Source organism: Tardiphaga sp. 841_E9_N1_2 (assembly GCF_051811065.1).
GTDB lineage: Bacteria > Pseudomonadota > Alphaproteobacteria > Rhizobiales > Xanthobacteraceae > Tardiphaga > Tardiphaga robiniae.
The window spans coordinates 855,080-911,612 of sequence record NZ_JBPWQC010000001.1 but is presented as its reverse complement, the minus strand read 5'-3'; the positions used below and the strand labels follow the sequence as shown (position 1 = coordinate 911,612).

Sequence of the window (56,533 nt, the reverse complement as noted above, 5' to 3'; positions counted from 1 at the left end):
CGAAGCCGTGACCTCGCTCAATGAGCAGATCAAGGTTCTGCTCGGCACCGACGCGACCAAGAAGACCATCGCTGCCATGGGCGCCGTGTCGGACTACGGCACACCTCAGCAATTCCAGACCTTCGTCGAGGCCGAGACGGCCAAGTTCAAGACCATCATCGACAAGGAAGGCCTGCAGATGGAGGTGAAGTGAGGCGCGCCTCACCTCGCTCCATCTGAGTGATCTGAACGAAAACCCCGCGGTTCATACCGCGGGGTTTTTCCGTCTTAATTCTCTTCTTCCATGGCAAAGGCGACGTCGCCATTGGCCGAGAGCCGCACCTTGTCGCCCTCAACCTCGGCGACCAGACCGCCATCAATAAAGTGATGATGACCCTTGTGGCTGCCCTCGCCGCTGTCCTTCTTGGTCAGCTTGATGCGGTTGCCCTCGACCTTGTCGACCGTGCCGACATGAACGCCGTCGGCGCCGATGACTTCCATATGTTCCTTGATCTTGCTGAGCGCGCTCATGTCGTATCCTCTTATGTGGGGAATACTGAACGTGCGGCTGGGCAATAGGTTCAATCGCGATCCGGTGAGATCGGCGATCATGCGCCCTTGTTCATCTTCTTGATCTTGGCGTCCTGCGCCTCGATCGCCAGTGTCAATTCCATGATCGCCTTGGACAAAAGCTCGGTGGCCTCCTTCTGGTCCTGCGACTTGGCGGCACGCAGCGCGTAGTTCTTGGCGGATGACAGCGACATTTGACGGTCCTCGTGATGATCCCGGGGGCGAATTAGCCGAAGGCGTCATTCGCTGCAATCGGGTCGAAATGGAGAGATTACGCAGCAGTCAACGGCGCTCCGCGTTTGCGCTGATGACCGCGAAAATCTCGTCGGCGGATGCCGGCGGCGTGACGCCGAAGGTCTCGTCGAGAACCTGCTGCAACTCCGCAGCGCTGCCGAGCACGCGTTCAGACACCGGTTCGCCGTCACGTCGCTCCGTGATCAGGTGGCGATTGACCAGTTTATAACGCCGGCCGTTGCTGACGCGCTCCATCACCAGCGTCGAGGTGAAGGGCACGAAGGGACTGGTCGATGTGTACCAGTTGCCGAGCTCGTAATCCGACGGCAGTTGCGGCGCGAGGTCAAACACATACATCGTCCGCCAGCCGTCCGCCCGCTTCGCGCTCAGCGACAGCAGGCCATCTGCTTCGATCAGCCGATAGGTCCCCATCGCCGTTTGCTGCTCGGTCCCCGCGAGGAGCCGTAGAGGTGCATCGAGGACGCAGGCACCAAAGCCGGTATCGGCGAGATAGGGTCCGTCCGGAAGATCGACCTTCAGGAGCATATGCGTTCTGGGGCCAAGTGGACTGTCCGGCGGCGCATTCCAGCGAACCCGGGCGCCGAGGCCAGTGACCTTGAAGCCGATCGTCTCGAGCGCGGCCCGCAGCATCGCGTTCAGCTCATAGCAATAGCCACCACGTCGGCCATCAATGAGTTTCTGCTGCAATGACGCCATGTCCAGCTTGACCGGCAGATGAAGAAACGGATTGAGACCCTCGAAAGGCAGCGCATTGATGTGAGCGACATGAATAGCCGTCAGTGTCGCCAGATCCGGCGCAACCGATCCGTCAAAGCCGATCCGCGCGAGATAGCGATCCAGCCGAAAAACATCCGTCATCATTTCTGCCTCTTCATCATCTCACCCCTGACATAGCCCATCCGCCGGTAGCGGGCGACAACGTACCGCCTAAGCTCGTCATTCCCCGGCAAACTAATTGGTTTGCCTGAGGGCGCACGAAAGCGGCGAAGCCGCTGAAGTGCGAACCCGGAATCTCGATGTGTTTGGCACGATCGAAGACTCCCATGTCGGGATTCCGGGTTCGGTCCCGTCGCCTGCGGCGCCGGTCCCGCCCCGGAATGACAGTGTGAGGCGGCAAGACAGCGCCTAAACATTTTTTCCTACCTCCCGTTGACAGCATCCCTAGCTTGATTATATTCCCCTCCGTCCTGCCCCACCGAGAGGGGCGATCGCGATCGTCACGTTCGCGGGGTGGGATGCGGTGGACGCCGGAGATGCGGCGTCACGCGGTTCATGGGGGACGTCTGTCTTCGGGCAGGACGGATCTGCGCCAGCACTGCCACTGGCAAGGAGACGTTTGGCCTTCGGATGGAAAGACCCCTGGACAGTGTGACGGACGACCAAGTCAAAACGCGTTCGGCCAAGTGCTTTGCGGCTACCCTGTCCCTCCGCCCTGGGACACTAATTTTGGTGATGGGACCGTTCGCCATGGCAGATGTGCAAGCAACCGAAAAAACACCGCAGGCGGAACGCCGGGCACTTGCTCCGCGCCTCCGAAAGTCCTGATGCACTCACAATTGCGGAAGACCGCATCGCATCAGGCCCAAGGGTGCAACGGGCACCCGGCGTTCCGCACGCCCTCTCACAAGGGGGCGGGAATGCAGCAGACGACGGCGCCCCCGCGCCGCAAACAATGGGGGTGATGACGCATGTCTGAAGAGCCGTGGCTGTTTGACAGTTGAATCTGCGATGGCGCTCTGGCCGCCAAAGAATCCCTCCCCCTTGCGGGGGAGGGTCGGCCGATAGGCCGGGGTGGGGTCTCTCCCCACGTGAGAGCGGCGCCTGTTGCGCGACCCCACCCGTCACGTTTGTTCGCTCCGCTCTCAAACGCGCCACCCTCCCCGCTCGCTACGCTCGGGGGAGGGAAAAGGAAGAGCGCCGCTGTTCTACAACATCAAGCCGCCACGACCTCGCGCGGCTGAGTGATCGCAATATGCTGGCAATGCGCTACGGGTGTCGTGCCGTTGGCCACGATGATCGCATCGAGCTCGACGAACCGATGCCCCTTCTTCTCGTAATTGGCGGTCACCTTCGCCCGCGCGATCAACTCGTCATCGGTATTCGCGGTCGCCAACAATTGCATCCTGCTGCCGACGTGAATCCACGGCCCGAGCAGCGCATTGTCCACCAGCACCTTGTTCATGATCCGCTGCAGCACGCCGGGATGCACGATGCCCTCGCGCAGATACATTGCATCGGTCTCGCGCACCTCACCCAGGTATTCGGCAAGTCCATCCTCCGGCCAGACCCGCGGCGCGGTCCCGAGCCACTTGTCCAGCGCATAGGATTCAGAATCGACCGGGAGCCGCCTGGCGACAGCCGCCGTGTCCGGAAAATTCTGGAGCGACGGCACCACCGGGAAGGCCGTCAGCGACGCCGTGCCCGCTGCACGAATCTCGCCGCCGCCCTTAACGCTCAGCGCGAGCCCCTCGCCGGCTTCCTCGGCGATCACCTCGACGGTCTCGCCGTCATAGACCGGCTTGGTGAAACGGGCCTCGATCAGGCCACGCTCCAAAAAGTCCCGTCCCCAGTGCTGCACCGGCGGATGGATCATATAGGCCAGCACGTCGACGCCAGGCACCAATCCTCCGCTGAAACCGAATTTCCGGGCGACAGAATCGTCATGCATCTTGTTTTCGGACTGTTTGGCGGTGTTAAACGCCTCAACACGGTACGGTTCGAGCCGTTTGGTCATGATTCCTCCCGAAAACTGCGCGAAATTGAGTGTTCGCCTTGGCAGGAGATGATACCCGTCACCATGTTCGAGGCAAGGCGACGGGCGGGGAACTGTCCCGCGTCAGCGCCACATCGCCCACCCGCAAATGACTGCCTTTTCGTGGAACTTGTGCTCCCTTGACCACACGCATCTATATCGACGCCGACGCCTGCCCGGTCAAAGACGAGATTTACCGCGTCGCCGCCCGCTTCAGCCTGCCCGTCAGCGTGGTCGCCGGAAACTTCATCCGGGTGCCTGACGATCCCCTGATCGAGCGGATTGCCGCAGGTTCGGGCATGGATGCGGCCGATGACTGGATTGCGGAACGCGCCCAGAAGGGCGATATCGTGATCACGGCAGACGTTCCGCTGGCCAGCCGCTGCGTCAAGGCGGGCGCCGCGGTAATTGCCCCCAACGGCAAGCCGTTCACAGAACAATCCATCGGGATGACGCTCGCGGTACGCAACCTGATGACCGATTTGCGGTCGTCAGGCGAAATCACCGGTGGTCCCAAATCATTCGCGCCGCGCGATCGCTCGGCGTTCCTGTCGGCCTTGGATCAAACCATCCGCCGCATCCAGCGCGACCCGGCCTTTGCGCCCGCGCCGAAACAAAGTTGAACTGACCTTATGGCTCCTCCGCTTATCCAGCTGAAAGACATCTTCCTGACCTTCGGCGGCACGCCGCTGCTCAACGGCGTCGAACTCTCGGTGTCGCAAGGCGAGCGCGTCTGTCTGATCGGCCGCAACGGCTCCGGCAAGTCGACGCTCCTCAAAATCGTGGCCGGGATCGTCGAGAACGATAAAGGCAGCCGCTTCGTGCAGCCCGGTGCCACCGTCCAGTATCTGCCGCAGGAGCCGGACTTCTCCGGCTATGCGACGACGCTCGCTTATGTCGAGGCCGGCATGGGCGACGGCCACAACATCTATCAGGCGCAGTATCTGCTCGAACAGCTCGGCCTCACCGGCCACGAAGATCCGAACAACCTCTCCGGCGGCGAAGCGCGCCGCACGGCGCTCGCCCGCGTGCTGGCGCCCGAGCCTGACATCCTGTTGCTCGACGAGCCGACCAACCATCTCGATCTCACCACGATCGAATGGCTGGAAGGCGAATTGGCCAGCCGGCGCTGCGCGCTGGTGCTGATCAGCCATGACCGCCGCTTCCTGACCAATCTCTCGCGTGCCACCGCCTGGCTCGATCGCGGCCAGATCCGCCAGATCGATCGCGGCTTCTCGGCCTTCGAACAATGGCGCGATGACGTGCTCGCCGAAGAAGAGCGCGACCAGCACAAGCTCGACCGCAAGATCGTCAATGAAGAACACTGGCTGCGCCACGGCGTCTCCGGCCGCCGCAAGCGCAACGTCAAGCGCCTCGCCGGCCTGCATGAACTGCGCGCACAGCGCCAGGACTATCGCGGCGCCGCGGGCAACGCGACACTCGCCGCTGCCGAGGCGGAAAAGTCCGGCAAGCTGATCTTCGAAGCGAAGAACATCTGCCGCACTTATGGTGACCGCAAGATCGTCGACGACTTCTCGATCCGCGTGCAGCGTGGCGATCGCATTGGTGTGGTCGGTCCGAACGGTGCGGGCAAGACCACGATGATCAACATGCTCACCGGCACCGAGCCGCCGGATTCGGGCACCATCCGCTTCGGCGCCAATATCGAGATGGCGACGCTGGACCAGCACCGCGAAAGCCTCAACCCGAAGACCACGCTGGCGGAGGCCCTCACCGGCGGACGCGGTGATCACGTGATGGTCAACGGCCAGCCCAAGCATGTGGTCAGCTACATGAAGGACTTCCTGTTCTCGCAGGAGCAGATGCGCACCCCGCTCGAAGTGCTGTCCGGCGGTGAACGCGGCCGCTTGATGCTGGCCCGCGCATTGGCCAAACCATCCAACGTGCTGGTGCTGGACGAACCGACCAACGACCTCGATCTCGAAACCCTCGACGTGCTTGAGGAAATGCTCGGTGATTACGAAGGCACCGTGATCCTGATCAGCCATGACCGCGACTTCCTCGATCGCGTCGTCACCTCGGTGATCGTGCCGGAAGGCAACGGCAAGTGGATGGAATATGCCGGCGGCTATACCGACATGCTGGCGCAGCGCGGCGCCGACCTGAAGCGCGAGGCCAAGACCGAAGCCGTGGCGGCCAAGAGCAACGGCAGCAAGTCGGACTCGTCCAAGCCTGCTGCGAAGCGCAAGCTGAACTTCAAGGACAAGCACGCGCTGGAAACCCTGCCGAAGACGATGGACAACCTGCGCTCCGAAATCGCCAAGCAGCAGCGCCATCTCGACGATCCCAACCTCTACAAGAAGGATCGCAAGAAGTTCGACACTGCGACTGCCGCGCTCTCAAAGGCGCAGAAGGAATTGCAGGACTCGGAAGAGCAATGGCTGGAGCTGGAAATGCTCCGCGAAGAAATCGAGAACGCGTAACTGTCAGTCGTCATTGCGAGCGAAGCGAAGCAATCCAAAGGCAACAAGCGAAGACTGGATTGCTTCGTCGCTTCGCTCCTCGCAATGACGGTGGAAATGCCGGAGACGACACAATGACCACCACACTCGCCGCCAAGATCTCCAACGACTACGGCACGCCTGCCCTCGTCATCGACATGGATCGCGTCGAGCGCAACATCGCTCGCATCCAGAAGGTCTGCGATGATGCCGGCATTGCCAACCGGCCGCATATCAAGACCCACAAGAGCCCGGTGATCGCGAAGATGCAGATCGAGGCTGGCGCCAAAGGCATCACCTGCCAGAAGCTTGGGGAGGCCGAGATCATGGCCGATGCCGGGATCGACGACATCCTGATCAGCTACAACCTGCTCGGCGACGAGAAGATGGCGCGGCTCGGCGCGCTGCAGGCCAAGGCGAACGTCACCGTGGCCGCTGACAATTCGGTAGTCATCGGCAACCTGCCGAAAGCCGCTGCGCTCTCCGGCCGCAACCTCAACGTCGTGGTCGAATGCGATACCGGCCGCAAGCGCGCCGGCGTCGAGACGCCCGCGGAAGCCATCGCTCTCGCCAAGGAGATCGCAGCCTCGAAGGGCCTGACCTTCGCGGGCTTCATGCTGTACCCGACCGAAACCGGCTGGCCCGACGCACAGAAGTTCTACGATGAAGCGCTGGCAGGCGTCCGCGCGCTTGGCCTGGAGCCGACCATCGTCTCCACCGGCGGCACGCCGAACCTGAAGAATGTCGGCAAGCTCAAGGGCGCCACCGAACATCGCTTCGGCACCTATATCTATAACGACCGCATGCAGGTCGCGGCCGGCTCTGCCACCTGGGACGATTGCGCACTGAATGTCTATTCGACCGTGGTCAGCCGCGCCGGCCCGGAACGCGGCATCCTCGATGCGGGTTCGAAGACGCTGACGCCCGACACCGGCGGCCTGGACGGCTACGGCCTGATCCTCGAACATCCCGAAGCCAAGATCGCGCGCTTCGCCGAGGAACACGGCTTCCTCGATCTCGGCCGCAGTAACACCCGTCCCAATGTCGGCGATGTCGTCCGCATCGTGCCGAACCACGTCTGCGTTGTCGTCAACATGTTCGACGAAGTGGTGATGGTGCGCGGTGACGAGATTATCGGCACGCTGCCGGTGGCCGCGCGTGGGAGGCTGCGGTAACGCAACAGCGCTTACACTCGGGACCTCATCCTGAGGAGGCGCCGCTTGGCGCCGTCTCGAAGGATGGACACACATTCATGGTTCGAGACGCGCGCAAGAGCGCGCTCCTCACCATGAGGTCGGCGTTCTATCGGGGCGAAAAAGCCAGCCACCTCAAAACGCCCTCGCCCGCTGCAGCTCCTGTCGCAAAGGACGCCTGCAGTAGGTAACCGCCGGTCGGCGCTTCCCAATCGAGCATCTCGCCGGCGACGAATGTGCCCGGCATACGCTTCAGCATGAAGGCGTCATCGATCTCATCGAACGAGACGCCACCCGCCGTCGAAATAGCACGCGCGATCGGCGCGACGCCATTGAGCGTCACCGGCACGGCGTTGATCAAGGCAGCCAACTTCTCCGGCGGCAATGACGCCAGTTGAATGCCCTCTGGGACAGCGACTTCCTGCAGCAGCCCAATGGCCACCGGCGACAGATGGATCGCCTTGCGCAGGAAATTGGAGAAAGACTGCTTGCCACGCGATGCTGCCAGCTTCGTGGTCAGCTCCTTCGCATCGAGGTCCGGTCTAAGAGCAACGCGCAGCGTCGCCTTGCCATCCGCGATGACCGCTTCGCGCAACAGAGACGACAGCGCATAGATGCCACCGCCTTCGATACCGCCACGCGTGACCATCGCCTCGCCGCGCACGCTGTGTGCACCGAACGATAGCGCAACACCCTTCAGCGGCTGACCTTCGAAACGGTCCTTGAATATCTCCGACCACGCGACCGTAAAGCCGGAATTCGCCGGACGCAGCGGCGCGATGCTCAAGCCCTTCGCAGCCAACACATCGATCCAGGCACCGTCGGAGCCGAGCCGCGGCCAGCTTGCACCGCCGAGTGCAAGAACCGCGCTCTTGCAGGCGATCGCCCGCGAGCCGTCCGGCGTTTGGAATGTCAAACGCCCATCGCCGTCCCATCCTGTCCAGCGGTGACGAAAGGCAAACCGCACGCCACTCTCATCCAGCCGCCGCAGCCACGCGCGCAGCAATGGCGATGCCTTGAAGGCCTGCGGAAACACCCGGCCGCTGGACCCAACAAAAGTCGGCTGCCCAAGCGCCTCGCCCCAGTCGCGTAGCGCGGTCGGCGTGAAAGCCGAGATCGACGGCGCAAGCTGCGCCTCCGCCGCGCCATAGCGCTTGAGGAATTCCGGCAGCGGCTCACTATGAGTGAGATTGAGTCCGCCGCGTCCGGCCATCAGAAACTTGCGACCAGCCGATGGCATCGCGTCATAGACCGTGACGGCAGCACCGCCACGGCTCAGCACTTCGGCCGCCATCAGCCCCGCAGGACCCGCGCCGATCACCGCAACTTGGTTCTTCACAGGCTCAGTCACGGTCTCACGCAGTGGCGAAGCCGCCGATCAGGCCTTCACGCCCAAGCGAATGGCGGCCTGCTCGACATACTTCTGGGTCTGATGGAAAGCGCCTTCCAGCGCCTTGGCCTTGGACATATCACTAATGTCCGCGAAATGCGCGGCAATCGTATCCGGGCTCCAGTCAGCTTCGGCGAAATTGACACCTTCGCTTTCGAGAATCTTGATGACCGCGAAGGAGCCTGCGCCGGCGCCCATGATGGTCTTGGTCGGTGCATTCTCGCTCAGGAGATATTCGACCGCCGGCGTGATCGCTTCCGGCTTCATCAACTGCAGCGCCTGCGCTGGCAACAGTTCCTCGGTCATGCGCGTGGCTGCCGTGGGTGACACGATGTTGACGCGGATGTCAGTCTTGCGACCTTCCTCGGCGAGCACATTCATCAGGCCGACCATGCCGGTTTTGGCCGCGCCGTAATTGGCCTGACCGAAATTGCCATAGAGGCCGGACGACGAGGTGGTGAGCACGATACGCCCATAGTTGCGCGCGCGCATACCTTCCCACACGGCCTTGCAGCAATAGAAAGTACCGGTGAGATGCACGTCCAGCACCTTGGCGAAGTCGGCGAGCTCCATCTTGGCGAACGACTTGTCGCGGAGAATGCCGGCATTGGCGCACATCAGGTCGACGCTGCCCCACTCCTTGGTCGCCTTGTCGACCATCGCTTTGACCTGTTCGAAGTTCGAGACATCCGCGCCATCGGGCATCGCCGTGCCGCCGGCTGCGCGGATTTCCTCGACCACGGATTCCGCTGCCGTCAGCGAACCGCCGGTGCCATCGCGCGCGCCGCCGAAGTCGTTGACCACGACCTTGGCGCCGAGCTTCGCGAGGCCGAGCGCATGGGCGCGGCCCAGTCCATTGCCGGCGCCGGTAACGACGGCGACGCGGCCGTCAAATCGAATGGTCATGTAGCTTGCTCCTTAATTGAAATAGACAAGGCCGAGCCAGTCGGCGACCAGCGCCGGCTTGTCCTCGCCTTCGATCTCGACGGTCACATGGGTGCGTGTGAACAATTCTTTCGGCTTGCGCAACGTCGCCTCGGTGAGCGTGAAGCGACCGCGGATGCGCGCGCCGGCTTTCACCGGCGACACGAAACGTATTTTATCGGTGCCGTAATTGACGCCCATGGCGACATCGGCGAGTTGCGGCAGAGCCTCATAGGAAAAGACCGAGAGCATCGACATGGTCAGGAAGCCATGCGCAATTGTCGAGCCGAACGGCGTCGCCGCTGCGCGCGCTGGATCGACATGGATGAACTGAAAATCCTCCGTCGCCGCAGCGAACGCATCGATACGCTTCTGGTCCATGACATGCCAGGGCGACACGCCGACTTCCTTGCCTACCATGGCGATATAGGCATCACGTTCGATCATCGCGCTCATTCAGTCTCAGTCCTCAAAATCCAGTTGCGTTGCGGGGCGCAGATTCCACAGCGCACACCCTGACGCCAAGCGAAATTGTGCGCTGCAGCCATGCAAAGCGCGCCAAATTACCGCTCGCCCTCTTGCGATCCTGCCGCGCGGAGTGCCTGCAATTCGGGGAAATCCTCTTCGCGAAATTCGACGCCGCGCAAGGGATCGCTGCGATCGTCGGCGTGTTCGAGCCGACGCAGATGGACCCTGCGAATCTTGCCCGAAATCGTCTTCGGCAGCTCGGTCACGAACTCGATCCGACGTATACGTTTGAACGGTGCCAGACGCACATGCAGATGCTGATAGATCGACAGCGCAGTTGCCTTGGACGGCGCGGTATCGCCGATCAGCAACACATAGGCCTTGGGGATGGCGAGCCGGATCGGATCGGGGCTCGGCACAATGGCGGCCTCAGCCACGGCATCGTGTTCGAGCAGGATACTCTCCAGCTCGAACGGGCTGATGCGATAGTCCGATGATTTGAACACATCGTCGGAGCGACCGACGAAAGTGAGATAGCCATCGTCATCGGCAAATACGACGTCGCCGCTGCGATAGATCTCACCGCTTGCACCGCTGACGCTACCGTCTTCGGCCTGATAACCCTGCATCAGTCCTGCCGGGCGATCGGCGCCGAGCACGAGACTGACCTCGCCCTCCTTCGCCGGATTGCCATCGGCATCGACAACGCGAACCTTCCAGCCCGGCAGCGGACGGCCCATCGAGCCGACCTTGACGGTCTGGCCCGGCGAATTGCCGGCCAGCGCGGTGGTCTCGGTCTGGCCGTAGCCGTCGCGAATGGTGAGGCCCCAGGCCGCCTTGACCTGATCGATCACTTCCGGATTGAGCGGCTCACCGGCGCCACAGACTTCGCGCAGCGCGACCTTGAAGGTGGCAAGCTTCTCCTGAATGAAGAGCCGCCACACTGTCGGCGGTGCGCACAGTGTCGTCACGCCGCAACGGCCGATGGTGGCAAGCAGGCCCTTGGCGTCGAAACGCGGCTGATTGACCACGAACACCGTTGCGCCGGCATTCCATGGCGCAAAGAAGCAGCTCCAGGCATGCTTGGCCCAGCCCGGTGAAGAGATATTGAGATGGACGTCGCCCGGCTGCAGTCCGATCCAAAACATCGTCGAGAGTCCGCCGACGGGATAGCTGCGCTGGCTGTGCCGCACGAGCTTCGGCTTCGCCGTGGTGCCCGAGGTGAAATAGAGCAGCATCGGATCGTCGGCTTTGGTCGAACCATCCGGCGTGAATGTACCGGGGAAATCCGCGGAGCTTTCGAAGGCGAGCCAGCCGTCATGTGGCGACGTGGCGTTGACGACGATCTGACCAATGCCCGCGGTCTTCAGGCTGCCGAACTTGGCGACCTGGTCCTCTGCCGCCACCACAAGCTTGGCGCGCCCACGGTCGAGCCGGTCCTGCAATTCATCGGAGGTCAGCAGCGTGGTGGCAGGAATGATGACGACGCCGAGCTTGATCGCCGCCAGCATGGTCTCCCACAGCGGCACCACATTGCCGAGCAGCAACAACAGATGATCGCCGCGCTTCAGCCCCTGCGCGCGCAGGAAATTGGCAACCTGATTGGAGCGGCGTGACAGCACCTCGAATGACAGCTTCGTCTCGCGGCTGGCGGCCGCATCGACGATCCAGAGCGCGGTCCGGTCCTTGCTGACGGGATCATGGGCGAGTTCGGCATCGAACCAGTCGAGCGCCCAGTTGAAGTCGACCGGATCGGGCCAGCGAAAGCCGGCAACGGCGGTGGCGTAGTCGGTGCGGTGTTCGAGGAGGAAGGCGCGGGCCTGCTTGAACGTGGTCATGCCGACGCGCTCCGCTATTTCGGCATCAAATGCCTAAGGTGATGAATGATCCCCGAGAAGTCATCACCGCCGTGACCTTCCTTCTCATAGGTCTCATAGATGCTCTCGGCATGAGCGCCGAGCGGCGTCCTGGCGCCGGCGGCCTTGGCGGCTTCCTGCGACAGCCTGAGATCCTTGAGCATCAGCGCCGCGGCAAAGCCGGGCTTGTATTCGTTATTGGCCGGCGATGTCGGCACCGGTCCCGGCACCGGGCAATAGGTGGTCAGCGACCAGCACTGGCCTGACGAGGTCGACGCCACATCGAACAGCGCCTGATGCGACAGACCTAGCTTCTCGGCGAGCACAAAGGCCTCGCTGACGCCGATCATCGAAATGCCGAGGATCATGTTGTTGCAGATCTTGGCCGCCTGCCCCGCGCCGGCATCCCCGCAATGGACGATCTTCTTGCCCATGGCTTCGAGGACCGGCTTGGCTGACGCGAACGCCTTGGCATCGCCGCCGGCCATGAAGGTCAGCGTCGCGCCCTTGGCGCCGCCAGTGCCACCGGAGACCGGCGCATCGACCGACGGCAGCTTCTGCGCAGCCGCCAGTTCATGCGCCTTGCGTGCGCTTTCCACGTCGATGGTCGAGCAATCGATCATCAGCGCCCCCTTGGCGGCCACGGGAATGACCTCGCTCCACACCGACACCACATGTTTGCCGGCCGGCAGCATGGTGATGATGACCTCGGCGCCCTTCACGGCATCGACCGCCTTGTCAGCAATGGTCACGCCATCCGCCCTCGCCTGCGCGCGGGACGCCTCGACGAGATCGAAGCCCGTCACCTTGTGGCCCGCCTTGACCAGGTTGGCGGCCATCGGGCCACCCATATTGCCGAGACCGATGAATGCAATGCTGGTCATGTCCTGCCCTCGTGATCGTTTGTTTGTTTTTAAAGCCTGATGAAAACGGCGAAATCCAACTTTCGTTCAGAACGCTCGACCTTCAGAAGGTCAGCTCAACATCCCGTTTGGCCAGATAGTGCGCGACAATCTCCGGTGTCACGCCCTCGAGATCCGGTGGCTGCCATTTCGGATTGCGATCCTTGTCGATGATGGCCGCACGCACGCCCTCGACGAAATCGGCGCTATCAAACACCTCCAGCGCCGCGAGATATTCGCGCGACAGACATTCCTCGAGCGACTTCGACGCGCGCGCTAGCCGCAACAGCTTCAGGGTAACCTTGAGCCCCCGCGGTGATTTGTCGGACATGGCCTTGAGCGTCGCCAGCGCGAAATCTGAACCGTCCTGCTCAAGCGCAGCCACGATCTCCTCGACGCTGTCATGGGCGAAAGCGCGATCGATCAGCGCACGCTGCGCCGTGACTGGACCGGTTTGTTCCGGAGCTCCGAACTTCTTGAGTGTCGTCATCACCGACGCGGCATCGGCACCTGCCGACAGCTGTGTCAGCGCCTCGCGCAATGCCGGCCATTTGACGGTGTCGATCAGGACGTCCGCCATATGTGCAGCAAGCGCATCGGCACCATTTGCCGTCAGCCCGGTCAGACCGAAATACGTCCCAAGTTCGCCCGGCGCGCGCGACAACAGCCATGTACCACCGACGTCCGGGAAGAAGCCGAGGCCCACTTCCGGCATCGCCATCCTGGTCTTCTCGGTGACGATGCGGTGGCTGGCATGGCCGGCCAGACCGACGCCGCCGCCCATCACAAAGCCGTCCATATAGGCCACATAGGGCTTTGGAAACTTCGCGATACGCGCGTTGACGATATATTCCTCGCGCCAGAAGATCTTGCCGAGATCGCCTTTGACCTTGGCACTCTCATAAAGACCGCGGATATCGCCGCCGGCGCACAATCCGCGTTCACCCGCACCTTCGAGGATAATCAGCGCGACTTGCGGATCTTTCTCGAACACGTCGAGCGCCGTGGCGATCTCGCGGGTCATCTCCAACGTCAGGGCATTCAGCGCCTTCGGCCGGTTCAGCCGGATCACACCGGCCGCACCTTCCCGCGCGACGATGAGGTCGCCCGTCCCCGTTGCCACGTCCGAACTCATCGCGCGCCCTCGATCAGTTTGCGCGACACGATCAGCCGCATGATTTCATTGGTGCCTTCGAGGATCTGGTGCACCCGCAAATCGCGCACGATCTTCTCGATGCCGTATTCGGCGAGATAGCCGTAGCCGCCATGCAGCTGCAGCGCGTCGTTGGCGACCTCGAAACCGATATCGGTGCCGAAGCGCTTGGCCATCGCGCAGAGCATGCCGGCATCGGCATCCTTGCGGTCGAGTGCCGCCGCCGCCCGCCACAGGAAGGTGCGTGCGGCTTCCAGTTCGGTCGCCATATCGGCGACACGAAATTGCAGCGCCTGGAATTCGTCGAGCCGCTTGCCGAACGCCTTGCGCTCTTTCATGTAGCTCAGCGACTTGTCGAGCGCCGACTGCGCACCACCGAGCGAACATGCTGCGATGTTGAGACGGCCACCATCAAGACCGGACATGGCGATCTTGAAGCCGATGCCTTCGTCACCGAGCCGGTTGGCGATCGGCACGCGGCAATTTTCGAAGATCACGGCGCGTGTCGATTGCGCGTTCCAGCCCATCTTGCGTTCGTTGTTGCCGAACGACAGACCGGGCGTACCGGCCTCCACCACGATGGTCGAGACGCCGCTGGCGCCCTCGCCGCCCGTACGGACCATCACGACATAGACGTCGGTATCGCCGGCCCCGGAGATGAATTGCTTCTGGCCGTTGAGCACATAGTGGTCGCCGTCGATGACAGCGCGGGTACGCAGCGCCGCTGCATCCGATCCCGAGCCGGGCTCAGTCAGGCAATAGCTCGCCAGCAGCTCCATGGTGCAGAGACGCGGCAGCCACTTCCGGCGCTGCGCTTCGCTGCCATATGAATCAATCATCCACGACGCCATATTGTGGATCGAAATGAAGGCCGAGGTGGTCGGGCAGCCGGTCGCCAGCGCTTCAAAGATCAGCGCGGCATCGAAACGCGTCAGTGCGGAGCCACCGACATCGTCACGGATATAGATGCCGCCCATGCCGAGCAGCGCCGCCTCGCGCATCACCTCTTTCGGAAAATGCTTGTCCTCGTCCCATTTGAGCGCAAAGGGAGCGATCTTTTCCGCAGCGAATTCGCGCGCCATGTCGCGAATAGCGGTCTGTTCCTCATCGAGAGCGAATTGCATCACGCCCTTCTTGTTGATTGTTGATCAGCCGGGAAAATGAAACGGCCCGGTGCACCACCTTTGGGAGCGCCGGGCCGCTTGCGTGTTCTTACTTCATCAACGGGATCGAGAACTCGGCGCCTTCCTTGACACCCGATGGCCAGCGCGCGGTGACCGTCTTGGTCTTGGTGTAGAAGCGGATCGAATCCGGACCATGCTGGTTGAGATCGCCGAAGCCGGACTTCTTCCAGCCACCGAAGGTGTAATAGGCGATCGGCACCGGGATCGGCACGTTGATGCCAACCATGCCGACATTGACCTTGGCCGCGAAGTCGCGGGCTGCATCTCCATCGCGGGTGAAGATCGCAACGCCGTTGCCGTAGTCATGATCCGACGGCAGCGCGAGAGCTTCTTCGTAATCGTGGGCACGCACTACCGACAGCACGGGCCCGAAGATCTCTTCCTTGTAGATGCGCATGTCCTTGGTGACGTTGTCGAATAGACAGCCACCCATATAGAAGCCGTTCTCGTAGCCCTGCATCTTGAAGCCGCGGCCATCGACGGCCAGCGTGGCGCCTTCCTTGATGCCGATATCGACATAGTTCTTGATGCGGTCGACGGCTTCCTTGGTCACCAGCGGACCGAAGTCAGCCGACGGATCCACGGAGGTGCCGATCTTCAGGCTCTCGACGCGCGGGATGAGTTTTTCCATCAGGCGGTCGGCGGTGGTCTTGCCAACAGGTACCGCCACCGAGATCGCCATGCAGCGCTCGCCAGCCGAGCCGTAGCCGGCACCGATCAGCGCATCGACGGTCTGGTCCATATCCGCATCAGGCATGATGATGGCGTGGTTCTTCGCTCCACCGAAGCACTGGGCGCGCTTGCCGGTCGCCGCAGCGCGCTCGTAGATGTACTGGGCAATCGGCGACGAGCCGACAAAGCCAACGGCCTTGATGTCTTCGTCGTCGAGGATTGCGTCGACGGCTTCCTTGTCGCCGTTGACGACATTGAGGATGCCCGGCGGCAGACCGGCTTCGATCATCAGCGCAGCGAGCATCATCGGCACGCCGGGATCGCGCTCCGAGGGCTTCAGGATAAACGCATTGCCGCAGGCGATGGCCGGACCGAATTTCCACATCGGGATCATCGCCGGGAAGTTGAACGGCGTGATGCCGGCGACGACGCCGAGCGCCTGGCGCATCGAATAGATGTCGATGCCGGGACCAGCGCCTTCGGTATATTCGCCCTTCATCAGATGCGGAATGCCGCAGGCGAATTCGATCACTTCCAGGCCGCGCTGGATATCGCCCTTGGCGTCCGGCACGGTCTTGCCATGCTCACGCGCCAGGCAATCGGCCAGCTTGTCGTAATCGCGGTTGGCGAGTTCGAGGAACTTCATCAGCACGCGGGCGCGGCGCTGCGGATTGGTGTTGCCCCAGGCAACCTGCGCCTCGGCAGCATTGAGAACCGCGGCGCGCATTTCGGCCTTGGAGGCCAGCGCAACCTTGGCCTGAACTTCGCCAGTCATCGGCTCGAAAACGTCGGCGAAACGCCCCGACTTGCCCTCGACCTCACGGCCGCCGATGAAATGTCCAATCGTGCGCATGCGTTTCCTCCTGGGAGCCAAATTTGGCCCGATGTTGATCAGGCTTTATGGCGTTTGGAAAGGCCCTGCACGCGCGGCGGATTTGCGAAATTGCAGGCTCGCTGCAGTTTAGCCCTGTCAGAATGTCACCGCCGCGACAATGTCGCAGGCAGTGCGCCGATTATCAATTCTTGGCGGCAGATACGGCCTTGGTTGCCGCCTTCTTTGCAGTCGGCTTTCTAGCCCCGCTCTTGGGAGCCTCAACCTTGGACGCTGTCGGCTTCGGCGCTGCAGCACGGCCCAGCACGGCCTCGCGGCCAGCGCTCAAAAGCTCCTCGGACAACTCGCCATTGCCGGCGGCGCGGGCGAGCACGATGGTGCCCATCATGGTGGCAAGCGCCGCCATCGCCTGTCTGCGCGCCGATTTGCTCGGTCCGCCATGAAACTGCTCGGACATCATCTCGATCATCTGATCGAGCTTGGCGGCAAACACCTTGCGCGTTTTGGGGCTCTCGCGCGCGATCTCAGCGCCCAGCGCCGGGACGGCGCAGCCATGACCTGGGTTGTCGCGGTGCTGCGGCGACAGGTAGGAATCCACGATCGTCGCCAGACGCTGATCCGGCGCCGCCTGTCCGGCCAGCTGACGCCAGCGATCGGTCGATCGGTCCATCGCATAGGCGAAGGCTTCAATCACCAGCGCCTCACGCGAATCGAAATGCGCGTAGAAGCCGCCATGGGTCAGACCCGCGTCCTTCATGAGGTCAGCCACGCCGATGCCATGCGCGCCTTTTTCGCGCAGACGCACGGAAGCCTTCTTCACGATCCGCGCATGCGTCTCGAGCTTGTGTTCCTTCGAATAGCGCATCGGCGGTCCATTCAAAACAAATAGATGATGTCGATCATATTACTCACGCTGCTCCGCATGCGCAACGCACTCCTGGCCGCAGGCCTTGACAACACCGCAGTTTGACGCGGAATTGATAGGAGCAAGACCGGCGATCCGCGCCGGCCCAAGGAAATGCCAAGGGACGAGACGATTTCATGCATATGCTCAATCCCCATTGCGGTGTCGAACGTGACCCGCGAGGTATAGTTCGGCTGACGATCTGCAACGCCGGCTCACTCAATATTCTCAATTCAGCCGCAATCAAGGGCGTTCGCGAAGGCATCGAGGTATTGGCCACAGAACGCGCCATTCGCGCGCTTGTCATCGCCGGCCAGAGCGAAAAGAGCATGATTGGCGGCGCCGACATCAAGGAAATGGCGACGCTGGATCAGGCCTCCGCCGAGAAGTTCATTTCCGGCTTGCGCGATCTCTGCGAAGCCGCCCGCGCTTTTCCCGCGCCTGTGATCGCCCGCATCCCCGGCTGGTGCCTTGGCGGCGGCCTCGAATTTGCTGCCGCCTGCGATTTCCGGATCGCGTCGCATGATTCCAAATACGCCATGCCCGAGGTCAGAGTCGGTATCCCCTCGGTGATTCACGCTGCCCTCTTGCCGCGCCTGATCGGTTGGGGCCGTGCCCGCTGGCTGATCATGACCGCCGCCACCATCGATGCACCGACCGCGCTCAATTGGGGTCTGGTCGATGTGGTTGCGGCCGAAGGTGCGCTTGATGCCGAAGTTGAAAAGACGATCGAAGCCATACTCGAGTGTGGACCCGAGGCTATGCGGTCGCAAAAAGCCCTGCTGAAACAGTGGGAAGAGCTGCCGCTGAAGGAATCCGTCAATCTCAGCGTCGGCGTGTTCGGCGAGGCCTATCTGACCGGCGAGCCGCAGCGACTGATGCAGGGTTTCATCGACCGCAAACGCTAGCAGCTCGACCTCACGAGAATTTTGCACAGGCCGGCATTGCGTATCTTGCAGCGCATCATATGATGAGTGTCATCCAAATGACCCGCGCTTGCGCGAAGGAGCCTCCATCATGTCCGCAGCTTCAGATCCGGTCGTCATCGTCTCGGCCACCCGCACTCCGCTCGGCCGCTTCCAGGGCGAACTATCGCCCTTCTCCGGCCACAAGCTCGGCAGCCACGTGATCGGTGCCGCCGTGGCACGCGCGAAACTGACACCCGAGCGCATCGATGAAGTCTTCATGGGCTGCGTGCTTCCCGCCGGCCAGGGTCAGGCGCCCGCCCGCCAGGCCGCCCGAGGTGCCAAGCTGCCGGATGCCACCGGGGCCACGACGATCAACAAGGTCTGCGGCTCCGGCATGAAGGCGACCATGCTTGCCCACGACATCATCCATGCCGGTTCGGCCGAGATCGTCGTCTCCGGCGGCATGGAGAGCATGACCAATGCGCCCTATTTACTGCAGAAGGCGCGTGGCGGTTATCGCGTCGGCCATGATCGCATCATCGATCACATGCTGATGGACGGGCTTGAGGATGCCTATGAGGTCGGTCGCTCGATGGGTGACTTCGGCGAAGCCACCGCTGAGGCCTATCAGTTCACGCGCGGAGATCAGGACGCCTATGCGATCGAAACGCTGACCCGCGCGCGCAAGGCGGTGGAGAGCGGCGCCTTCAAGGCAGAGATCACGCCACTGACCATCGTCGAGAAGTCCGGACCACGCGAGATCGGCAATGACGAACATCCGCTGAAGGTCGATCCCGCCAAGATCCCGAACCTCAAACCAGCCTTCCGCAGTAACGGCACCATCACGCCCGCTGCTTCGTCCGCCAATGCCGACGGCGCTGCCGCCCTGGTGCTGGCCAAGCGTTCCCTCGTGGATCGTGAGGGCCTGCCCGCGCTGGCCGTGATCCATGGCCACGCCACGCACAGCCAGGAACCGCAATGGTTCACGACCGCGCCCATTCCGGCAATCCGCAAATTGCTCGACAAGGTCGGCTGGAGCGTCGCCGATGTCGATCTGTTCGAAATCAACGAGGCCTTTGCCGTGGTGCCGATGGCCGCGCAACGCGACCTTGGTATCCCTCGTGAGAAGCTCAACGTCAATGGCGGCGCTTGCGCACTGGGCCATCCGATCGGCGCGACCGGTGCGCGGCTGATCGTGACGCTGCTGCATGCGTTGGAAGCCAGAGGGCTGAAACGCGGCGTCGCGGCGCTGTGCATCGGCGGCGGTGAAGCGACCGCGATCGCCATCGAACGCATCGTTCACTGAACCGCCTTTCCCAGATATGATCGTCGCGGCGGTGGTCGCCGCGACGCCTATTCTCATTGATTGCAGGAAACCAGATGATTTCCGGATGGCTCTCCACTGCCCTCGCCCGCCGCAACATTCACTATGGATGGGCGATGATCGCCGTGACCTTCGTGACGGCGCTGGTCAGCGCTGCAGCGGTTGGCGCGCCCGGCGTCTTCATCGTGCCGCTGCAGAAGGAGTTCGGCTGGAGCACCGCAGAGATTTCCTCCGCCATGTCGATCCGCTTCGTGCTGTTCGGCCTGATGGCACCGTTCGCCGCGGCGCTGATGAACCGTTATGGCTTGCGCAACGTCACGCTGATCGCCCTGCTCGTCGTTGCTGCAAGCCTCATCTTGTCGCTCGGAATGACGCAGGTCTGGCAGCTCATGGCGCTCTGGGGCGTCGCCGTTGGTATTGGCACTGGGATGACGGCGCTGGTGCTCGGCGCCACCGTCGCAGCGCGCTGGTTCAGCGCACGCCGTGGTCTCGTCGTGGGTATCCTCACCGCGAGCGCGGCCACCGGCCAGTTGATCTTCCTGCCGATCCTCGCCAGCATCACCGAGCACAGCAACTGGCGCTGGGCACTGGCGCTGATGTGCGTGATGCTGGCCATAGCCGCGCTCGGGGTGCTGCTGGTGATGCGGGACCGTCCCAGCGACATCGGCATTCGCCCCTATGGCGACACCAGCACCGAACCGCTGGCCGCGCCGCCACCGAACACCTCGCCGATCATGGCGGCAGCGCTCGGTGCCCTGCGTGATGCTGCCCAGACCAAGGTGTTCTGGATCCTGTTCGCCACGTTCTTCATCTGCGGCGCCAGCACCAACGGGCTCGTGCAGGTGCACCTGATCCCGATGTGCCTCGACTTCGGCATCCCGCAGATTCAGGCGGCCGGACTGCTTGCGGCGATGGGCGTGTTCGATTTCGTCGGTACCATCGCGTCAGGCTGGCTGTCCGATCGCTACGACAACCGCTACCTGCTGTTCTGGTATTACGGCCTGCGTGGCCTCTCGCTGCTGGCGTTGCCGTTCACCGACTTCTCGTTCTACGGTCTGTCGCTGTTCGCGCTGTTCTATGGCCTAGACTGGATCGCCACCGTGCCGCCCACCGTGCGGCTTACAGCGTCGAAGTTTGGACCTGAACGCGCGGGTCTGGTATTCGGCTGGATCTTCGCCGGTCATCAACTGGGCGCAGCAACGGCGGCATTCGGCGCCGGCCTGTCGCGCACGGTCCTGCTCAGCTATCTGCCTGCCTTTTTCGCGGCAGGTGCGCTATGTATTATTGCAGCGCTGATCGTGCTGGCGATTTCAAAGGACAAGAAGGTCGCGACCGCCTGATCCCCACGGGATTCAGGCCGCTCGCCACTCATATCAGAACGGGAATACATCATGCGCCGCGTTGTAATTACGGGGATGGGAGCGGTGTCGCCGCTCGGTTGCGGCGTCGAGATCAACTGGTCTCGGCTGCTCGCAGGTCAATCCGGTCTCCGCCTGTTGCCGGAGGCCATGACAGCTGATCTCGCCGCCAAGGTCGGTGGCCAGGTACCTGACATCGCCAACGATCCGGAAGGCGGTTTCGATCCCGACAAGGCGGCGCCGCGCAAGGATCAGAAGAAGATGGATCGCTTCATCCTGTTTGCGCTGATGGCTGCCGATGAAGCCATTGCGCAGGCGGGCTGGCAGCCCAAGAATGCGCGAGAACGCCAGCGCACGGCCACGATCGTCGCCTCGGGCATCGGCGGCTTTCCGGCGATTGCCGACGCCGTCCGCACCACCGACACCAAGGGTATCCGCCGGCTGTCGCCGTTCACCGTGCCCTCGTTCCTGGTCAATCTGGCCGCCGGTCACATCTCGATCCGCTACGGCTTCGAAGGCGCGCTCGGCGCACCCGTGACAGCCTGCGCCGCGGGTGTGCAGGCGATCGGCGATGCAGTGCGTCTCATTCGCTCCGGCGAAGCGGATGTCGCCATCGCCGGGGGTGCCGAAGCCTGTATCGACCGTGTCAGCCTCGGCGGCTTCGCCGCCGCTCGCGCGCTCTCCACCGACTTCGTCGCCAATCCGGAGCGCGCCTCGCGCCCGTTCGATCGCGACCGCGACGGCTTTGTCATGGGCGAAGGTGCCGGCATCGTGGTGCTCGAGGAACGCGACCATGCCCTGGCACGCGGCGCGAAACCGATTGCCGAACTGATCGGCTACGGTACGACCTCCGATGCGTTCCATATGACAGCCGGCCGCGAGGACGGCGATGGCGCCAGGCGCGCGATGGATATCGCTCTGGCACAGGCCAGTATCACGCCTGCCGATGTCCAGCATCTGAACGCCCACGCGACATCGACGCCGGTCGGCGATCACGGCGAGCTCGAAGCGATCAAGTCGATCTTCGGAACGAACGGCGGAGTCGCTGTAAGCTCGACCAAATCCGCCACGGGCCACCTGCTCGGTGCAGCCGGAGGGCTTGAGGCGGTCTACGCAATCCTCGCGCTGCGTGACCAGATCGCTCCGGCCACGCTCAATCTCGAAAATCCCGATCCGTCTGCCGATGGCATCGATCTGATCCGCGGCAAGGCGCGGCCGATGGCCATGGAGCACGTGCTCTCGAATGGCTTCGGCTTCGGCGGCGTCAACGCCAGCGTGCTACTGCGGCGAATATAGCTTACGGCCGCATCGCGAGCCGTGACGGACCTGCCGTGCGGAGCGGTTCGGCAAGACGTGCAAACTCACACAGCAGCGAGCGCGTCTTCGTGGGGTTGATGACTTCCTCGACCCAGAACTTCTCGGCCGAACGGAATGGCGAGCGCAGCTTGTTGAGGCGCTCCTCGATTTCCTGCTGCTTGAGCTTTGGATCGTCCGCCGCGTCGATCTCGGCGCGATAGGCCGCCTCGATGCCACCTTCCAGCGGCAGCGAGCCCCAATAGGCCGAAGGCCATGCGTAACGCATCGAGAACCGGTTGGCCGGCTGATGCACCACGCCAGCGACGCCGAACGCATTGCGGATGATGATCGTGCACCACGGCACCGTGGTCTGATTGACCGCGGCCATGGCGCGCACGCCGTGACGGATGGTCGCTGCCTTCTCCGCATCGAGCCCGATCATGAAACCCGGGCAATCCATGAGATAGACGACAGGCAGATGGAACGTCTCAGCGAGGTCGACGAAGCGCACGACCTTCTGGCAGGCTTCCGCGGTCCACGAGCCGCCATAGTGGAACGGATCGCTGGCAAGCAGCAGTACCGCACGGCCTTCGAGACGCGCAAAACCGGTGATGATCGGCCGGCCGAAATTCGCCGCCATCTCGAAAAACGAGCCTTTGTCGACGACGGCGTCGATGATCGGGCGCATCTTGTAGACCTGCCGGCGGTTGCGCGGCACGGCCTTCAGCAGAGATTCTTCCGCACGTTCGGGATCATCATTGCAGGCGATCGTGGGCGGCAAGTCATAGACAGACGATGGCAGATAGGACAGGAAGCGCCGCGCGCAGGCGAATGCCTCCTCTTCGGTCTCCACGGCATGATCGACGCCGCCAGCGCGCGTCTGGATATCGGCGCCGCCGAGCTCCTTCTTCTCAAGCGACTGGCCGAGGCGCGCGACCACGGGAGGCCCTGCAACGAACATCGCGGAATTCTTCGTCATCACCGAATAATGGCTGGCTGCGAGCCGCGCAGCGCCGAGGCCGGCGACTGAACCAAGGCCAAGGCCAACGACCGGCACCTGCGCCAGATTGGACGTCGTGTACCAGTACCAGCGCGTGCCCCCGACGCCGCCCGGCAGATTGGCTGCGCCCCTGGTCTCGATGGTCTTGACCGAGCCGCCGCCGCCGGAGCCTTCGATCACGCGAATGATCGGCAGCCGGAAGTCATGCGCCATTTCCTCTGCCATCAGCGGTTTGGCCGAGATCGACGCATCAGCCGAACCGCCGCGCACGGTGAAGTCATCGCCAACAACGACGACAGGCCGGCCGTCGATCTTGCCACGACCGAACACGCAATTCGCCGGCGTCAGATGCTTCAGCTCGCCAGACGCATCGTATTCACCGATGCCGGAGACTGCCCCGACTTCGTGAAAGCTTTTTGCATCTATCAGTCTGTCGATACGTTCACGAACTGTGAGCCGGCCTTGGTCATGCTGCCGCTTGACCTTGTCAGCGCCCCCCATCTCCCGCGCGAAGGCTTCGCGCCGGGCGAGGTCGTCGAGTTCCGGCTTCCAGTTCATTCATTCCCTCCGGGAGCATTTTTTTCTGAGCTGTTGGCGCGGGAGGCGCATCTGGAACGGGCGCACTGGTCAGGCCGCTATCTGCGTTCTGAACCATCATGCTGATCGTGCCGCTGAGCTGACGCAGGATCGGAGCGATCTCGTCCTGCAGGCGCTGCTCGTCATACATGGCGGCAAGCAGACCGATGGTGACGACCACATAGGTCTGATACTGCGGCGACCAGATCGGCGTCGCAATGCCGGTGATATGCGGCGACCAAAGGCCACCTGCGAGGACGTAGCCGTTGTCACGCAGACATTCACGGTTCCCAACGATCTTGCCGCGCAGGATCTTGGCGTCCTCGGGCATTTCGCGCGCAATATCGTTGATCAGAGCATTGCCGACGTCTTCGTCGAGCGCTGCGGTGTAGGCATGACCGGCTGCGGTCCGGCCCATGGCAATGCGGCTGCCGGTGGTCGAATGCAATCCGAGCGCGTGATCGGCGCGGGCATATTCGAGATAGACCATGTGGAAACGATCGGGAATCGTGAAGCCGATCGTGCCAGGTACCTGCTCCGCCACTTCCTGCAAACGCAGGCGGATCAGGTTGCGCACCTGAAGTCCCCGCATCATCGAAGCACTCATCGCGACCGCACTCGATCCGATGCGGTACTTCTGATCTGCAGGCAGATAGGCGAGCTGGCCCATGCGCGTCAGCGTATGCGTCAGGCGCGATACGGTGGAGCGTGGCAGGCCGCAGCGATTGGAGATTTCGAGATTACCAAGCCGGGCATCATGGCCCTCGAAGCAGCGAAGAATATCAAAGGCGCGCGAGACCACCTGGATCACATCGCCGTCGCCTGCCAGATCGCTGGCGAGCATGCCTTGTTTGCTGAGCCGTTCCGAACGTCGTCCCATGATGCGTTTTCCTTAAAACGACGCATCTCGCGGGGAGCCAATCCGTTGGATTGCCCCGATGTGCGCCGCCGTCCCGTTCCACTGTGCGGAATTATATTCCACTTGCGGGCTACGCTACCTCAGGCAATCTGCGGCGACAACACCAAGCTGCTCGTTTCTTCTCATTCTTAGGAATTGTCCGGTCGCGTCGGCGCTACACCTATAGCGAGCAGCCGCCCGCGTGATCGCGGAGAACACCATGCCAGAGATCAAGATCCTCAGCGAAGTCGCCGGCCGCATCTGCTCACTGCCGCTCGCAACCGGCGATTCCGTGAATGAAGGAGACGAGGTGGCTTTTGTCGAAGCCATGAAGATGGAAATTCCGGTCGCCTCTCCTGCCGCAGGTAAAATCAAATCGATGATCGTTGCGGTCGACGACGTGGTCACGGAAGGACAGTTGCTCGGCACAGTCGAGACGTGAGCAGACATGCAGTGACGGTCTCGACTACCTTACCAATGTGCTGCGGCATTCTGTCTGAGATGGTGACCGCTCCCATCATCCAGCAAACTGCCTCAGGACATTGCCAGCGCCTGACGGCGATGACATGATCGCCGAACAATAAAAAGCAATTCGCAAAGCGAATGCATCTGGAGGGGAAAATGCTTCACCGGCTCATCGCGCTGGCGTCCGTTGCCGTGCTCAGTACGACCGGCGCTGTATGCGCACAGGATATCAAGCTTCCACCGACCATGGCGGTCACCGCCTATGACACCGGCACTGCCGGCTTCAACATCGCCGTCGCCGTCGGCAAGATGATGAAGGACAAATATTCCACCGATGTGCGTGTGCTGCCTGCCGGCAATGATGTCGCGCGGCTGGCGCCATTGCGCGCCGGTCGCGCCACGATTGCCTGGATGGGCTCGGGCATCTACTTCGCGCAGGAAGGCGTGTTCGAATTCGGCGTCAAGGAATGGGGCCCTCAGCCAGCGCAGGTCACGCTGTCGACCATCGACTGTAATGGCGCCTCGCTCGGCGTCGCTCGCGATATCGGTGTGAAAGAGATCAAGGATCTACGCGGCAAACGCGTCGGCTTCGTCGTCGGCTCACCTGCCCTGAACCAGAACTCGCTTGCGATCATGGCGTTTGGCGGTCTCACCAAGGCAGACATCAAGCCGATCGAGTTCGCAAGCTACGGTGCAATGTGGAAAGGCATGGTGAACAACGACGTCGATGCAGCCTTTGCTACCACCATCACTGGCCCGGCCAAGGAAGTCGAAACATCGCCGCGCGGCATCATCTGGCCGCCCCTCCCCGCGGAAGACAAGGCCGGCTGGGAGCGCGTCAAGCGTGTGGCACCGTTCTTCAATCCGCATGTCGCGACCTGCGGCGCGGGCATCACGGCATCAGCGCCCGTCAACATAAGCACCTACCCCTACCCCGTCGCGACCGTCTACGGCTTGCAGGCGGAAGATCAGATCTACGCGATCACCAAGGCGATGATCGTCAACTTTGACGCCTACAAGGACAACGCACCAGGCGCGTTAGGCCTCGCCGTAAAGGCGCAGTCCATGAAATGGGTCGTTCCGTTTCATCCCGGCGCCGTGAAAGCGCTCAAGGAAGCCGGCAACTGGACGCCAGAAGACCAGACACACAATGACGGACTGCTGAAGCGGCAGGACGTCTTGAAGGCGGCATGGAGCGAATACGCCAAGGCCAGTGCATCAGCCGGTGAAAAGGAGTTTCTCGACGGCTGGATGACGGCCCGCGCGGCTGCGCTCAAGAAGGTCGGCATGGCGAACGGCTTCGAATAACGTCGTTATTTTTAGCTGTAACCGCGAACAATAATCGGGGCCATTATGTCAATTTCGTCACCCGATCATGCGCGGCCCGCATCCGACATCCCCGTAAAAATGGAACTTGACGATCCCCATGGGGTCGCCGACCTCCAGGAATCCGAGGTCTCGCGCGTTCGCGCCTTGCACGGCGTGTGGCGCTGGGCACTGATACTAGCCACCCTCGCGACCATCCTGCTCTGCATCAACCAGCAATTTTCGCTGCGTTTCTTCGTCGATGTCACGCAACTCAACACCGAATATTTCTATCTGCTAATCGCGCTGATGCTGCCGTTCACGTTCCTGATCTTTCCGGGAACGTCGAAGGCCGATCTCGACCGTGTGCCATGGTACGACGTCGTATTGTTCGTCGCCACTTTCGCGGCCGCGATCTTCCTGATGATGAACATCCGCAAGGCCGCGCAATTTGGCTGGGAATTCGACGGCGCACCTAAACCCGTGATCGCCGCAGGCCTCGTGATGTGGTTCGTGCTGATGGAGGCGCTGCGCCGCACCGGCGGCTGGAGCCTGTTGCTCAGCGTCTTCCCCTTCACGCTGTATCCACTGTTTGCCGACGCCAAATGGCTCGGACCGTTCCGCGGCACCCAGTCGACGCTGGAGCAGACCACGGCCTATCACGTGCTGTCGGGCGAAAGCCTGCTCGGCATTCCGATCCAGGCATTTGCCGACACCGTGATCGGCTTCCTGGTGTTCGGCACGGCGCTGATGATGACAGGTGCCGGCAAGTTCTTCATCAACATCGCCTTCGCGATGTGCGGTACCTTCCGTGGTGGCGCGGCAAAGGTGTGCATCTTTGCATCTGGCCTGCTCGGCACCGTAGGCGGCAGCATCGTGTCCAATGTGCTCACCGCTGGAACGATGACGATCCCCGCGATGAAGAAAACCGGCTTCACGCCGTCCTATTCAGGAGCGATCGAAGCCTGCGCGTCCACCGGCGCCGTGCTGGCGCCACCGGTGCTGGGCGCGACGGCCTTCGTCATGGCACAGTTCATGAACACGAGTTACGCCGACGTCGCCCTCGCCGCCACCATTCCGTCGATCTTGTATTACTTCGGTCTGTTCGCGCAGGTCGACAGCTACGCCGCGCGTCACAAGCTTGAAGGCATCCCGCGCGAGGAACTGCCCCGCTTCATGGACGCGCTCAAGGAGGGCTGGTACTATCTCTTTGTCATCGCGATCCTTGTCGTGATGCTGCTGTACTTCAAACGCGAGAGCCACGCGCCGTTCTACGCCACCGCTTTGCTGGTCATCCTGCATCAATGGTCAGGCCCGGCACCGTGGAAGAAGGGCAACACCGCCGTCCTGGCGCTCTCGATTGCGCTGACCGGGCTGATGATCTGGCTCGATCTGCAGAACGCCTATCTATGGGGAATGTGCATCCTCGCTGCGCTCAATGAATTCTTCCCTGGCAAGAATTGGGGCGGCGCGCGCTGGATCCACTTCCTCGAACTCAACGGCAAGACCTTCGTCGAACTGATCGCCATTCTCGCCGGCTGTGGCCTGCTGATCGGTGCGTTCTCACTCACCGGTGTAATCTCGAGCCTGGCCAACGACCTTCTGGCGATCGCCGGCGGCAACGTCTTCCTGCTGCTGATCATGTGCGCCTTCACCAGCCTGATCCTCGGCCTCGGCCTGACGACGACGTCCTGCTACATCTTCCTCGCTATCCTTGTTGCACCGGCGCTGGAGAAGCTCGGCCTCAACAAGATGGCCGTGCACATGTTCATCTTCTATTGGGGCATGCTGTCCTCGATCACGCCACCGGTCGCCATCGCCTCCTTTGCCGCCGCCGGCATTGCCGGCGCGCCGGCGATGAAGACCGGCTGGGAGTCGATGTGGGTCGGCAGCATCATCTATTTCATCCCGTTCTTCTTCGTGCTGAATCCGGCGCTGCTATTGCAGGGCGACAGCCCCTACCTCGAAGCGTTCGGCCTCACCGGCCTTGCCTGTCTCGGCATTGTCTTCATCTGCGGCGGCATTCAGGGCTATCAAGCCTATGTCGGCGATCTCCGCCGTGCGGGCGCGATGGAATGGCCACTACGTGTGCTGCTGGTGATCGGTGGCTTCGTGATGGCGACACCCGGCGGCGGCATCAATCCGCTGTCGCAGTGGCAGATCGTCGCCCTCGCCGCCTGCATTCTCGCGCCGACGGTGCTGATCGCGCTGGCGCTGATCAGGCGCGGCGATGCGCGGCTCGCGGTGTCATGACCGCGAAGGCATTCAGGTCGATTGAAGATTGAAAGCTAGAAAAACTCTTCCGGGCAGGGATCGACGATCTTCCAGAGATCCATGCCGTTCTTGATCTTTTTCATTTCCGGCGTGAGACCGCCGTTGCGTGCCAGCCAGTCTTTCACCGGCGGCGGATAATAGGCCATCAGGTCTGAGGTGCCCTCGTAGCTGATCACCTTCATGCCGAAGGTGAAGGCCTTGTCGTAATAGGCCTGATGGAAGCCCAAGCTGGCGCGCGGAGTCACGCAGACCTTGTTCATCGGCACGATGCCGAACACCAGGGTGCAGGCCGAATTGCAGATGCCGTCGATGATCACCCGCTCCTTGCGGTCGCGGATGCGCTCATACTTGGCCTTGTATTCCTCGACATAGCCGCCGTGGTCGCGGGTGATGCGCAAATCTGCCTTGGCCGGAGCCACGGACAGCACCAGCAGGGACATCAGGACAGGCAGCAGCGAAAGACGCATCGCGTGATGAAACCGGTAAGGGACCCCAAGCCAACGCCCTTTTCCGGCATCAGCACACCGCCCGACTCTGGCCGGACAGTGCTAGTATTCCGTTAAGCATCGCCTTTGAGCGAAAAAAAGGCAGAAACCGGCCCTGCCTCACTCTCTGCCCCACCCGGCCTAGCCGTTCAGGAACATCCGGTAGACCGGATTTTGTGTTTCGTCCTCATAGGGATAGCCGAGGGAGGTCAGCCGCTGCGTCAGGGTCGGCCGGTCGGCCTGCGGGACTTCAATCCCAACGAGCACCCGGCCGTAATCCGCACCGTGGTTACGGTAGTGGAACAGCGTGATGTTCCAGTCCGCGCCCATCTGGTCGAGGAATTTCAGCAAGGCGCCCGGACGCTCCGGGAACTCGAAGCGCAGGATAACCTCGTCCCGCAAAGCCGGCGGTGCTCGCCCGCCAACCATATAGCGGATGTGCAGCTTGGCCGTTTCGTCCGCGCTGATGTCCAGCACCTTGTAGCCGAGCGCCTGCAACTGCCCGATCAGCTCGCCCTTGTCGTTCTTCGCGCCGCTCAGCTTCAGGCCGACAAAGACATTGGCTTCCTTGGCATCGGCATAGCGATAGTTGAACTCGGTAATGTTGTGATTGCCAATGGTCTGGATGAAGCGGCGATAACTGCCGGGCTGCTCCGGAATGGTCACGCCCAGCAGGATCTCGCGGGCCTCACCGACCTCGGCACGCTCTGCGACGTGCCGCAAGCGATCGAAATTCATGTTGGCGCCGCTGTTGATGGCAATTAGCGCGCCGGTGCGCGTGGGATTGTTCGCGGCATAGCTCTTCAGTCCTGCCAGCGCCAAGGCGCCGGCCGGCTCCGCAATCACGCGCATATCCTCGAAAATATCCTTGATGGCAGCGCACATCTCGTCGGTGTCCGCCGTGATCACATCATCGAGCAATTCGCGGCAGAGACGGAATGTTTCGACGCCGGCCTGGCGCACGGCCACGCCGTCGGCAAACAGACCGACGCGATTGAGAACGACGCGCTCGCCAGCATCTATCGCGGCTTTCATCGATGCGGCATCGACTGGCTCGACACCGATGACCTTGGTCTCCGGGCGCAGAAATTTGATGAAGGAGGCAACGCCGGCCGCAAGCCCGCCGCCGCCGATCGGCACGAACACCGCCTCGATGGGATCGGGATGCTGCTGCAGGATTTCCATGCCGATAGTGCCCTGCCCCGCGATCACGTCGGGATCGTCATAGGGATGCACGAAGGTCAGCTTCTGCTCGGCCTCGAGCTTGCGCGCATGCGCCGCTGCTTCGTCGAACGTGTCGCCGAACAGCACGGCATTGCCGCCCCAATATCTGACAGCATCGATCTTGATCGGCGGCGTGGTCACCGGCATCACGATGGTTGCCTTGATCCCGAGCCGCTGCGCCGACAGCGCCACGCCTTGCGCATGATTGCCAGCCGACGCGCAAATCACGCCGGCCGCGCGCTGCTCCGCGGACAGCCCTGCAATGCGGTTGTACGCGCCACGAATCTTGAACGAGAACACCGGCTGCAAATCCTCGCGCTTGAGCAGCACGGGGCTCCCCATGCGCGCGGTCAGCCGAACCATCGGGTCCAGCGGCGTCTGGATCGCGACGTCATAGACGCGGCTGTCCAGGATTTTGCGAACGTAGTCAGTCACGAGAGGTCCTTGAACGTGTCGGCGTACCAATGGAGCACAGAACTGCTTGCCGGCAGCTTGTCGGGCAGATGGGCACCGAAATGACCGAGAAATCAAGCCCCGTTTGCGCCTAAACACCTGTGCGATTGGGCACGATTTCCCATATCGACGTTAACGATGGCGTACGGCTCCCAGCGTATATTGGCTTGCTGATCCAGATCATCAGAACCAGCGGCGCCCACGATGCAACTATCACCAATCGAACAGGCAGCAATATCAGGCCCCCGAGGCGATCACGCGCGTCAGGTCTGGATTGATTTTGCACGCGGTATAGGCGTCATTCTCGTGGTCTATGGCCACGTACTCGGCGGCCTGATACCGCCGCATCTGTTTCCTGACGGACCGCTCGCGCAGTGGATGAGCTATACGCTCTATACGTTCCACATGCCGCTGTTCTTCTTTCTCGCAGGCCTGAACGTGCAGCACAGCCTCGCACGCGGCGCTCGGCCGTTCCTCGCCGGCAAGGCATGGACGATCGCCTACCCTTATGTGCTGTGGTCGCTGATCCAGGGCGGCGTGATCATGCTGATATCGCGCAATGCCAATATTCCCATCACCGCCAGCGACCTCATGGCGATCTGGTATCGGCCGATGGCGCAATTCTGGTTTCTGTATGCCCTGATGATCTGCCACGTACTGGCCGTGCTCATTCCCAATCGCACCATCATGATTGTCGTCGCGCTCGCCGGTCTGATCGTGTTCATGCTGTTGCCGATCCGGCCCGATCTTGCGCTCACCATGCATCACCTGCCGTTTTATGTCGCAGGTCTCTATGCAACCCGCATCGTGATGGCGTGGCAGCCTCATGGGCGAACGGGCTGGATCATGTTGACCGTGATCGCCACCGCTTTCGCTGCGGCGGTTGCGATTGGAGGACCGCTCTCCGGCTTCGATGCAAATGGCGCGACTTCGCTTCCGGCATGTATTCTCGGCATCACCGGCGTGGTGCTGCTTTGCAAATTGCTGAACGAGACGCGGCATCGCTGGCTTGCACTCGTCGGCGTCATGTCCATGACGATCTATGTGCTGCACATCATGGCTGGGTCGGGAACGCGGATCATCATGCAGATGCTGCACGTGCCGCCAATGCCGTGGGCCTATCTCCTCGCAGGCACCGCGGCCGGCGTGATCTTGCCCATGGTAGCCCATGTCGTGTTACAGCGGCTGAACCTGCTGGCACCACTCGGCCTTGCGCCACTGCCGAGGCGCAAACCTGCACCCGCTCCGTTTGTCAGCCAGGCAGCCCGATCGGACTAAACTCTGCCGGTTCGCGCCTGCTCCAGGGGCATCGCGGCATCCTCGGCAGGTCTGACAGTCTGGTCGTGCGGACAGGCCATCGCGAAGATCATCCAGAACAGAGCAGATATCTCACCTGACGAGATACTGGTCAGAGGCAAGTGAATCAGGATACCGCCAAGCGACAGAGCGCCGAGCACCACGCCTTCTTTGGTCGGCATCCGCCATGCCGCAGACGTGCTCCAGACCCCGACCCAGATATAGGCTGCCAAACAAAGCAGCCCGACGGGAATGCCGAGCGTGAGCCAGCTCGCAATGATCTGGCCATCGACCGGCATGGTGCCCGCGACACCGATATCGGTGAAGCTGAAGCCAGATCCCACCACCATGCTGTCAGGCGTATTCCACAGCGTCACGAATTCTTCGAGACGCTCGTTGCCGCTGCCATCCTCGGAACCGCTGCCGAGCGACTGCAGCCGCTCGGTGATCACATCGCCGAAGGGCGTGAACAGGACCGCCGCCATGGCTGCGCCGACGATGCCAAGTCCGGTCGCAAGCGCCCGCCGCCGTGTGGATTGAAACACCATGCAGAACACCACGGCCAGCGCGAGCGCGATCCAGCCGGTCCGATACAGCGACAGCAACAGACCCAGTGCCGCGGGCGCCAGGGCAATCAGCGACTGCCATCCCGGTCTCAGGAAGCCCAGCAACAGCAGTCCCGTCGCGGTGAAGGTCGCGTAAGTGGCGGGCCCGTTCATCGTGCTGAAGACGCGCACCATATAGGGCAGCGGATATCCTGCCGACAGGATCGAGGCATAGTTCATCCAGAACCGATCCCAACTCGGCGGATCGACATATTGCCATATGCCGTAGAGACCCGTCAGCGGCAGCACCACCAGAAAGATGCGCGCCATGGCATTGACGAGTTCGCCATCAGACTTTGCGCGCTGCTGCAAAGCGATGCCGTAAAGCACGGGCGCCGCCCACTTCAACGCACCTGTCGCCGCGCTCATCCAGTCATTCTGAAAAACCGACAGCATGGCACCGTAAGCGATGCAGGCCAGCACGATAGCCGGCGCGATCAGCCAGGGATCGCGCAACTGCTCGCGGGACGACAGCAACGTCCACAGGCTCGGTAACGGCGTCAGGATGAACAACAGCGGCCCGATCAGCATGATGCTGGCCGCGTCGTAGCCGACCGACACATCGACCACGCGCCGCACGAATGGTGCGAAGGCAAACAGCAGGATGGCCGACTGGATATGGGCCGCGGTGCTGCGTTGCCAGGCCAGCCAGCCAGCAGCGGCGCAGCCGACCACGAAGAGCGGACGCGACAATCCGCCCAGCGCGGGACCGACCACTAAGGTCACGATCAGAAGCAGCGCAGTCGGTAGCCACCCGGACAGGACGAAATCCACCGGACCGGATTTGAGTCGGCCTTGATTCATAAAGGCAGACTATAGCGAGCAGCCTCCCCGACGTTAGGCAAAACCGCTGCGCTCCCCCATCGCGGGGCTAGCTTTTGCGACTTTCGCCGCTATGGTGCCGCCGTCGCACTCGTAGCTCAGCTGGATAGAGCATCGGATTTCGATTCCGAGGGTCGGGCGTTCGAATCGCTCCGAGTGCACCATCACAGGTGCCCTTAAACGCCTGTGTCCATTCGGCTTTTCCAGAGACTAGGCGCTCGCTTCGCGCTTAACGCGCACCTCCACAACCGCCGCGTCTGAAACCCGTCGTTGCGGTTGCACCATTCAACCGAATAAGGCTGTGCGCCGCGGCGCTCTTTGAAAACAACATCTCGATGGCGTGCTGAACCGCGAAGTCTGCCGTCAACGGCATTTACCAGCCGTTACCACCATCCAATTTAAAATCCCCGGCGCCAAGGAAGCGTCGATGACCCCTGAAAAACCAAATGCTGGCCGCGTCGCGTTCGAGCGCGGTTTCCCTGTCTGGCTCATGGCCATTGACGGCACATGGCGCCGCAGTTGCCGCATCATGGACGTGTCCGAGACGGGCGCACGCCTTATCGTCGAGAGTTCGATCGAGGGCATTAATCTCAAGGAATTCTTCCTGCTGCTGTCGTCCACAGGACTGGCGTTCCGTCGCTGCGAGCTGGCCTGGGTCAATGGCGAGGAAATCGGCGCGACATTTCTGCGACAGGGCGCCAAGAAGAAAGCCGCTCGGCCGGCTGACACCGAATCCTGACATCCCTGCGACCGTTTCCGGAACCTGGCACCGACACGCAGCAGCTGACGCCCTCCACGGATCTGCACAACTTTGCGGCAGGAACATTCGCGCGCCCGAACTCTTGTTGTCCCGTGAACAGTTGGGTGCGTTTATCCGTTTGAACCCGGGAGCCACCGTGAAGAATTTTTCCCATGCCGCGTTTCCGCCAGACACAATCTCAGTGATGAAACAAGCGCTGGACGGGGCTGTTTCAACGCTGCCGCATCCCGTCAACTCCGCTCACGTGCAATCCATCGCCGAAAGCATCCTGCGCACCACAAGCGAGGGTGAACGCGATCCCACGATGCTCCAGACCATGGCGCTGCTGGAATTGCGGATTACCCAGCGGGACTGACGGCCGACCGATCATCACGACCTCGTGGATAACGAAAGTGGGGCTTGCTGCAGCGCAACCAGATGCCATATTCCGCGTTATCGCCTCATCACGGAGGTTGCCGCATGCCCTACGCGCTGTTTTCAAATTCGGTCAAAGTCAGCAAGGCCTTCCCCAGTAAATCAGATGTCTGGCGGCATGCCGTCGAGAGTGGTTTGGTGACGGAGGTCGGCCTGGGCGAGGAAGATCCGCCGCGCCGTCTTCTCGATATCGGCTATGCGATCCACGCATGTGCCGCCGATCCAGTCGAAAAATCGGACGCTACAGGCATGAGCGAGCACGACATCAGCCAGATGATTGCCGCGTGTCAGCTCAATCAGCGGTCCGCAGCCGCCGCATCGTAAATTCAATGTCGCCGTCTGGCAGCTCGCGCCAGCGCTCAACTTCGCTCATGTAAGCCTGCTTCGGAAACCGGTCCAGAAACGCCCGCGCCGTCTTGCGGGCGTTTTCGCGTGGCTGTGTGAAGCTCTCGCGCACATAGCCGTCATCGATGGCACGCCGCTGCTGGCGCGCGGCCATTCTCTCCGCCAGATCGCGCGGTGTTCCCGGCATTGCTGCTACTCCGGACACAAGCAACGTCTGATAGATTGTCACGGATGACCGGCAGATCAAGCGTCATGTTTCACGGCGCGACAGGTTTGCGCTCAGAAGAAGGGGCGCACCGATTACTCGGCGCGCCCCTTCCCTGTTCTCGCTGAACCAGGCGCCGAGACGCCCTTCCGAAGCTCAAAGAGTGAGCCTAGCGGGCGGCCTCAGCGAGGTGACAGCGCTTGGAATTAGACACTGGACCACCTCCTTTCATTGTTCGTGACAGCCTGAGTATAGGAAAGATTCGCGCCGTGTTAAGGGGCGCGATCCAGACGAGCCATGCAATCTCGCACAGGGCGCGCGAGCCAGCCGCCGTTGTGAAGGCTTGGCCATGCATGCATCATCTTTCTCTGCTGTTGCTCCGCGCATCACCTGAGCAAGCATTGGACAGCGGTAAAATCAATCAAGGACGGAAGCGACCATTGGGCTTGCCCCACCTTGTCCATTAGGTCTCTTCCCCGATGTCCAGCAATCTCGACGCCCGGCCGAAAGGCGTGATGACGCGTCGCGCTGCCATTATTTTTCAGATCGCAACGCTCGGCACTGTCGCCATGTTCGCCAGCGCACCGACACCACTCTACCGGATCTATCAGGACCACTGGCACCTCTCGCCGGTCATGGTCACGACGGTGTTCTCCGCCTATGCGCTCAGTCTGCTGGTTGCGCTGCTGACGGTCGGGGGATTGTCGGATTATATCGGTCGCCGGCCCGTGATGTTCTCGGCGCTGATCCTGAATGTCCTGGCGCTGCTGGTTTTCATTACGGCAGATTCCGTCGTGGCACTGATCACCGCCCGCACCATTCAGGGATTTGCAACCGGCATTGCCTTCGGCACCATCGGTGCTGCCATGCTCGATCTGAACCGCGCGCACGGATCGCTGATGAACAGCCTGACGCCCGTAACGGGCACAGGGATCGGCGCGTTGCTATCAGGCGTGCTCGTCAGCTACGCGCCAATGCCGACCCAACTGGTCTATCTGCTGCTCCTCGCAGTAACGCTCATACAAGCCATTCTGCTGTGGTGGATGCCGGAAACGGTTGCGCGTCGTCCCGGCGCATGGGCGTCGCTCCGACCGATCGTGACCGTACCGCCTCACGTGCGACAACCCTTGACCCTGGTCTCGCCGGGCAACGTTGCCGTCTGGGCGTTGGGCGGATTCTACTTGTCGCTGATGCCCTCGCTGCTCCGGCTCATCACCGGATCGAATTCGCCTCTCCTTGGTGGAATCGCCGTGACGGCGCTGACCTTGAGCGGTGCCGCCTCGATGCTGGTGGCGCGCAAATGGCCTGGCACCACCATTCTGATCCGCAGCATGGTGTGTCTTATTCTCGGCGTGGTGATCACGCTGGGCGGGGTCTACACACAAAGCGTCCCGCAACTATTGGTCGGCACCGTCATTGCCGGTTTCGGCTTCGGCGCCGGATTCTTCGGTAGCATCCGGACCGTTGTGCCGCTGGTCCCCGCGCATGAACGCGCTGGATTGCTCTCCGTAATTTTCATCATCTGCTATCTCGCCTTCAGCCTGCCGACTATCGTCGCAGGCTTGGCGATCCCGACGCTCGGCCTGCCGCTCACGCTCGATATCTATGGCGCCGCGGTCATTGTCCTCGCGGCGATCTCGCTGATCGCCGCGCTCGCATCGGTCCGCCGGGCGTTGTGACCAGCTACGTCATGCTACCTGGCATGAAACAACGGATCACTGTGCCGGACGAACCCTGTATCGGCCACACCATGGTGCGACCGACGCGGTTCGGCACCGTGATGACAGCTTCGTCAGGTACGTCGAGCCACATCCCGTCGATCCGCACCTTGTAGTGCCCGCTGTTGGATTCCCAATCCACATCGCTGACGGCGCTGCCGTCTGCATCGGAACAACACGGACCCTTACCGCTGCGCAGACTATCGAACCAGGCTTTCAGATCGGGGCTGGTATTGGCGAATTGTCCGCGATCGCGCGCAGCGACCGATTGCATCAGCGGCACTGATAACAGAACCGCAATACACAAGGTCGGCGCTCCCAGCTTCAGCCAGCCTGCACGACGCCGGACGCGTCGATCGTGAGAGATAGTAGTTGGCGAACACGGCGCGTCGGCGCCGGAAGTCATCCAGTCGCTCATTTGCTTGCTCCAGCCCCCGGCCGGCACAATGATGTTCAGGTTTGTCGCGGGCAAAGTACCCGCCTCTTCCGTAGTCACTCACGCAAAGCGCATCATACGACTATCGAAGAACGGCTGCGCTTCAACTTCGCGACAGACGCCCAATCAAACGATAGGCGATTCTCCATTAGCACCGGCAGGCTCTCTTCGCACTGCAGCGAATTTGTGGTGATAACTTCAATGGCAGAGGTATTTAAGAACGCCCTCGTCGCGAAGTGCCAAGGCGGCAAGCGAGCGCACCTGCGTCACTCGGTCTTTCGCTCGTGCACCAACAGCGCCCGCGAATGCGTTGACGTTGGTATACGGTCTTTGCAATACTTCTGATTGCGCAACCAAGGGACGGGTTCGCGCCATCGGGCTATTATGAAGAATGGACTCTACTCGATCCATGTCGAGCTTCTCGACGGGCGTTCAGGCAAGGGCAGCGGTGTTGTAACCTTTCGCGAAGGCGAACTGCTCGGCGGCGACGCGTACCTGTTCTACGTCGGTACCTATGTTCTCAACAAGGAAGCCGGCACCTTCAAGGGCGAGGTTTCCGTCATGCAGCACACGCCCAGCCCTGACATGAGTCCACTGTTCGGCGGCCAGAGCCAACCGGTCGGTATCGGTCTGTCGGGTACTTTCACGGATACGTCGGCGACGATGAACGGCACAGCGCTCGTCGGCAAGCACAGCCAGATATTCCGCGCGACACTGCGCAAGCTTGCGGAATTTCAGCAGTAGCAGCGTCCGCTATTCCGCAGCCATCTCCAGCGGCGCGACGCGCGGCAGGATGATCTGGATGCGCGTTCCCTGCCCCGGGTCGGACTGCAGATGCAGACGACCACCGAGGCGGCTGGTGACGATGCTGTAGACGATGTGCAGACCCAGGCCTGTGCCACCCTGATCCCGGCGCGTCGTGAAGAACGGGTCGAAAGCACGCCGCCGGACCTCCGGGCTCATGCCGACGCCGTTATCCGCGAAAAGAATTTCCACATGATCGTTGCCGGCTTCCTGCACCTTGATCTCGACCGAGCCACCATTGCCATCGGGAAATGCATGAGCGACGGAATTGAGGAACAGATTGGTCAGCACCTGACCATACGGACCCGGATAGCTGTTCATCGTCAGTCCTGGCTTGCAGTCGACCGAAAGCGCCAGCTTCTGTTTTCGTAATCCCGGTTTCAAACTCATCACCACCTGCTCGGTGAGATCGGCGAGATCAAAGACGCGCTGGTCGGAATAATTGCGGTCAGCGGAAACCTGCTTGAACGACTGGATCAACTCAGCCGCGCGATTGAGATTAGCAACCAATTGTGCCGCCGCGTCGCGGTTGGACTCGATGAACTCAGTCAGGGTCGAGCGGCGCAGCTCGCCACGCGCAACCTCCTCGCCGAACAGCGCGATCTTGCGTTCCAGCGATGACGCCACGGTCAGGCTGATGCCCACGGGATTGTTGACCTCATGGGCCACGCCGGCAACAAGCCGCCCAAGCGCCGCGAGCTTCTCCGCCTCGATCAGCGAATTCTGCGTCTCACGCAGATTGCGTAGCGCTGTCTCAGCGGCGTCCTTGGCCTTGAGCATCTCCTGCTCGCTGCGCTTGCGCTGGCCGATATCGAGCGCCACGGTCACGATGTTCTGGATATCACCATCGGTCGTCAGCAAAGGCAGCTTGTTGACCAGCCACTGCCGCATCACACCGGCAGCGTCCTTGTACTCTTCCTCGTAGAAACCGAGGCCCTTCCTGGTCGCCAGCACCATCTTGTCAGGCGAGTCGGTCTTCGACGCGCCAAAGCGCATCATCAACTCGCCAGTGGTTTTCCCGATCGCCTCACCGGGCTCGATGCCGAAAATCCCCGCCATATACCGGTTCATCAAGACGTATCGCAGATCGGTGTCTTTTACGTTGATGACGGCAGGAACGGTATCGATGACCTGCTGCAGCAACCTGCGACCTTCCCTGATCGCGGCTTCGGCATGTTTCTGGTTGGTGATGTCGCGGACTGTTCCCTCATAACGCACAACCTCGCCATTCTCGTCGCGGACCGCCGTGGCGCTGTCGGACAGCCAGAGGACCGTGCCGTGCCGTTGACGGACCTGATACTCGAATTCGCGCACCATTCCGTCGCTTGCCATGCGCTGCTGATACTCGGCGCGCGCCGCGGGATCGACATAGATGTTGCGCGAGATATCCAGCGTGGCGCGGATCAGGTCTTCCGGTGAATCATACCCCATCATCCGCGCCAGTGCCGGATTGGCATTGAGCAGCGCACCTGCCGGCGTCGTCACATAGATGCCGTCGACGGATCCTTCAAACAGCTTGCGATAACTCTCTTCCGCCAGCCTCTGCTCGGCCAACGCATGCAAGGCCGCCTCGCGCGCGGCATCGGCATCGACCAGCGTCTTGCGGAACACCTCCGCGGCGCGCGCGATGTCACCGATTTCATTCTCCAGATCCATCGCCGGGATCGGCGTGTGCTTGGCGCCGCCAGCTAGCGCACGGATCGACTTGGCAATCGCCTTCAGCGGCTTCACGATCCGCCGCACCACGAATAGTGCCGCCAACAGCCCGACCAGAACGCCCGCCGTGCCAAGGATGATGCTTTGCCATCTTGCCTCGGTCAGCGTGCGCGCGAACTCACGCGACAGGACGCGGCCGCGACGGGCGCTAAGCTCGCGCAACAATTCGGTCACCCGCCCGATTAATCGGCCTTCAGCGCCAAGCACATCCCTGTCGAGATCGGCGATCTCGCTCTCGGTTTCCGAGATCGAGATGATTGCATCGGTGTAGGCATCGGCGGCCGCACGAAGCGCGGGCGTGCTGATCGGCAGCGCACGCATGCGCTGGGCGGCCTGCTCGGCTCCGATCGGATCGCGCGCCAGCAAAGCCGCCGCGATCTCGTTCTGCGCCCGGAACATGGCTTTGGCGGCATTTGAATTCGTCACATCCGGAACGGCGTTCTCGAATTGCTCGCGGAGCGGCGGGAGCGTCGCCAGCATAGCGGAGCGACGTGCGATCAGCGATGAGACGCGCTCAATCCCTTCGCGGTACTTGGTCAACCGCGCGTCGACACCGTCAATCATGTCGCGCTGCTCGGGCGCAAGCTCGATCCGGGTCTTCTTCAGGAGATCGCCGAGCGCCGTGGCAGCCTGCGAGACCTTTTCCGGCTGTGCGTCGGGATCGGTGACGAAATCGCGTGCTGCCAGCCGCAGGCTGATCAGGCGGCGGTCGATGTTTTCGGCCAGATCGCCGACGCTCTGCAGCCGCTCAAGCTCGGCGAAGGTATTGTCAATATGACGGATCGCAACCACGCTGGCGATGCTGGTGATGAGGATCACCGTCAACACCAGCAGGAACCCGCTGAAAGTCAGCTGGCCGATCGAGAGCGAGGACGATCGGACCCGCTGAAAGAATGCCGTAATGGCAGAGGACATGGTTGTGGGACCGGACTTCAGAGCGTCCCAATATATCCCGACTTCAGCCGCCGGGGGAACATGCTGGACGGCCCGATCGGGCCGAACCGTCCAGCATGGTGTTTATTTCGGCCGTATCGCGTCGGCTGTACCCTGGATGAAGGCCTGGATCTTGACCACATCCGCTTCCGTGAGCTTGCCGGTAAAATCAGGCATGCCCTTGTCCTTGAATGGCCCGTTGAAGACGATGTCCTTCAGGTTGGTGATGGTCTCGGTGGGGACATAGCCCAGGTTGGGCACATTGCCGCCCTTATCCACGCCGGGCACGCCGTGGCAGGTCGCACAGGCATTAACGTAGATCGAAGTCCCCTCCGGCACGTGAGCGGGATCGTATTTGACCCCGGTCAGCAGATTACCGATCTGGTACTTGGTAAAGGCTGGCAACGGCGCCTTGCCGCCAATGGCAAAGGTGTAGACCGTGCCGGGCGCCTCACGATCCGTCGCGCGCTGGGTGATCCCGAATACGCCGCCCCACCCAACCGCCACCGACACGTATTGCACGCCATCGACCACATAGGTCGCAGGCGCCGCCACGACGCCGGTGCCGACCGGCGTCTCCCAGAGTTTCTCGCCTGTCTTGGCGTTGTAGGCGATGAACCGGCCGTCCGCGGTCCCTTGGAACACGAGATTGCCGGCCGTCGTGAGCGTGCCGCCATTCCAGGGTGCGATATACTCAGCGCGCCAGGCTTCCTTCTGCTTGACCGGATCCCAAGCGATGAGACGCCCGAACGGCGGGTTCTTCGGCGGCTCGGCATTGAGCGAGAAACCGACATTCCAGCCCGTGGTGCCGCCGAACTTGTTCGAGCCCTGCGCATTCTGCACCAGCGCCTTCTCGCCCGTGAGGTTCAAAGGCACACCCTGCGCCGGCAGATAGACCAGCCCGGTTTGCGGATTGAACGACATCGGATGCCAGTTATGGGCACCGAACGGTCCGGGAATGCTGTCGAAGGATTTGTCCGGCGAGCGGGCTTCCGGTACCTCGATCGGTCTTCCGCTGGCGTCGTAGCCGGTAGCCCAGTTCACATCGACGAAGTTCTTCGCCGAGATGAACTTGCCGTTGGTGCGATCGATGACGAAGAAGAAGCCATTCTTCGGCGCGTGCAGCACCACCTTGCGCGGTGCGCCGTCGATGGTGAGATCGGCCAGGATCATCGGCTGCGTCGACGTATAGTCCCAGTTGTCGCCGGGCGTTTCCTGATAGTGCCAGAGATATTTCCCGGTATCGGCATTCAGCGCGACGATCGAGCCGAGATAGAGATTATCGCCGCCTCCCGGACTGCGCAGATTGCGATTCCACGGCGAGCCGTTGCCGGTGCCGATATAGACCATGTTCAGGTCGGGATCGAAAGTGATCGTATCCCAGGCCGAGCCGCCGCCGCCATTGACCCAGTATTTGCCGGCCGGATCCCAGGTCTTCGCCGCGGCAGCCATCGAGTCGTCCTCGAACGGCTTGGCCGGATCTCCGGGCACCGTGAACCAGCGCCATGCCTGATTGCCGGTCTCAGCGTCATAGGCCGTAACGTAACCGCGCACGCCATATTCGGCGCCACCATTGCCGATCACCACCTTGCCGTTGAACACGCGCGGCGCGCCGGTGATCGTATAGGACATCTTGCGGTCGATGACCGTGTCCTTCTCCCAGACCTTCGTGCCGGTCGCGGCATCCAGTGCGACCAGCCGGCCGTCATAAGCCCCCACGAACACCTTGCCCTTGTAGAGCGCGACGCCGCGATTCACGACATCGCAGCAGCCACGATAGCCCTTCTCGCGATCTACGCCGGGATCGAAGGTCCATAGCCGCTTGCCGGTCCGGGTATCGACGGCATGCACCACGCTCCATGGCGCCGACACATACATGATGCCGTCCACCACAAGCGGCGTCGCTTCGACGCCGCGGATGGATTCCAGATTGTAGGTCCACATCAGGCCGATATCTTTGACGTTCTCGGCCGTGATCTGATTGAGCTTGCTGAAGCGCGTCTCGGCATAGTCGAGGCCGTAAGTCGGCCAGTCCTTGGACGTCGCCGTGTTGGCTGTAATTGCGGCGCTGTCGATCGCCGACGTGACGGCCTTGATATGATCCGGTGTGCCCTTCGTCTGTGCGTTGGCGGCACCGCCTAACAACGTCGCGCCAAGCGCTGCTGCGATGGATGTTCGGAGCCAACGGTGCAGTATTGTATGTGAGTTAAGTGTCCCGTTGAAAAATGGACGCGAAGACGCGCCCCGACGAGCAAGCTGTCTCATGCATTTCACTCCCAATGGCCTCTGGCGGGCCTGTCACGATGTTACGCGCAGGAGTTGAATCGTCAACAGATGAGAACAGTTCCAGATTTTTCTCTGACGCGTTTTGCATCGCAAAGCTCGCGCAAATCCTTTGAACCATCTGGTGAGATATAAGCGATCGGCTACGCTTGCCCGCCCCTCACCTATGGTTATGATCGCGCGACAGAGATGCGCACAGCATCCGCAGTATCGAGGGGAAACGCCATGAATATCACGCAAGGCCTGCGCCGTGCGCTGCAAACCAGCCCGCAGACAATAGCCACCATCGATGGCGATCGCCGCCGGACATGGCGCGAGGTTGGCGACCGCGTCGCGCGGCTCGCTGGTGCGCTGCAAAAGCTTGGCGTCAAGCATGGCGACCGCGTGGCGGTGCTGATGCTGAACTCCGACCGCTATCTCGAACTCTATCTGGGTATCGCCTGGGTCGGCGCTGTGATCGTGCCTACCAATGTGCGCTGGAGCCAGGCCGAAATTCTCGACTCCCTGCTCGACTGCCGTGCCACGGCGCTTGTCGTCGACAGCGTCTTCGCCACCATGGGCGTCGAACTCGCCAAAGCGATGCCACTCACGCTGGTCTATGCGGACGACGAAAAAGGTCCCGCGGAAGCGCACAACTACGATGAGCTGGTCCAATCGACAGAGCCGGTGCTGGATGCGATGCGGACACGCGAGGATCTCGCGGGCATCTTTTACACTGGCGGAACGACAGGCCGCTCCAAGGGCGTGATGCTGAGCCACGGCAATATCATGAGTAACTCGCTGCACATGATGAGCGAAGGACTGCTGCCCTATGGCTCAGTCTATCTCAACGCCGCACCGATGTTTCACGTCGCCAATGGCGGCGTGATGTTCACCTCATTGGCATCCGGCGGCACCAATGTCATTGTCCGGATGTTCAGTCCGGAGCCCGTGATGCAGACCATCGCCCGCGAAAAAGTATCGGCGACGTTGATCGTCCCGACCATGATCCAGATGCTGGTCGATCACCCCGCTTTCGCGACCGCCGATCTGTCATCGCTGAAAATCATGATGTATGGCGCCTCGCCGATCAACGACGCGCTCCTGAAGCGCGCGATGGCCGGAATGCCCGGGACCGAATTCCATCAGCTCTACGGCATGACCGAACTGTCACCGCTGGCGACGCACCTGCCGTGGGATCAACATTTCGGCGAGCAAGCTGCGGCGAAGAACCGTCAACGCGCCTGCGGCCGCGCTGCCATCGGCTGCGAGGCCCGCATCGTCGACGCTAATCGCAATCCTGTGCCGAATGGCGAGGTCGGCGAAGTTGCCGTGCGCGGCCAGAACGTGATGATGGGCTATTGGGAGCGACCGGAAGAGACCGCGAAAGCCGTGATCGACGGCTGGATGCACACAGGCGACGGCGGCTACATGGACGACGAAGGCTATATCTATCTCGTCGACCGGATGAAGGACATGATCATCTCGGGCGGTGAGAACGTCTATTCTACCGAGGTCGAGAACGTCGTCGCGCAGCATCTTGCCGTGGCACAATGCGCCGTGATCGGCATTCCCGACCCGCAATGGGGCGAGACCGTCCATGCCTTCGTCATTCCGAAGCCCGGTGCGAGTGTCAATGCCGCCGAGATCATCGCCTTCTGCAAGGAGAAGATCGCCGGCTACAAGTGCCCGCGCAGTGTCGATGTCCGTAGCGAACCCTTCCCGCTGTCGGGTGCCGGCAAGGTGCTGAAGCGCGAGTTGCGGCGGCCATTCTGGGAGAACGCCGCAGCGGCGCCGCAAGCCAAGGTGGGATAGACCTGAGCGCTACGGCGCTCCGGTGAGTTCGAACACCTCGCCGTCATAGCCAGCCTCGATCGGAATCCGCAGCTGGCGCTTGTCGCCATCGCGCGTGACGATGGGCGTGACGCTGACGATCGTACTGCGGCTCGCGTCGTCGAGTGCCCCCGCGACGCTGGGTTGCTTGCCGAGCTTGATCAGATTGCGCGTGGTCGGGAACGGCAGCGTGAAACGGCCCGATGCGCCGCCTTCCAGCGCTTCACGCGGCGACAGCCAGATCGAGTCCGTGGACTCCTTGCCGTCATGCATGCCGACCTGCTCGGGCGGCGCCTCGGCGAGGAAGAACCATGTGTCGAACCGCTTCTTCATGCCCTCCGGCGTGATCCAGTGCGCATATGGCACGAGCAGATCGAGCGCGAGTTCGAGATCGTTCTCGGCGATGATATCGGCGAATTTAACCTTGCCCTCGTTCAGCGCGTCGCGATGCTGATCGGCGATGGCGCTCGCCTTCGTCGCGGCGATCAGGTCGTTAGAGCCGCGCGGTCGCGCCAGCAGGATGCGGCTTTCCTCGAAAGTCTCGCGGATCGCGGCGATCTTGAAAGCCAGCGCATCGGGATCGAGGCCGTCACCGCCGCTATATAGGTTCGGCTGCGTACCGATCTCGCGATCTCCGGCATCGACGCTGCCGCCGGGAAACACCAGTGCGCCCGATGCGAATTCGATCTGATAGTGCCGCACCATCATGAAGACGTCGATGGCGTCGGTTGCACCCTTGCGCAGCAGCAGGATGGTGGAAGCAGGACGCACAACGCCGGGCTCGCTTGGCATTCAGTTTCTCCCTGATCGGCATTCTTTGATGCCTGTTGTGCCGGCGATCGCCGACCTCTCGTTTGTCATGCCCGGACTTGATCCGGGCATCCATCTTCTACTTGGCACCCCTGAAGATGGACGGCCGGGTCAAGCCCGGCCATGACACTTCTGGGGAGTTATTAACCCGCAGCGCTCGACTGCGGTGCGATGTTCGCGCGCTTATCATAGCGAGCCACGCGAGACAGGAGATAATCGACCTCCGCCTTCGCCTGCGCCGTGATCGCGACACCCGGCTTGCGCTGCGCGCTTGATGCAATAACGCCGCGCTTGTGCAGTACATATTTGCGGACCGCGAGGCCGATGCCGAGCTGCTGCTCGTAGCGGATCAGCGGCAGATGAGCATCGAACAGATCGTGCGCCTTGTCGCGCTCGCCCTTCTTCTGAAGATTGACGACGTCGATCAGCAGCTCAGGGAAGGCATAACCCGTCATCGCGCCATCGGCGCCGCGCTCCATTTCGAAATCCAGGAACACGCCGCCATTGCCGGTGAGGATCGAGGTTTCGCGCAAGCTGCCGTCCTTCTGGAAGTTGCGCAGCGCGGTGATCTTCTCCAGGCCCGGCCAGTCCTCGTGCTTCAGCATCACGCAGGACTTGGAGTCCATGATGATCTTGCGGATCACGGCGGGGGTCATCACCACGGTCAATGTCAGCGGATAATCCTGCAGCACCCACGGAACGTCGTCGCCGATGGCCTCGACAGCGCCCTTGAAATAGTTGGTGATCTGATCGTCGGTGCGCAGATGCGGCGGCGGGGCGATCATGACGCCGGCAGCGCCGGCATCCATCGACTTCAGCGCCAGCGAGCGCATGGCCGCAAAACCCGGCGCGGAAACGCCGACGATGATCTGCATCTTGTCGCCGGCACGCTTGATGAAGCGGGTTGCCACGGCCTCGGACTCGGCCCCCTCCAGCTTCGGCGCCTCGCCCATGATACCGAGCACGGTGACGCCATCACAGCCGACCTGGGCATAGAAATCCGTCAGGCCGTCGATCGATTTGTCGTCGATGCGGCCGTCGTCGAGGAACGGGGTCGGTGCGATGGCGAAGGTGCCTGTGGCTTTGGCGGTCAGTTTCATCATGGGCCTCTGTGAATGGATGCCGGCATTCTACCGGGAAATATCCGGTCTGTCCGCCCGAACCGGGCCCAACTGCCCCTCAAAAACGCCGTGCCCCGTGCTGGCTCGCCTCCTCCGAGAAGAAGATCTCGCCGGCATGGGTCACCACGTCCTGTGCACTCCAGCCGTCATGGGGCGGTTTCCAGCCTTCCATTTCCATCATCTTCATCTCGCGAACGCCGCGCGGGCCGGACACGCCGAGAACCTTGCCGGTCTGGCTGCCGGAGAGATCGCTGACCATGTAGAGCACCGCCGGCGCGATACCGTCCGGTCCCAGGGCCGCGCCGGGATTTTCGATATAGCGCGGCAGGTCCGCGGTCATCCGCGTCAGCGCGCCCGGCGCCAGCGTCCACACGCGGATATTGTATTTGCGACCCTCGATGGCCAGCACATTGGACAGGCCCCAGATGCCGCCTTTGGCTGCGCCATAATTGCTTTGGCCGAAATTGCCGATCAGGCCGGAAGTCGAGGACGTGTTGACGATGACGCCGCCGCGATTTTCCTTCATCCACTTGAAGACTGGCTGGGTGACGCAGAATGTGCCTTTGAGATGCACCTTCATCACCTTGTCCCATGCCGCTTCGGACGCCTTGGCGAAGGTCTGATCCAGAAGAATGCCCGCATTGTTGACGAGGATGTCGACCCTGCCGAAGGCCTTGATGGCATCGTCGAACACCGATTGGCCGCCTGATATGGTCGAGATATCGGAACCGTTGGCGACGGCCTTGCCGCCTTCCTTCTTGATGGCGTCGACCACCTGCTGCGCCATCGAGAGGTCGGAGCCTGAGCCGTCACGCGGGCCGCCGAGATCGTTGACCACCACGAAGGCGCCCTCGCGCGCGAACAGTTTCGCGTAGGCTTCACCGAGGCCGCCGCCGGCGCCTGTGATGATGGCAACCTTGCCGTCGAGAAGACCCATGACGTTCTCCTTGTGTGGTTTTTTAGTTCTCCGTCATTCCGGGGCGGTATCGACGCCGCAGGCGGCGAGACCGAACCCGGAATCTCATGATGAGAGTCTCCGGTGTGCCAAACACTCTGGGATTCCGGGTTCGCGCGCGAAGATGCGCGCGCCCCGGAATGACCACTTGTGGCTACGCCAGCACGGTCTTGCCGCTCTTGATCACGGTGACGCCGCGTTCCTTCACCTTGGCCTCAAAACTCACCACGTTGCCGTCCTTCCACAAATCCATGCTGACGGTTTCGCCGGGAAACACCGGCGACGAGAACCGCACCGCATGCTGCTTGAAGGCGGAGGGATCGTAATCGGCATAGGTCTGCAGCACGCCGCGGCAGGTGATGCCATAGGTGCACATGCCGTGCAGGATCGGCCGCGGGAAGCCGGCGCGCTTGGCGAATTCCGGATCGGAATGCAGCGGGTTGCGGTCGCCGCACAGGCGATAGATCAACGCCTGATCGGGCCGCGTGGTGATATCGACCGTCTTGTCCGGTGCGCGCTTCGGCATCGCATGCGGCTCGGGCTGGCCTTCCGACTTGCCGCCGAAGCCGCCATCGCCGCGCGCAAAACGCGACGCCACCAAAGTCGCCAGCGCCTCCCCGGCTTCATCGCGCAGAATGGTCTGGTGCAGGATCACCGCCCCCTTGTCCGCGCCCTTGTCGAACACGCCGAGCACGCTGCTATCGGCGGTGATCTTCGCAGCCACCGGCAGCGGCTTGTGGAAAGTGATGTCGCGCTCGCCATCGACAACGAGCAGCTTGTTGAGGCCCATCTCGCCCGGACCCGAACCCCATGCGGCGACCGAGGCGTAAGTCGGCACGACTTTCAGCGGACGCGGCGTGTAGGTGCCTTCATTGACGAAGGCCAATTCCTTCTCGTCCATCGGATCGGCGCCCATGCCGATACCGTAGGCGTAGAGCATGACTTCGCGATCGGTCCAGGCATACTTTTGGCCAATGTTCTTCATCGCCATCAAGGCTTCGTAGTTGATGGGCATTTGAGCTCGCTCCCGATTTTCTTGCTTGTTGGGTTTGTCCCGAACTGTCATCGCCCGGCAGCGCGAAGCGAGCTTCGCTAGATGACCGGGCGATCCAGTACAACAGGCCTTTCGGCGTTTACTGGATCACCCGCTTTCGCGGGTGATGACAGTTTGAGTGTGTCGCTACGCCGGCGTGAAGAACGGCAGCGGCGCGCCGTCGGTGGGCTTCCACACCAGTTTCACCTTCTGGCCGATCTTCAGCTTGTCCGGCTCACAGTCGACGATGTTGGTCTGCACCGAGGGGCCTTCCTTCAACGTCACATAGGCGATGACGTAGGGACCGGTCGCCGATTTGCGCATGTGGCTGTAGGTGTAGATCTCGCCCTCGCCCGAGCTCTGTTCCCACTCGGTCTTGTCGGAGAAGCAGAACGGGCAGATCGCACGCGGGAAGAAATGCGCTTCGCCGCAGGTCGTACAGCGCTTGATCATGAACTTGCCATCCTTGGCCGCATCCCAGAACGGCTGCGATTCAGGATTGCCGGCGGGCGTCGGATACTTCTTGGCTTCAGTCATTACACGCGCTCCAGAATAGCGGTCGATGCGGCGTGACGTACGCCGAGCAGGCCTCCGGTGCCGTGGGCGATCGCGAGATCGCAATTCGGCACCTGCACCTTGGGATGGGCTTCGCCGCGCAGCTGGCGCACGGCCTCGAGGATCTTGGTCATGCCGCCGCGATTGACGGGATGATTGCTGCAGAGGCCGCCGCCATCGGTATTGAACGGCAGCTTGCCGACGCCCGAGATCAGGTTGCCGTCGGAGACGAACTTGCCGCCGTCGCCCTTCTTGCAGAAGCCCAAGTCTTCAAGCTGCATCAGCACGGTGATGGTGAAGCTGTCATAGATCGACGCATATTTCATGTCCTGCGGCGTCACGCCCGCTTCCTCGAAAGCACGCGGACCGGACCACACACCGGCAGAGTAAGTGAGGTCGAGATCCTTGCCGCCGCGCGGACCCTTCATGGCCTCGCCGTGACCGATCAGGCGGACCAGCGGCTTCTTCAGGCTCTTGGCGATTTCGGGCGTGGTCACGATCATCGCACCGCCGCCGTCACTGACGACGCAGCAATCCATGCGGTGCAGCGGATCGGAGATCATCGGCGAGTTCAGCACGTCCTCGACGGTGACGACGTCCTTGAGCATCGCGTGCGGGTTGTACTGCGCGTGATGCGAGGCTGCGACCTTGATCCAGGCGAGTTGTTCGCTGGTCGTCCCGTAGTCGTGCATGTGACGCATGGCACACATGCCATAGGCATTGTGCGTGGTCGCACCGTAAGCGGTCTCGAAATCGGCTTCGGCGCCCTGCAGACGCGGCGGCATCGCGCCGGTGCGTGGCTTGCCGGCCAGTGTGACGAGTGCGATCGAGCACTTGCCCGCAGCGATCGCCTGCGCGGCATGGCCGAGATGGATGATGTAGGAGCAGCCGCCGGTCTCGGTGGAGTCGACGTGACGCGGCTTGAGGCCGAGATAGTCGACCATCGGCCACAGGCCCCCTTGCGCATCGCCTGCGCAGAAATAGCCGTCGACATCCTTATGCGTGAGGCCTGCATCCTCGAGCGCACCCTTGGCGACTTCGGCATGCAACTGCGCAATGGATTTATCCGGCGCGTGCCGGGTCGGGTGTTCGTAGATGCCGGCGATATATGCCTTGCCCTTGATGCTCAAACGTCTCTCCGATTGGTGTTTCGTCCCAGTTCAGTTTTTTGTGACCTTTCACGGCAGCCTTGGCAAGCGACAACATTTCACGCTGCGGACGTGAATTTCACAGAGCGGAATGGATGCAACACAGCCGGGAGCTTTTTCGCCAGTGATTAAGCTGTTTACTAATCTGGTCAGCGAGCTCTCACAAAAGCGGAGGTCAGGATTTCCGGAAGTGGTGGGCTGGACGGTGCCGACGACAGCGCGCGTTACGCGCAGGCCGCGACGTTCGATGCGGATTCAACTGTCAAACAGCCACTGCGCTTCAGACATGCGTCATCGCCCCCATTGTTTGCGGCGCGGGGGCGCCGTCGTCTTTTGCATTCCCGCCCCCTTGTGAGAGGGCGTGCGGAACGCCGGGTGCCCGTTGCACCCTTGGGCCTGATGCGAATGCGGTCTTCCGCAGGTTAGCGTGCATCAGGACTTTCGGAGGCGCCGAGCAAGTGCCCGACGTTCCGCATACGGTGTTTTTTCGGTTGCCTGCACATCTGCCATGGCGAACGGTCCCATCACCAAAATTAATGTCCCAGGGCGGAGGGACAGGGTAGCCGCAAAGCACTTGGCCGAACGCGTTTTGACTTGGTCGTCCGTCACACTGTCCAGGATTCTTTCCATCCGAAGGTCGGCCGTGTCCTTGCCAGTGGCAGTGCTGGCGCAGATCCGTCCTGCCCGAAGACAGACGTCACCCATGAACCGCGTGACGCCGCATCTCCGGCGTCCACCGCATCCTGCCCCGCGAACGTGACGATCGCGCTCGCCCCTCTCATCGGGGCAGGACGTAGGGGAATATAAACCTGATCAGGACGTTGTCAACGGCGAATAGGAAAAAATGTTTAGCGCTGAATTGTGCTCCACACTGTCATTCCGGGGCGCGGCCGGCTCTTGCCGGACGCGAACCCGGAATCTCGACATGGGAGTCTCCGATCGCGCCAAACACTCCGGGATTCCGGGTTCGCCCTTCAGCGGCTGCGCCGCTTTCGTGCGCCCCGGAATGACGAGTGTGGGGTGGAATGACGAGGCTGGAGCAACGATGACGAGCGAGCCCTGCCCTACAGCAGCCCCAGTTCCCGCAGTTCGCGCCGCATCGGCTCCGGCATTGCCTCGATACTCGCGGCAGCCTTGCCGAGATCCGGCGGGGCGTCCTTGTCGGTGAGGTAGCGCCAGCCCTGGAATGGGCGCAGCGGGCGCGGCGCGACCGTGACCGGTTTCGGCTGCATCACCAGGCGACAGCGATTGATACCGTCGCTGTCGCGGAACGGTTCGATCGCAAGAATCTTTTCGCGCAAGGCGATCTCGCCCTTGATCACCCAGTAGAGCGAACCGCCGTCGAGCAGTTCGGCATCGCGTTTCGGCACCATGCGGGTGATGTGGATGTGATGCTGAGGTGCGCCGCGCGCTTTTGCTGCGCGCATCCGTTCAGAGAGATAGCTCTTGAAATCCGCGATGGATTCGCAGCCGACGGCGAGCTTGATGAGATGCAGGGGCATGGGTCAGAAATCGGCAGTGCGACGCGGTTTTACAAGGCGTTATCCACCGCTCAGTTATCGGCCGGCGGAGCTTCCGGCGCAAGCTGCACGGGCGCTGGGGCGGCAGGCGCCTGTGGACGAGCGGCGGTCTTCGGTGCGGGTTGCTTCTTCGCAGCAGCAGGTGGCGGCGTTGTCGACGCGGCGCGCGGCGCAGGCGCCTGCGCATTGGCGGCGGCCGGTGGCTTCACGGGCGTTTCCGTCATGATCGAGATCGGCGGAATCGAGGACGAGGACGGGAAATCGGCCGTGGTCGGCTTGCCGGTCGGAACCGACGCCGGCAATCCGGCCAGCGCGCCCGTCGCAGCGGCTGCAGCCGCAGGCGGTGCGTTCCAGCCGGGCGCATAGCGCGTCACGAGACCCTCATAGGTCCGCTCTTCCATATTCGCGGCAATCCGCTTGTGATCGGTCAGCGCGGCATAGGCCGCGCAGCTCTCCGGCATGCAGCGATCGCGCGACTGCAACACATAGGCAATCAGACCGTAGCGATCGCGCTCGATCGCGCGGCGCAGCCCCGCCAGTTCAGGCGTCATGGATTTATTCGCTGCCGCGACATCGCCATACGACGTCAAACGATTGATCTGCGCAGCCGAGGCCGATACGGCAGCCGCCACCGAATCCGCGGAGCCAAACAGCACCTTCTCGCAGCCCGCGAGCACCATGTCGCCGGCGAGATCGTCGAGGCAGGACAGCGCAGGCAGCGAGGCATTCACCTGAGACATTGCAACGACGGCGTGCGAGGCGTCCTGCCCCGCGGTTTCGGATTTACGCAGTGTCGCAGCAGCGGCAACGCCGATCGCCAGCAGCGTGATCACAGTCAGCGCGCCATTGGCGACGGACTTCTCGGCGCGCAGCAGCGTGGCCAGCACGATCAGGGCGAAGAAGATGGAGGCAGCCAGCGCGAGCCACATCGGAAGCGTCGGCGCGCGCCAGATTTGATCGAGCGAATTCGCCCATACCCCGTTCATCGAGTCGTCCCCGCATGTGTGGAAGCCAATTTTCCAAAGAAAGCCCTGCTTCCGAAGAAAATGCTTCCAAAGAAAGTCCGGCTGCCATGAACCCGCAATATGCGGTTGTTATGGCACGGCCCCGGTCATGACGAAATCGTGGCGGCTTTCAGTCATCCTCGAAGCGCGGAATGACGATGGTCTCGGCGAGGCCCTCGTCGGTCCATTGCCGAAACGCCGGCAGCGCCTGCATCGTATCCATATACGCACGGGCTTCCGGCGTGACATCGATGTCGTAGGTCAGGAACCGGTGCACCACCGGCGCATACATGGCATCCGCGCCGCTGAAGGCGCCGAACAGATACGGTCCATACTTGCCGTAACGCGCGCGGCAATCGGCCCAGATCTGCTGGATGCGCCGGATATTGGCCTTGGCATCGTCGGACAGCGCCTTCGCCCGGACCGGCCGGTGCAGATTCATGCCGCATTCGTTGCGCAGCGGCATGAAGCCGGAATGCATCTCGGCGGACACCGAACGCGCATGGGCGCGCGCCGCCCGGCCTTCCGGCCAGAGCTTTGCATCCGGAAAACGCTCGGCGGCATATTCGATGATCGCCAGCGAATCCCACACCGTGATCTCGCCATCGACGAGCGCCGGCACCTTACCTGACGGGGTCACATCGAGAATAAGCTGCTTGTCGGCGGCATCCGTGTAGAGCGGGACAAAAACCTCCGCGAAGGGGATGCCGCAGGCCTTCAGCGCAACCCATGGCCGCATCGACCACGACGAATAATTCTTGTTACCGATCACCAGCGACAGCGACATCAACCACTCCTTGCGAGACCGGTAAATTGCCACGCATGCGCCTCTGCAAGCAAGCCGCGTACACAGGCTTGTTGCTGCATCACGGCATGCGTGGCAAAAGTGCCAACTGATACAATAGGTGCTTCATGATCAACTATTCCTGGGTCGACGTCTTCGCGCTGGGCTTCTTCATCCTGGAGTGGACGACCTATGCGATCACGCTGGAGCACACCAAATACGGCCGCGACAGCCTGTCGGCACGCATGCACGCCTATCGTGAGGTCTGGATGCGCCGCCTGCTGGAGCGCGAGGCGCGCATCGTCGATACCCACATCATGACCTCGCTGCAGAACGGTACCGCGTGGTTTGCATCGACCACGCTGATCGCCATCGGCGGCTCGCTGGCGCTGCTGCGCGCCACCAATGAAGTGATGCCGATGATGCAGAACCTGCCGCTCGGCTTCAACACCACGCCCGGCATGTGGGAGATCAAGTGCTTCGGGCTGATTCTGATTTTCGTCTATGCGTTCTTCAAATTCGCCTGGTCGTACCGGCTGTTCAACTATGTCGCGATCCTGATCGGCGCGATGCCGCTGGCCTCGAAGCGCGACACGCCGGAGGCCGAAGCGCATGTGGTGCGCACAACCAGGATGTTTGGCGCAGCGGCCCGGCACTTCAACCGTGGGCAGCGCGCCTTCTTCTTCGCGCTCGGCTATCTCGGCTGGTTCGTCAGCCCCTGGGTGTTTCTGGTCTCGACGGCTGCCGTGGTGATCGTGACCTGGCGCCGGCAGTTCGCCTCCAATGCCTGGCAGGCCATGGCGCCCGATGCCGAAATAAGGGTTACCCCGCGAAATCCTGCGGCGTAAAATCGAGATCGAGCACTTTCCACTCGTCGTATTTGTCGGCTGGCAGCATCGCATAAGGCTGGCAGGCTTCCAGCGCCTGTTTGGCCGCTTGCATCAGCAGCGCGGCCTTGGCCGGCCGCCGCACCTCGATCACCGTCGGCTCCGCGACCAGCCGGCCATCCGGCGAGAACACGGCGCGCAGCTTGACCTTGGCGTCATCGCCGCGCGCGACGGTGGTGGGCAATTTCGAACAGGTTTTGAGATGTCGCCGAAAAGCGGCGATATCGAGCTTGGACAGGTCCGCCTGCTCCGATGCGCCGCCGCCGAAGCCTTCAGGCAAGCCTAGCATGACGCCGTATTTCACGGTGATATCGGCCTCGGGCTGCGGCGGCACCTGCTGTGGGCCCGGTTGCGGCGCCGGCGGCTGAGCCTGCAGCGCAGCCTGCTGCTGCAACGGCGGCTGCGTAGCGGGAGGCGCTGACGGAGGCGGCGTTGCGGGAGTGGCCTGCGGCTGTTGCTGGGCTTGCTGCTGAGGCGACGGCGGTTGCTGGGCGGCCTGTTGCTGCGGTGACGGTGCGGGTTGCTGCGGCGACGTCTTCTGCGGCTGCGGCGGGGTGTTCTGCGCCGATGACTGCGGTTTGGCGGCGATGGCCTGGGTCTTCTGCTCTTCCAGGGTGGGCTTGTTGGTCAAATCAGGCAGCCGAAATTCCGGCTCCGGCTTCTTCTCTGGCTTTTTCTCGGGCTCCGGCGGCGTCTCCTCGGCCTTCTTCTCCGCCTCTGCGAGCTGCTGCGGCGTTACCAGATCGACGGCAACGCTCTCCTCGTGCTGCTCCATCGGACGCGCATCAGCGAAATAGACCCCCGCCGCCAAAGCGAGATGGCCGACCACCGAGACGGCAATCGCTGCGCGGATGAGGTGCCTTGGTTCCATGGGGCTAATGAGACTTCTATACGCCGACTGGCCCGATCATAGCGTCGTGCCCTGCCCCGCGCCATGTCCGTCAAGCCACAGCTTGCGTCGTGCGGTACGATGGGTCATGGCAGAGCATGTCCAAACCCAGTTCGAAGACTCCGAAGCCGTCAGCCGCCAAGCTGGCCCCGAAACCGAAGCCCTTGCCGCTCGACGAGGCCATCCTCGACGCGCTCATCCGCAACGGCGCGGGCACGCTGAGCCCGCCGGAGATCGCGCATGTGATCGAACCCGAGGGCGACTGGCATGCGCTCTTGATGCCGATCCGCCGCGCCGCCGTGGCGCTCGCTTTGGACGGCCGGCTGGTGATCTATCGCAAGGGCAAGCCGGTCGAAGATCCCAACGACTTCCGCGGCGTATATCGGCTGGGGCTGCCGAAGGGGGAGTGACGCATCACCGCTTCTTTGGCCCCGGCAGCAACTCGCTGCTGCGGCCGGCGAGCCAATAGGTGATCAGCCCCACCCATTCGTGAACCGCGATGTCGCTCCGGCCAAGGCCGGCGCTGGCGGAATCGAAGGTCTCGGTGGCATCGATCCAGCCGCGCGTGCGCCAGTCCACCGGATAGGCTTCGACATCGAAGCCGCCCCTGCGGAAC

At 62.2% G+C, this 56,533-nt stretch carries 53 protein-coding genes and 1 tRNA gene (2 of these 54 cut by a window edge); 21 read left to right on the top strand and 33 right to left on the bottom strand.

All coding sequences use genetic code 11. The features are described from left to right. A protein-coding gene (locus AB8A50_RS04215; protein ID WP_439076976.1) for a Bug family tripartite tricarboxylate transporter substrate binding protein crosses the window boundary here: on the top strand, positions 1-193 show its 3' portion. 812 nt of this gene lie to the left of the window's left edge; only the last 193 of its 1,005 coding nucleotides appear in the window; the start codon falls outside the window, past its left edge; it ends in the stop codon at positions 191-193. 74 nt (positions 194-267) lie between these two features. On the opposite strand, the gene AB8A50_RS04210 is transcribed toward AB8A50_RS04215, so the two are convergent. The 4 genes from AB8A50_RS04210 to AB8A50_RS04195 all read right to left on the bottom strand — a co-directional run bounded on the left by AB8A50_RS04210 (position 268) and on the right by AB8A50_RS04195 (position 3,538). Next, positions 268-510 carry a DUF2171 domain-containing protein gene (locus tag AB8A50_RS04210; RefSeq protein WP_439076975.1) on the bottom strand — a complete coding sequence of 81 codons (243 nt, stop codon included), beginning with the start codon at positions 508-510 and terminating at the stop codon, positions 268-270. 77 nt (positions 511-587) lie between these two features. Then, positions 588-743, bottom strand: coding sequence for a hypothetical protein (locus AB8A50_RS04205; protein WP_165826963.1), 156 nt, complete (start codon positions 741-743; stop codon positions 588-590). An 88-nt stretch (positions 744-831) separates the two neighbouring features. Further along, the gene (locus AB8A50_RS04200; RefSeq protein WP_439076974.1) at positions 832-1,665 is read right to left on the bottom strand and encodes an arylamine N-acetyltransferase family protein; all 834 of its coding nucleotides are present in this window, start codon (positions 1,663-1,665) and stop codon (positions 832-834) included. Between the two features lie 1,072 nt (positions 1,666-2,737). Further along, on the bottom strand, positions 2,738-3,538 hold the full coding sequence (locus tag AB8A50_RS04195) for a hypothetical protein (RefSeq protein ID WP_439076973.1): 801 nt from the start codon (positions 3,536-3,538) through the stop codon (positions 2,738-2,740). 158 nt (positions 3,539-3,696) lie between these two features. Between AB8A50_RS04195 and AB8A50_RS04190 the strand changes: the two genes are divergently transcribed. The 3 genes from AB8A50_RS04190 to AB8A50_RS04180 all read left to right on the top strand — a co-directional run bounded on the left by AB8A50_RS04190 (position 3,697) and on the right by AB8A50_RS04180 (position 7,193). Then, positions 3,697-4,179, top strand: coding sequence for a YaiI/YqxD family protein (locus tag AB8A50_RS04190; RefSeq protein ID WP_093758808.1), 483 nt, complete (start codon positions 3,697-3,699; stop codon positions 4,177-4,179). 9 nt (positions 4,180-4,188) lie between these two features. Further along, the gene (locus AB8A50_RS04185) at positions 4,189-6,000 is read left to right on the top strand and encodes an ABC-F family ATP-binding cassette domain-containing protein (protein WP_439076972.1); all 1,812 of its coding nucleotides are present in this window, start codon (positions 4,189-4,191) and stop codon (positions 5,998-6,000) included. Between the two features lie 113 nt (positions 6,001-6,113). Continuing rightward, positions 6,114-7,193, top strand: coding sequence for a D-TA family PLP-dependent enzyme (locus tag AB8A50_RS04180; protein ID WP_439076971.1), 1,080 nt, complete (start codon positions 6,114-6,116; stop codon positions 7,191-7,193). A 127-nt stretch (positions 7,194-7,320) separates the two neighbouring features. Here AB8A50_RS04180 and AB8A50_RS04175 read toward each other — a convergent pair whose 3' ends face one another. From AB8A50_RS04175 to AB8A50_RS04135, 9 genes are all read right to left on the bottom strand, one after another. Further along, on the bottom strand, positions 7,321-8,505 hold the full coding sequence (locus AB8A50_RS04175; RefSeq protein WP_439079917.1) for an NAD(P)/FAD-dependent oxidoreductase: 1,185 nt from the start codon (positions 8,503-8,505) through the stop codon (positions 7,321-7,323). Positions 8,506-8,589: 84 nt separating this feature from the next. After that, a complete protein-coding gene (locus AB8A50_RS04170) occupies positions 8,590-9,507 on the bottom strand; it encodes an SDR family NAD(P)-dependent oxidoreductase (protein WP_231080845.1) in 918 nt (305 codons plus the stop codon). A gap of 12 nt (positions 9,508-9,519) precedes the next feature. After that, on the bottom strand, positions 9,520-9,981 hold the full coding sequence (locus tag AB8A50_RS04165) for a MaoC family dehydratase (RefSeq protein ID WP_439076970.1): 462 nt from the start codon (positions 9,979-9,981) through the stop codon (positions 9,520-9,522). A 107-nt stretch (positions 9,982-10,088) separates the two neighbouring features. Next, on the bottom strand, positions 10,089-11,831 hold the full coding sequence (locus AB8A50_RS04160) for an AMP-binding protein (protein ID WP_439076969.1): 1,743 nt from the start codon (positions 11,829-11,831) through the stop codon (positions 10,089-10,091). A gap of 14 nt (positions 11,832-11,845) precedes the next feature. After that, the gene (mmsB, locus tag AB8A50_RS04155) at positions 11,846-12,733 is read right to left on the bottom strand and encodes a 3-hydroxyisobutyrate dehydrogenase (RefSeq protein WP_089267276.1); all 888 of its coding nucleotides are present in this window, start codon (positions 12,731-12,733) and stop codon (positions 11,846-11,848) included. An 82-nt stretch (positions 12,734-12,815) separates the two neighbouring features. Further along, positions 12,816-13,886: an enoyl-CoA hydratase/isomerase family protein gene (locus AB8A50_RS04150; RefSeq protein ID WP_439076968.1), complete on the bottom strand. Its 1,071-nt coding sequence runs from the start codon at positions 13,884-13,886 to the stop codon at positions 12,816-12,818. After that, a complete protein-coding gene (locus AB8A50_RS04145; protein ID WP_439076967.1) occupies positions 13,883-15,028 on the bottom strand; it encodes an isobutyryl-CoA dehydrogenase in 1,146 nt (381 codons plus the stop codon). Before AB8A50_RS04145 ends, AB8A50_RS04150 begins: the two co-directional genes overlap by 4 nt. Positions 15,029-15,116: 88 nt before the next feature. Beyond that, positions 15,117-16,613 carry a CoA-acylating methylmalonate-semialdehyde dehydrogenase gene (locus AB8A50_RS04140; RefSeq protein WP_439076966.1) on the bottom strand — a complete coding sequence of 499 codons (1,497 nt, stop codon included), beginning with the start codon at positions 16,611-16,613 and terminating at the stop codon, positions 15,117-15,119. Between the two features lie 163 nt (positions 16,614-16,776). Next, on the bottom strand, positions 16,777-17,457 hold the full coding sequence (locus tag AB8A50_RS04135) for a TetR/AcrR family transcriptional regulator (protein WP_092151907.1): 681 nt from the start codon (positions 17,455-17,457) through the stop codon (positions 16,777-16,779). Positions 17,458-17,633: 176 nt separating this feature from the next. On the opposite strand from AB8A50_RS04135, the gene AB8A50_RS04130 reads away from it, so the two are divergent. From AB8A50_RS04130 to fabF, 4 genes are all read left to right on the top strand, one after another. Next, positions 17,634-18,404 (top strand): enoyl-CoA hydratase, encoded by a 771-nt coding sequence (locus tag AB8A50_RS04130; protein WP_092151909.1) that lies wholly within the window; start codon positions 17,634-17,636, stop codon positions 18,402-18,404. Between the two features lie 109 nt (positions 18,405-18,513). Continuing rightward, positions 18,514-19,710 (top strand): acetyl-CoA C-acyltransferase, encoded by a 1,197-nt coding sequence (locus AB8A50_RS04125; protein ID WP_439076965.1) that lies wholly within the window; start codon positions 18,514-18,516, stop codon positions 19,708-19,710. Between the two features lie 74 nt (positions 19,711-19,784). Then, positions 19,785-21,068, top strand: a complete 1,284-nt coding sequence (locus AB8A50_RS04120) for an MFS transporter (protein WP_439058180.1) — start codon at positions 19,785-19,787, stop codon at positions 21,066-21,068. A gap of 51 nt (positions 21,069-21,119) precedes the next feature. Next, on the top strand, positions 21,120-22,382 hold the full coding sequence (fabF, locus tag AB8A50_RS04115; protein ID WP_439076964.1) for a beta-ketoacyl-ACP synthase II: 1,263 nt from the start codon (positions 21,120-21,122) through the stop codon (positions 22,380-22,382). 1 nt (position 22,383) lies between these two features. Here the strand turns inward: fabF and AB8A50_RS04110 are convergent, their stop codons facing one another. Together AB8A50_RS04110 and AB8A50_RS04105 are read right to left on the bottom strand one after the other, a co-directional pair. Beyond that, complete coding sequence (locus tag AB8A50_RS04110) at positions 22,384-23,940, bottom strand: acyl-CoA carboxylase subunit beta (protein ID WP_184516056.1); 1,557 nt, start codon at positions 23,938-23,940, stop codon at positions 22,384-22,386. Beyond that, a complete protein-coding gene (locus AB8A50_RS04105; protein ID WP_320443935.1) occupies positions 23,870-24,838 on the bottom strand; it encodes an IclR family transcriptional regulator in 969 nt (322 codons plus the stop codon). The genes AB8A50_RS04110 and AB8A50_RS04105 overlap by 71 nt, the downstream gene beginning before the upstream one ends. 238 nt (positions 24,839-25,076) lie before the next feature. On the opposite strand from AB8A50_RS04105, the gene AB8A50_RS04100 reads away from it, so the two are divergent. From AB8A50_RS04100 to AB8A50_RS04090, 3 genes are all read left to right on the top strand, one after another. Next, the gene (locus AB8A50_RS04100; protein WP_092151921.1) at positions 25,077-25,298 is read left to right on the top strand and encodes an acetyl-CoA carboxylase biotin carboxyl carrier protein subunit; all 222 of its coding nucleotides are present in this window, start codon (positions 25,077-25,079) and stop codon (positions 25,296-25,298) included. 179 nt (positions 25,299-25,477) lie between these two features. Further along, a complete protein-coding gene (locus AB8A50_RS04095) occupies positions 25,478-26,629 on the top strand; it encodes a TAXI family TRAP transporter solute-binding subunit (protein ID WP_439076963.1) in 1,152 nt (383 codons plus the stop codon). A gap of 99 nt (positions 26,630-26,728) precedes the next feature. Then, the gene (locus tag AB8A50_RS04090; RefSeq protein ID WP_439076962.1) at positions 26,729-28,879 is read left to right on the top strand and encodes a TRAP transporter permease; all 2,151 of its coding nucleotides are present in this window, start codon (positions 26,729-26,731) and stop codon (positions 28,877-28,879) included. A 35-nt stretch (positions 28,880-28,914) separates the two neighbouring features. Here the strand turns inward: AB8A50_RS04090 and AB8A50_RS04085 are convergent, their stop codons facing one another. Together AB8A50_RS04085 and ilvA are read right to left on the bottom strand one after the other, a co-directional pair. Next, positions 28,915-29,367: a hypothetical protein gene (locus AB8A50_RS04085; protein WP_089267265.1), complete on the bottom strand. Its 453-nt coding sequence runs from the start codon at positions 29,365-29,367 to the stop codon at positions 28,915-28,917. 159 nt (positions 29,368-29,526) lie between these two features. Continuing rightward, complete coding sequence (ilvA, locus tag AB8A50_RS04080; protein WP_184516047.1) at positions 29,527-31,044, bottom strand: threonine ammonia-lyase, biosynthetic; 1,518 nt, start codon at positions 31,042-31,044, stop codon at positions 29,527-29,529. Positions 31,045-31,266: 222 nt separating this feature from the next. On the opposite strand from ilvA, the gene AB8A50_RS04075 reads away from it, so the two are divergent. Next, on the top strand, positions 31,267-32,340 hold the full coding sequence (locus AB8A50_RS04075; RefSeq protein ID WP_439076961.1) for an acyltransferase family protein: 1,074 nt from the start codon (positions 31,267-31,269) through the stop codon (positions 32,338-32,340). Here AB8A50_RS04075 and AB8A50_RS04070 read toward each other — a convergent pair. Next, complete coding sequence (locus tag AB8A50_RS04070; protein WP_210269069.1) at positions 32,337-33,767, bottom strand: O-antigen ligase family protein; 1,431 nt, start codon at positions 33,765-33,767, stop codon at positions 32,337-32,339. The two genes, AB8A50_RS04075 and AB8A50_RS04070, sit on opposite strands and share 4 nt — an antisense overlap. 105 nt (positions 33,768-33,872) lie before the next feature. Between AB8A50_RS04070 and AB8A50_RS04065 the strand changes: the two genes are divergently transcribed. The 4 genes from AB8A50_RS04065 (at position 33,873) to AB8A50_RS04050 (ending at position 35,283) form a co-directional block, all read left to right on the top strand. Then, positions 33,873-33,949, top strand: a tRNA-Arg gene (locus AB8A50_RS04065). A 263-nt stretch (positions 33,950-34,212) separates the two neighbouring features. Continuing rightward, positions 34,213-34,524 (top strand): pilus assembly protein PilZ, encoded by a 312-nt coding sequence (locus tag AB8A50_RS04060; RefSeq protein ID WP_089267262.1) that lies wholly within the window; start codon positions 34,213-34,215, stop codon positions 34,522-34,524. Between the two features lie 157 nt (positions 34,525-34,681). Continuing rightward, positions 34,682-34,900, top strand: a complete 219-nt coding sequence (locus AB8A50_RS04055) for a hypothetical protein (RefSeq protein WP_093759133.1) — start codon at positions 34,682-34,684, stop codon at positions 34,898-34,900. A gap of 104 nt (positions 34,901-35,004) precedes the next feature. Further along, positions 35,005-35,283, top strand: a complete 279-nt coding sequence (locus tag AB8A50_RS04050) for a hypothetical protein (RefSeq protein WP_210185330.1) — start codon at positions 35,005-35,007, stop codon at positions 35,281-35,283. On the opposite strand, the gene AB8A50_RS04045 is transcribed toward AB8A50_RS04050, so the two are convergent. Next, positions 35,252-35,491 (bottom strand): hypothetical protein, encoded by a 240-nt coding sequence (locus AB8A50_RS04045; protein ID WP_093758827.1) that lies wholly within the window; start codon positions 35,489-35,491, stop codon positions 35,252-35,254. The genes AB8A50_RS04050 and AB8A50_RS04045 overlap by 32 nt on opposite strands. Before the next feature lie 497 nt (positions 35,492-35,988). Between AB8A50_RS04045 and AB8A50_RS04040 the strand changes: the two genes are divergently transcribed. Continuing rightward, on the top strand, positions 35,989-37,188 hold the full coding sequence (locus AB8A50_RS04040; RefSeq protein ID WP_439076960.1) for an MFS transporter: 1,200 nt from the start codon (positions 35,989-35,991) through the stop codon (positions 37,186-37,188). Between the two features lie 4 nt (positions 37,189-37,192). On the opposite strand, the gene AB8A50_RS04035 is transcribed toward AB8A50_RS04040, so the two are convergent. After that, positions 37,193-37,645 (bottom strand): hypothetical protein, encoded by a 453-nt coding sequence (locus AB8A50_RS04035; RefSeq protein WP_089267260.1) that lies wholly within the window; start codon positions 37,643-37,645, stop codon positions 37,193-37,195. Between the two features lie 402 nt (positions 37,646-38,047). On the opposite strand from AB8A50_RS04035, the gene AB8A50_RS04030 reads away from it, so the two are divergent. Beyond that, positions 38,048-38,407, top strand: coding sequence for a GrlR family regulatory protein (locus AB8A50_RS04030; RefSeq protein ID WP_089267259.1), 360 nt, complete (start codon positions 38,048-38,050; stop codon positions 38,405-38,407). 9 nt (positions 38,408-38,416) lie between these two features. On the opposite strand, the gene AB8A50_RS04025 is transcribed toward AB8A50_RS04030, so the two are convergent. Both AB8A50_RS04025 and AB8A50_RS04020 read right to left on the bottom strand, forming a co-directional pair. Next, complete coding sequence (locus AB8A50_RS04025) at positions 38,417-41,098, bottom strand: PAS domain S-box protein (protein ID WP_439076959.1); 2,682 nt, start codon at positions 41,096-41,098, stop codon at positions 38,417-38,419. Positions 41,099-41,200: 102 nt separating this feature from the next. Then, positions 41,201-43,381, bottom strand: a complete 2,181-nt coding sequence (locus tag AB8A50_RS04020; RefSeq protein WP_439076958.1) for a PQQ-dependent dehydrogenase, methanol/ethanol family — start codon at positions 43,379-43,381, stop codon at positions 41,201-41,203. Between the two features lie 243 nt (positions 43,382-43,624). Between AB8A50_RS04020 and AB8A50_RS04015 the strand changes: the two genes are divergently transcribed. Further along, a complete protein-coding gene (locus tag AB8A50_RS04015; RefSeq protein ID WP_439076957.1) occupies positions 43,625-45,193 on the top strand; it encodes a long-chain-fatty-acid--CoA ligase in 1,569 nt (522 codons plus the stop codon). 9 nt (positions 45,194-45,202) lie between these two features. Here the strand turns inward: AB8A50_RS04015 and AB8A50_RS04010 are convergent, their stop codons facing one another. The 9 genes from AB8A50_RS04010 to AB8A50_RS03970 form a co-directional block, all read right to left on the bottom strand. Further along, positions 45,203-46,003 carry an NUDIX hydrolase gene (locus AB8A50_RS04010; protein WP_093758831.1) on the bottom strand — a complete coding sequence of 267 codons (801 nt, stop codon included), beginning with the start codon at positions 46,001-46,003 and terminating at the stop codon, positions 45,203-45,205. A 161-nt stretch (positions 46,004-46,164) separates the two neighbouring features. Further along, complete coding sequence (locus tag AB8A50_RS04005; RefSeq protein WP_439079916.1) at positions 46,165-47,121, bottom strand: dihydrodipicolinate synthase family protein; 957 nt, start codon at positions 47,119-47,121, stop codon at positions 46,165-46,167. Positions 47,122-47,200: 79 nt separating this feature from the next. Beyond that, positions 47,201-48,079: an SDR family oxidoreductase gene (locus tag AB8A50_RS04000; protein ID WP_439076956.1), complete on the bottom strand. Its 879-nt coding sequence runs from the start codon at positions 48,077-48,079 to the stop codon at positions 47,201-47,203. A gap of 172 nt (positions 48,080-48,251) precedes the next feature. Further along, positions 48,252-49,112: a MaoC/PaaZ C-terminal domain-containing protein gene (locus AB8A50_RS03995; RefSeq protein ID WP_320443922.1), complete on the bottom strand. Its 861-nt coding sequence runs from the start codon at positions 49,110-49,112 to the stop codon at positions 48,252-48,254. Between the two features lie 165 nt (positions 49,113-49,277). Continuing rightward, positions 49,278-49,667, bottom strand: coding sequence for a Zn-ribbon domain-containing OB-fold protein (locus AB8A50_RS03990; protein WP_439063669.1), 390 nt, complete (start codon positions 49,665-49,667; stop codon positions 49,278-49,280). Beyond that, positions 49,667-50,815 (bottom strand): thiolase domain-containing protein, encoded by a 1,149-nt coding sequence (locus AB8A50_RS03985; RefSeq protein ID WP_089267251.1) that lies wholly within the window; start codon positions 50,813-50,815, stop codon positions 49,667-49,669. The genes AB8A50_RS03990 and AB8A50_RS03985 overlap by 1 nt, the downstream gene beginning before the upstream one ends. Positions 50,816-51,897: 1,082 nt before the next feature. Further along, positions 51,898-52,335, bottom strand: a complete 438-nt coding sequence (locus tag AB8A50_RS03980; protein ID WP_116664113.1) for a DUF1489 family protein — start codon at positions 52,333-52,335, stop codon at positions 51,898-51,900. A 50-nt stretch (positions 52,336-52,385) separates the two neighbouring features. Further along, complete coding sequence (locus AB8A50_RS03975; RefSeq protein WP_439076955.1) at positions 52,386-53,339, bottom strand: hypothetical protein; 954 nt, start codon at positions 53,337-53,339, stop codon at positions 52,386-52,388. A gap of 148 nt (positions 53,340-53,487) precedes the next feature. Next, on the bottom strand, positions 53,488-54,144 hold the full coding sequence (locus AB8A50_RS03970; RefSeq protein WP_439076954.1) for a glutathione S-transferase family protein: 657 nt from the start codon (positions 54,142-54,144) through the stop codon (positions 53,488-53,490). Positions 54,145-54,272: 128 nt separating this feature from the next. Here AB8A50_RS03970 and AB8A50_RS03965 point away from each other — a divergent pair, with 128 nt between their 5' ends. Beyond that, positions 54,273-54,989 carry a DUF599 domain-containing protein gene (locus AB8A50_RS03965; RefSeq protein WP_081421764.1) on the top strand — a complete coding sequence of 239 codons (717 nt, stop codon included), beginning with the start codon at positions 54,273-54,275 and terminating at the stop codon, positions 54,987-54,989. On the opposite strand, the gene AB8A50_RS03960 is transcribed toward AB8A50_RS03965, so the two are convergent. After that, positions 54,964-55,899 carry a hypothetical protein gene (locus tag AB8A50_RS03960; RefSeq protein ID WP_439076953.1) on the bottom strand — a complete coding sequence of 312 codons (936 nt, stop codon included), beginning with the start codon at positions 55,897-55,899 and terminating at the stop codon, positions 54,964-54,966. The genes AB8A50_RS03965 and AB8A50_RS03960 overlap by 26 nt on opposite strands. 116 nt (positions 55,900-56,015) lie before the next feature. Between AB8A50_RS03960 and AB8A50_RS03955 the strand changes: the two genes are divergently transcribed. After that, positions 56,016-56,327, top strand: a complete 312-nt coding sequence (locus tag AB8A50_RS03955) for a DUF3253 domain-containing protein (RefSeq protein WP_439076952.1) — start codon at positions 56,016-56,018, stop codon at positions 56,325-56,327. A 4-nt stretch (positions 56,328-56,331) separates the two neighbouring features. On the opposite strand, the gene AB8A50_RS03950 is transcribed toward AB8A50_RS03955, so the two are convergent. Next, positions 56,332-56,533, bottom strand: partial view of a YdcF family protein gene (locus tag AB8A50_RS03950; RefSeq protein ID WP_439076951.1) — the 3' portion only. Its footprint extends 602 nt past the window's final position; only the last 202 of its 804 coding nucleotides appear in the window; the start codon falls outside the window, past its right edge; the stop codon is at positions 56,332-56,334.

Bases quoted from the DNA above. Each gene is read 5' to 3' on its own strand.
- AB8A50_RS04100 (WP_092151921.1), top strand. From the start codon at position 25,077: ATGCCAGAGATCAAGATCCTCAGCGAAGTCGCCGGCCGCATCTGCTCA.
- AB8A50_RS04070 (WP_210269069.1), bottom strand. From the start codon at position 33,767: ATGAATCAAGGCCGACTCAAATCCGGTCCGGTGGATTTCGTCCTGTCC.
- AB8A50_RS04030 (WP_089267259.1), top strand. From the start codon at position 38,048: ATGAAGAATGGACTCTACTCGATCCATGTCGAGCTTCTCGACGGGCGT.
- AB8A50_RS04045 (WP_093758827.1), bottom strand. From the start codon at position 35,491: ATGCCGGGAACACCGCGCGATCTGGCGGAGAGAATGGCCGCGCGCCAG.
- AB8A50_RS04060 (WP_089267262.1), top strand. From the start codon at position 34,213: ATGACCCCTGAAAAACCAAATGCTGGCCGCGTCGCGTTCGAGCGCGGT.
- AB8A50_RS03975 (WP_439076955.1), bottom strand. From the start codon at position 53,339: ATGAACGGGGTATGGGCGAATTCGCTCGATCAAATCTGGCGCGCGCCG.
- AB8A50_RS04010 (WP_093758831.1), bottom strand. From the start codon at position 46,003: ATGCCAAGCGAGCCCGGCGTTGTGCGTCCTGCTTCCACCATCCTGCTG.
- AB8A50_RS04145 (WP_439076967.1), bottom strand. From the start codon at position 15,028: ATGCAATTCGCTCTCGATGAGGAACAGACCGCTATTCGCGACATGGCG.
- AB8A50_RS04095 (WP_439076963.1), top strand. From the start codon at position 25,478: ATGCTTCACCGGCTCATCGCGCTGGCGTCCGTTGCCGTGCTCAGTACG.
- AB8A50_RS04105 (WP_320443935.1), bottom strand. From the start codon at position 24,838: ATGGGACGACGTTCGGAACGGCTCAGCAAACAAGGCATGCTCGCCAGC.
- AB8A50_RS04185 (WP_439076972.1), top strand. From the start codon at position 4,189: ATGGCTCCTCCGCTTATCCAGCTGAAAGACATCTTCCTGACCTTCGGC.
- AB8A50_RS04140 (WP_439076966.1), bottom strand. From the start codon at position 16,613: ATGCGCACGATTGGACATTTCATCGGCGGCCGTGAGGTCGAGGGCAAG.
- AB8A50_RS03960 (WP_439076953.1), bottom strand. From the start codon at position 55,899: ATGGAACCAAGGCACCTCATCCGCGCAGCGATTGCCGTCTCGGTGGTC.
- AB8A50_RS04205 (WP_165826963.1), bottom strand. From the start codon at position 743: ATGTCGCTGTCATCCGCCAAGAACTACGCGCTGCGTGCCGCCAAGTCG.
- AB8A50_RS03980 (WP_116664113.1), bottom strand. From the start codon at position 52,335: ATGCCCCTGCATCTCATCAAGCTCGCCGTCGGCTGCGAATCCATCGCG.
- AB8A50_RS04090 (WP_439076962.1), top strand. From the start codon at position 26,729: ATGGAACTTGACGATCCCCATGGGGTCGCCGACCTCCAGGAATCCGAG.
- AB8A50_RS04195 (WP_439076973.1), bottom strand. From the start codon at position 3,538: ATGACCAAACGGCTCGAACCGTACCGTGTTGAGGCGTTTAACACCGCC.
- AB8A50_RS04110 (WP_184516056.1), bottom strand. From the start codon at position 23,940: ATGAACTGGAAGCCGGAACTCGACGACCTCGCCCGGCGCGAAGCCTTC.
- AB8A50_RS04025 (WP_439076959.1), bottom strand. From the start codon at position 41,098: ATGTCCTCTGCCATTACGGCATTCTTTCAGCGGGTCCGATCGTCCTCG.
- fabF (WP_439076964.1), top strand. From the start codon at position 21,120: ATGCGCCGCGTTGTAATTACGGGGATGGGAGCGGTGTCGCCGCTCGGT.
- AB8A50_RS04175 (WP_439079917.1), bottom strand. From the start codon at position 8,505: ATGGCGGCCGAAGTGCTGAGCCGTGGCGGTGCTGCCGTCACGGTCTAT.
- AB8A50_RS03990 (WP_439063669.1), bottom strand. From the start codon at position 49,667: ATGACTGAAGCCAAGAAGTATCCGACGCCCGCCGGCAATCCTGAATCG.
- AB8A50_RS04130 (WP_092151909.1), top strand. From the start codon at position 17,634: ATGCATATGCTCAATCCCCATTGCGGTGTCGAACGTGACCCGCGAGGT.
- mmsB (WP_089267276.1), bottom strand. From the start codon at position 12,733: ATGACCAGCATTGCATTCATCGGTCTCGGCAATATGGGTGGCCCGATG.
- AB8A50_RS04120 (WP_439058180.1), top strand. From the start codon at position 19,785: ATGATTTCCGGATGGCTCTCCACTGCCCTCGCCCGCCGCAACATTCAC.
- AB8A50_RS04210 (WP_439076975.1), bottom strand. From the start codon at position 510: ATGAGCGCGCTCAGCAAGATCAAGGAACATATGGAAGTCATCGGCGCC.
- AB8A50_RS04040 (WP_439076960.1), top strand. From the start codon at position 35,989: ATGTCCAGCAATCTCGACGCCCGGCCGAAAGGCGTGATGACGCGTCGC.
- AB8A50_RS04035 (WP_089267260.1), bottom strand. From the start codon at position 37,645: ATGAGCGACTGGATGACTTCCGGCGCCGACGCGCCGTGTTCGCCAACT.
- AB8A50_RS04015 (WP_439076957.1), top strand. From the start codon at position 43,625: ATGAATATCACGCAAGGCCTGCGCCGTGCGCTGCAAACCAGCCCGCAG.
- AB8A50_RS04180 (WP_439076971.1), top strand. From the start codon at position 6,114: ATGACCACCACACTCGCCGCCAAGATCTCCAACGACTACGGCACGCCT.
- AB8A50_RS04165 (WP_439076970.1), bottom strand. From the start codon at position 9,981: ATGAGCGCGATGATCGAACGTGATGCCTATATCGCCATGGTAGGCAAG.
- AB8A50_RS04160 (WP_439076969.1), bottom strand. From the start codon at position 11,831: ATGACCACGTTCAAGCAGGCCCGCGCCTTCCTCCTCGAACACCGCACC.
- AB8A50_RS04125 (WP_439076965.1), top strand. From the start codon at position 18,514: ATGTCCGCAGCTTCAGATCCGGTCGTCATCGTCTCGGCCACCCGCACT.
- AB8A50_RS04005 (WP_439079916.1), bottom strand. From the start codon at position 47,121: ATGAAACTGACCGCCAAAGCCACAGGCACCTTCGCCATCGCACCGACC.
- AB8A50_RS03995 (WP_320443922.1), bottom strand. From the start codon at position 49,112: ATGCCCATCAACTACGAAGCCTTGATGGCGATGAAGAACATTGGCCAA.
- AB8A50_RS04135 (WP_092151907.1), bottom strand. From the start codon at position 17,457: ATGCGCTATTCGAAGGAACACAAGCTCGAGACGCATGCGCGGATCGTG.
- AB8A50_RS04200 (WP_439076974.1), bottom strand. From the start codon at position 1,665: ATGATGACGGATGTTTTTCGGCTGGATCGCTATCTCGCGCGGATCGGC.
- AB8A50_RS03970 (WP_439076954.1), bottom strand. From the start codon at position 54,144: ATGTCGCTGTCGCTGGTGATCGGTAACAAGAATTATTCGTCGTGGTCG.
- AB8A50_RS04000 (WP_439076956.1), bottom strand. From the start codon at position 48,079: ATGGGTCTTCTCGACGGCAAGGTTGCCATCATCACAGGCGCCGGCGGC.
- AB8A50_RS04050 (WP_210185330.1), top strand. From the start codon at position 35,005: ATGCCCTACGCGCTGTTTTCAAATTCGGTCAAAGTCAGCAAGGCCTTC.
- AB8A50_RS04075 (WP_439076961.1), top strand. From the start codon at position 31,267: ATGCAACTATCACCAATCGAACAGGCAGCAATATCAGGCCCCCGAGGC.
- AB8A50_RS04150 (WP_439076968.1), bottom strand. From the start codon at position 13,886: ATGAGTTCGGACGTGGCAACGGGGACGGGCGACCTCATCGTCGCGCGG.
- AB8A50_RS04020 (WP_439076958.1), bottom strand. From the start codon at position 43,381: ATGAGACAGCTTGCTCGTCGGGGCGCGTCTTCGCGTCCATTTTTCAAC.
- AB8A50_RS03955 (WP_439076952.1), top strand. From the start codon at position 56,016: ATGTCCAAACCCAGTTCGAAGACTCCGAAGCCGTCAGCCGCCAAGCTG.
- AB8A50_RS04170 (WP_231080845.1), bottom strand. From the start codon at position 9,507: ATGACCATTCGATTTGACGGCCGCGTCGCCGTCGTTACCGGCGCCGGC.
- AB8A50_RS04085 (WP_089267265.1), bottom strand. From the start codon at position 29,367: ATGCGTCTTTCGCTGCTGCCTGTCCTGATGTCCCTGCTGGTGCTGTCC.